The sequence below is a fragment of the Dethiosulfovibrio russensis genome, from assembly GCF_021568855.1.
Lineage (GTDB): Bacteria > Synergistota > Synergistia > Synergistales > Dethiosulfovibrionaceae > Dethiosulfovibrio > Dethiosulfovibrio russensis.
Window position 1 is genome coordinate 1 of record NZ_JAKGUG010000014.1, and the last position, 53,441, is coordinate 53,441.

At 56.3% G+C, this 53,441-nt stretch carries 51 protein-coding genes and 1 rRNA gene; 23 read left to right on the forward strand and 29 right to left on the reverse strand.

What is annotated here, in order from left to right; genetic code table 11:
* Positions 1-399, forward strand: a 399-nt coding sequence (locus tag L2W48_RS11965) for an integrase core domain-containing protein (RefSeq protein ID WP_236100194.1), incomplete at its 5' end; no start/stop codon positions are given.
* Between the two features lie 47 nt (positions 400-446).
* On the opposite strand, the gene L2W48_RS13195 is transcribed toward L2W48_RS11965, so the two are convergent.
* The 3 genes from L2W48_RS13195 to L2W48_RS11975 form a co-directional block, all read right to left on the reverse strand.
* Entirely contained in the window at positions 447-677 is a 231-nt protein-coding gene (locus L2W48_RS13195) for an integrase core domain-containing protein (RefSeq protein WP_369123584.1), read from the reverse strand.
* A 6-nt stretch (positions 678-683) separates the two neighbouring features.
* The gene (locus L2W48_RS11970) at positions 684-977 is read right to left on the reverse strand and encodes a DDE-type integrase/transposase/recombinase (protein WP_407928686.1); all 294 of its coding nucleotides are present in this window, start codon (positions 975-977) and stop codon (positions 684-686) included.
* A gap of 421 nt (positions 978-1,398) precedes the next feature.
* Positions 1,399-2,178, reverse strand: a complete 780-nt coding sequence (locus L2W48_RS11975) for an enoyl-CoA hydratase/isomerase family protein (protein ID WP_236100193.1) — start codon at positions 2,176-2,178, stop codon at positions 1,399-1,401.
* Between the two features lie 480 nt (positions 2,179-2,658).
* Between L2W48_RS11975 and L2W48_RS11980 the strand changes: the two genes are divergently transcribed.
* From L2W48_RS11980 to lpdA, 9 genes are all read left to right on the forward strand, one after another.
* The gene (locus L2W48_RS11980; RefSeq protein ID WP_236100192.1) at positions 2,659-3,285 is read left to right on the forward strand and encodes a GntR family transcriptional regulator; all 627 of its coding nucleotides are present in this window, start codon (positions 2,659-2,661) and stop codon (positions 3,283-3,285) included.
* Between the two features lie 93 nt (positions 3,286-3,378).
* Positions 3,379-4,383: a thiamine pyrophosphate-dependent dehydrogenase E1 component subunit alpha gene (locus L2W48_RS11985; protein WP_329604266.1), complete on the forward strand. Its 1,005-nt coding sequence runs from the start codon at positions 3,379-3,381 to the stop codon at positions 4,381-4,383.
* A gap of 18 nt (positions 4,384-4,401) precedes the next feature.
* The gene (locus tag L2W48_RS11990; protein WP_236100191.1) at positions 4,402-5,385 is read left to right on the forward strand and encodes an alpha-ketoacid dehydrogenase subunit beta; all 984 of its coding nucleotides are present in this window, start codon (positions 4,402-4,404) and stop codon (positions 5,383-5,385) included.
* A 3-nt stretch (positions 5,386-5,388) separates the two neighbouring features.
* On the forward strand, positions 5,389-5,895 hold the full coding sequence (locus L2W48_RS11995; protein WP_236100190.1) for a PPC domain-containing DNA-binding protein: 507 nt from the start codon (positions 5,389-5,391) through the stop codon (positions 5,893-5,895).
* Positions 5,896-5,961: 66 nt separating this feature from the next.
* On the forward strand, positions 5,962-7,041 hold the full coding sequence (gene dctP / locus L2W48_RS12000) for a TRAP transporter substrate-binding protein DctP (RefSeq protein ID WP_236100189.1): 1,080 nt from the start codon (positions 5,962-5,964) through the stop codon (positions 7,039-7,041).
* An 82-nt stretch (positions 7,042-7,123) separates the two neighbouring features.
* On the forward strand, positions 7,124-7,594 hold the full coding sequence (locus L2W48_RS12005) for a TRAP transporter small permease (protein ID WP_005659341.1): 471 nt from the start codon (positions 7,124-7,126) through the stop codon (positions 7,592-7,594).
* Between the two features lie 12 nt (positions 7,595-7,606).
* Positions 7,607-8,902, forward strand: a complete 1,296-nt coding sequence (locus tag L2W48_RS12010) for a TRAP transporter large permease (RefSeq protein ID WP_236100188.1) — start codon at positions 7,607-7,609, stop codon at positions 8,900-8,902.
* A gap of 3 nt (positions 8,903-8,905) precedes the next feature.
* Positions 8,906-10,219, forward strand: coding sequence for a dihydrolipoamide acetyltransferase family protein (locus L2W48_RS12015; RefSeq protein WP_236114976.1), 1,314 nt, complete (start codon positions 8,906-8,908; stop codon positions 10,217-10,219).
* A gap of 13 nt (positions 10,220-10,232) precedes the next feature.
* Positions 10,233-11,972: a dihydrolipoyl dehydrogenase gene (gene lpdA, locus L2W48_RS12020; protein WP_236100186.1), complete on the forward strand. Its 1,740-nt coding sequence runs from the start codon at positions 10,233-10,235 to the stop codon at positions 11,970-11,972.
* An 81-nt stretch (positions 11,973-12,053) separates the two neighbouring features.
* On the opposite strand, the gene L2W48_RS12025 is transcribed toward lpdA, so the two are convergent.
* The 10 genes from L2W48_RS12025 to L2W48_RS12070 all read right to left on the reverse strand — a co-directional run bounded on the left by L2W48_RS12025 (position 12,054) and on the right by L2W48_RS12070 (position 24,110).
* Positions 12,054-14,033: a BACON domain-containing protein gene (locus L2W48_RS12025; RefSeq protein WP_236100185.1), complete on the reverse strand. Its 1,980-nt coding sequence runs from the start codon at positions 14,031-14,033 to the stop codon at positions 12,054-12,056.
* A gap of 103 nt (positions 14,034-14,136) precedes the next feature.
* A complete protein-coding gene (locus L2W48_RS12030) occupies positions 14,137-14,670 on the reverse strand; it encodes a GNAT family N-acetyltransferase (RefSeq protein WP_236114978.1) in 534 nt (177 codons plus the stop codon).
* Positions 14,671-14,716: 46 nt separating this feature from the next.
* Positions 14,717-15,337 (reverse strand): CatB-related O-acetyltransferase, encoded by a 621-nt coding sequence (locus L2W48_RS13130; protein ID WP_407928687.1) that lies wholly within the window; start codon positions 15,335-15,337, stop codon positions 14,717-14,719.
* Positions 15,338-15,445: 108 nt separating this feature from the next.
* On the reverse strand, positions 15,446-16,270 hold the full coding sequence (locus L2W48_RS12040; RefSeq protein ID WP_236100182.1) for an alpha/beta fold hydrolase: 825 nt from the start codon (positions 16,268-16,270) through the stop codon (positions 15,446-15,448).
* Between the two features lie 64 nt (positions 16,271-16,334).
* Positions 16,335-17,144 (reverse strand): alpha/beta fold hydrolase, encoded by an 810-nt coding sequence (locus L2W48_RS12045; RefSeq protein ID WP_236100181.1) that lies wholly within the window; start codon positions 17,142-17,144, stop codon positions 16,335-16,337.
* Positions 17,144-18,145, reverse strand: coding sequence for a lipoate--protein ligase (lplA, locus tag L2W48_RS12050; RefSeq protein WP_236100180.1), 1,002 nt, complete (start codon positions 18,143-18,145; stop codon positions 17,144-17,146). The genes L2W48_RS12045 and lplA overlap by 1 nt, the downstream gene beginning before the upstream one ends.
* Before the next feature lie 69 nt (positions 18,146-18,214).
* Positions 18,215-18,904 carry an epoxyqueuosine reductase gene (locus L2W48_RS12055; RefSeq protein WP_236100179.1) on the reverse strand — a complete coding sequence of 230 codons (690 nt, stop codon included), beginning with the start codon at positions 18,902-18,904 and terminating at the stop codon, positions 18,215-18,217.
* Between the two features lie 307 nt (positions 18,905-19,211).
* Complete coding sequence (locus tag L2W48_RS12060) at positions 19,212-19,820, reverse strand: TetR/AcrR family transcriptional regulator (RefSeq protein ID WP_236100178.1); 609 nt, start codon at positions 19,818-19,820, stop codon at positions 19,212-19,214.
* Positions 19,810-22,857 (reverse strand): efflux RND transporter permease subunit, encoded by a 3,048-nt coding sequence (locus L2W48_RS12065; RefSeq protein ID WP_236100177.1) that lies wholly within the window; start codon positions 22,855-22,857, stop codon positions 19,810-19,812. Before L2W48_RS12065 ends, L2W48_RS12060 begins: the two co-directional genes overlap by 11 nt.
* A complete protein-coding gene (locus tag L2W48_RS12070) occupies positions 22,854-24,110 on the reverse strand; it encodes an efflux RND transporter periplasmic adaptor subunit (protein WP_236116553.1) in 1,257 nt (418 codons plus the stop codon). The genes L2W48_RS12065 and L2W48_RS12070 overlap by 4 nt, the downstream gene beginning before the upstream one ends.
* A 136-nt stretch (positions 24,111-24,246) precedes the next feature.
* On the opposite strand from L2W48_RS12070, the gene L2W48_RS12075 reads away from it, so the two are divergent.
* From L2W48_RS12075 to L2W48_RS12095, 5 genes are all read left to right on the forward strand, one after another.
* The gene (locus tag L2W48_RS12075; RefSeq protein WP_236100175.1) at positions 24,247-25,602 is read left to right on the forward strand and encodes a sodium:solute symporter family protein; all 1,356 of its coding nucleotides are present in this window, start codon (positions 24,247-24,249) and stop codon (positions 25,600-25,602) included.
* On the forward strand, positions 25,599-26,753 hold the full coding sequence (locus L2W48_RS12080) for an MFS transporter (protein ID WP_236100174.1): 1,155 nt from the start codon (positions 25,599-25,601) through the stop codon (positions 26,751-26,753). Before L2W48_RS12075 ends, L2W48_RS12080 begins: the two co-directional genes overlap by 4 nt.
* 105 nt (positions 26,754-26,858) lie before the next feature.
* Complete coding sequence (locus L2W48_RS12085) at positions 26,859-27,077, forward strand: DUF3311 domain-containing protein (RefSeq protein ID WP_236100173.1); 219 nt, start codon at positions 26,859-26,861, stop codon at positions 27,075-27,077.
* Entirely contained in the window at positions 27,074-28,543 is a 1,470-nt protein-coding gene (locus L2W48_RS12090) for a sodium:solute symporter family protein (RefSeq protein ID WP_236100172.1), read from the forward strand. Before L2W48_RS12085 ends, L2W48_RS12090 begins: the two co-directional genes overlap by 4 nt.
* Before the next feature lie 75 nt (positions 28,544-28,618).
* Positions 28,619-29,806, forward strand: coding sequence for a M20 metallopeptidase family protein (locus L2W48_RS12095; protein ID WP_236100171.1), 1,188 nt, complete (start codon positions 28,619-28,621; stop codon positions 29,804-29,806).
* Positions 29,807-29,868: 62 nt separating this feature from the next.
* On the opposite strand, the gene L2W48_RS12100 is transcribed toward L2W48_RS12095, so the two are convergent.
* The 5 genes from L2W48_RS12100 to L2W48_RS12120 form a co-directional block, all read right to left on the reverse strand.
* Entirely contained in the window at positions 29,869-31,584 is a 1,716-nt protein-coding gene (locus L2W48_RS12100) for a S8 family serine peptidase (RefSeq protein WP_236100170.1), read from the reverse strand.
* Between the two features lie 21 nt (positions 31,585-31,605).
* On the reverse strand, positions 31,606-32,013 hold the full coding sequence (locus L2W48_RS12105; protein WP_236100169.1) for a hypothetical protein: 408 nt from the start codon (positions 32,011-32,013) through the stop codon (positions 31,606-31,608).
* Positions 32,014-32,026: 13 nt separating this feature from the next.
* Positions 32,027-32,317 (reverse strand): protease inhibitor I42 family protein, encoded by a 291-nt coding sequence (locus tag L2W48_RS12110; protein WP_236100168.1) that lies wholly within the window; start codon positions 32,315-32,317, stop codon positions 32,027-32,029.
* Positions 32,318-32,476: 159 nt separating this feature from the next.
* Positions 32,477-32,836 carry a Synerg-CTERM sorting domain-containing protein gene (locus L2W48_RS12115; protein WP_236100167.1) on the reverse strand — a complete coding sequence of 120 codons (360 nt, stop codon included), beginning with the start codon at positions 32,834-32,836 and terminating at the stop codon, positions 32,477-32,479.
* A gap of 44 nt (positions 32,837-32,880) precedes the next feature.
* Entirely contained in the window at positions 32,881-33,399 is a 519-nt protein-coding gene (locus L2W48_RS12120; RefSeq protein ID WP_236100166.1) for a metal-dependent hydrolase, read from the reverse strand.
* A 138-nt stretch (positions 33,400-33,537) separates the two neighbouring features.
* Here L2W48_RS12120 and L2W48_RS12125 point away from each other — a divergent pair, with 138 nt between their 5' ends.
* Genes L2W48_RS12125 through L2W48_RS12135 form a run of 3 tightly spaced genes read left to right on the forward strand, consistent with a single transcriptional unit; the run spans position 33,538 to position 36,511 of the window.
* Positions 33,538-34,911, forward strand: coding sequence for an MATE family efflux transporter (locus L2W48_RS12125; RefSeq protein ID WP_236100165.1), 1,374 nt, complete (start codon positions 33,538-33,540; stop codon positions 34,909-34,911).
* A complete protein-coding gene (locus L2W48_RS12130; RefSeq protein WP_236100164.1) occupies positions 34,908-35,378 on the forward strand; it encodes a MarR family winged helix-turn-helix transcriptional regulator in 471 nt (156 codons plus the stop codon). Before L2W48_RS12125 ends, L2W48_RS12130 begins: the two co-directional genes overlap by 4 nt.
* Positions 35,375-36,511, forward strand: a complete 1,137-nt coding sequence (locus tag L2W48_RS12135; RefSeq protein ID WP_236100163.1) for an aldo/keto reductase — start codon at positions 35,375-35,377, stop codon at positions 36,509-36,511. The genes L2W48_RS12130 and L2W48_RS12135 overlap by 4 nt, the downstream gene beginning before the upstream one ends.
* Positions 36,512-36,569: 58 nt before the next feature.
* Here the strand turns inward: L2W48_RS12135 and L2W48_RS12140 are convergent, their stop codons facing one another.
* The 10 genes from L2W48_RS12140 to L2W48_RS12185 form a co-directional block, all read right to left on the reverse strand.
* A complete protein-coding gene (locus L2W48_RS12140) occupies positions 36,570-37,085 on the reverse strand; it encodes a hypothetical protein (protein WP_236100162.1) in 516 nt (171 codons plus the stop codon).
* A gap of 71 nt (positions 37,086-37,156) precedes the next feature.
* Entirely contained in the window at positions 37,157-38,734 is a 1,578-nt protein-coding gene (locus L2W48_RS12145) for an efflux transporter outer membrane subunit (RefSeq protein WP_236100161.1), read from the reverse strand.
* A gap of 6 nt (positions 38,735-38,740) precedes the next feature.
* Positions 38,741-41,890: an efflux RND transporter permease subunit gene (locus L2W48_RS12150; RefSeq protein WP_236100160.1), complete on the reverse strand. Its 3,150-nt coding sequence runs from the start codon at positions 41,888-41,890 to the stop codon at positions 38,741-38,743.
* Between the two features lie 3 nt (positions 41,891-41,893).
* The gene (locus L2W48_RS12155) at positions 41,894-43,150 is read right to left on the reverse strand and encodes an efflux RND transporter periplasmic adaptor subunit (protein ID WP_236100159.1); all 1,257 of its coding nucleotides are present in this window, start codon (positions 43,148-43,150) and stop codon (positions 41,894-41,896) included.
* A gap of 35 nt (positions 43,151-43,185) precedes the next feature.
* Positions 43,186-43,815 (reverse strand): TetR/AcrR family transcriptional regulator, encoded by a 630-nt coding sequence (locus L2W48_RS12160; protein WP_236100158.1) that lies wholly within the window; start codon positions 43,813-43,815, stop codon positions 43,186-43,188.
* 332 nt (positions 43,816-44,147) lie between these two features.
* Positions 44,148-44,495, reverse strand: coding sequence for a cupin domain-containing protein (locus tag L2W48_RS12165; RefSeq protein WP_236100157.1), 348 nt, complete (start codon positions 44,493-44,495; stop codon positions 44,148-44,150).
* Between the two features lie 21 nt (positions 44,496-44,516).
* On the reverse strand, positions 44,517-44,846 hold the full coding sequence (locus tag L2W48_RS12170; protein ID WP_236100156.1) for a cupin domain-containing protein: 330 nt from the start codon (positions 44,844-44,846) through the stop codon (positions 44,517-44,519).
* 70 nt (positions 44,847-44,916) lie between these two features.
* Positions 44,917-45,555: an ABC transporter ATP-binding protein gene (locus L2W48_RS12175; RefSeq protein WP_236116554.1), complete on the reverse strand. Its 639-nt coding sequence runs from the start codon at positions 45,553-45,555 to the stop codon at positions 44,917-44,919.
* Between the two features lie 31 nt (positions 45,556-45,586).
* Positions 45,587-46,366, reverse strand: a complete 780-nt coding sequence (locus L2W48_RS12180; RefSeq protein WP_236100154.1) for an ABC transporter permease — start codon at positions 46,364-46,366, stop codon at positions 45,587-45,589.
* Complete coding sequence (locus tag L2W48_RS12185; protein WP_236100153.1) at positions 46,341-47,312, reverse strand: ABC transporter substrate-binding protein; 972 nt, start codon at positions 47,310-47,312, stop codon at positions 46,341-46,343. The genes L2W48_RS12180 and L2W48_RS12185 overlap by 26 nt, the downstream gene beginning before the upstream one ends.
* Before the next feature lie 224 nt (positions 47,313-47,536).
* Here L2W48_RS12185 and L2W48_RS12190 point away from each other — a divergent pair, with 224 nt between their 5' ends.
* The 5 genes from L2W48_RS12190 to L2W48_RS12210 are packed head-to-tail and all read left to right on the forward strand — an operon-like array spanning position 47,537 to position 53,257.
* Positions 47,537-48,181 carry a CerR family C-terminal domain-containing protein gene (locus L2W48_RS12190; RefSeq protein WP_236100152.1) on the forward strand — a complete coding sequence of 215 codons (645 nt, stop codon included), beginning with the start codon at positions 47,537-47,539 and terminating at the stop codon, positions 48,179-48,181.
* Entirely contained in the window at positions 48,174-49,358 is a 1,185-nt protein-coding gene (locus L2W48_RS12195; RefSeq protein WP_236100151.1) for an HlyD family secretion protein, read from the forward strand. The genes L2W48_RS12190 and L2W48_RS12195 overlap by 8 nt, the downstream gene beginning before the upstream one ends.
* The gene (locus tag L2W48_RS12200; RefSeq protein ID WP_236100150.1) at positions 49,355-51,049 is read left to right on the forward strand and encodes an ATP-binding cassette domain-containing protein; all 1,695 of its coding nucleotides are present in this window, start codon (positions 49,355-49,357) and stop codon (positions 51,047-51,049) included. Before L2W48_RS12195 ends, L2W48_RS12200 begins: the two co-directional genes overlap by 4 nt.
* Positions 51,046-52,152: an ABC transporter permease gene (locus tag L2W48_RS12205; protein WP_236100149.1), complete on the forward strand. Its 1,107-nt coding sequence runs from the start codon at positions 51,046-51,048 to the stop codon at positions 52,150-52,152. Before L2W48_RS12200 ends, L2W48_RS12205 begins: the two co-directional genes overlap by 4 nt.
* 1 nt (position 52,153) lies before the next feature.
* On the forward strand, positions 52,154-53,257 hold the full coding sequence (locus L2W48_RS12210) for an ABC transporter permease (RefSeq protein ID WP_236100148.1): 1,104 nt from the start codon (positions 52,154-52,156) through the stop codon (positions 53,255-53,257).
* Between the two features lie 76 nt (positions 53,258-53,333).
* Here L2W48_RS12210 and rrf read toward each other — a convergent pair.
* A 5S ribosomal RNA gene (gene rrf, locus L2W48_RS12215) occupies positions 53,334-53,441 on the reverse strand; the annotation flags it as partial.

Genomic DNA, 53,441 nt, shown 5'->3' on the forward strand with positions numbered 1-53,441 from the left:
AGGGCCACCATGGAAAAACTGGGAGTACTGTTCTCACACAGCAGACCGAGGGTAAGCAACGACAACCCCTACAGTGAATCGATCTTCAAGACCCTGAAATACAGACCTGCCTTCCCCAGCGGTGGCTTCAAGGACATGGAAAACGCGAGAGCCTGGACCTACCGGTTCGTGTCCTGGTACAACCATACCCACCGTCACAGCGCCTTAAACTACGTGACACCTGAGCAGAGGCATAAAGGAAAAGCCCCGGAGATACTGGCGAAGAGGAAGAAAACCCTGGAAGAAGCCAAGAGAAAACACCCGGACAGATGGAGAAACAGGCCGATAAGAAACTGCTCCATCGAGGAGACGGTCTATCTGAACCCGGAGAAAGAGCCCCAGAAAAAGCGCAGAGACTGAGTCATTCCAATTCGATCTTTTTGCGACTTCTCGCTTGACAGGCTCCGTCAGTCTGCTATAGGTATTCCTTTCCGAAGTAGATCTCCTGCGATGTCCGGTATCCCCGTAGAGGAGTGAAGCCTCTCACCGTTATAAAATATCAGGTATTTCTGTAAGTCTCGATATAGATCGGTGACTCGCTCCTGTTCATTAAGGCACAACCACTCGCATTTGACCATCCGCCAGAACCGTTCAACAGAAACATCTCCAGAGCTTTCTTCAAAGCTACGATGTAGAATTCAGCGTCAAAGAGTATTGGATAGCTCCCAGGAGAGGATGTAGCGGCTGTACCAATCGATAACAGCTACGATATACATGAACCCACAGGTGAGTCTACAATACGTGATATCCGTACTCCAGACCTGATTGGGCTTCCCCACCTTTACGTTTCGGAGCAGGTAAGGATACACCTCCCGTTCTGGACGAGATCTACTGGTCCCCGGTTTGGGAGCCAGCCCTTCTAGGCCCATGATCCTCATCAGGCGTTGGACTCTCTTGCGATTCACGTTGTATCCTTCACGACAAAGCCAGGTGGTCATTCGCCTGCTCACGTTTCTCTAACCGAGAAGGTTACATTGGCTGCGAACACAGATCTGTGGATGATTCAATTCCACACAGGCCCGTTTTCCTCAAGAGTCAACACCTGATTTTTTAAGCCACTCCAGATCTATCTTGAACCGATCGATCTCCTTATTAAGAGTTGCACCAGGGTCTTATCTCCCTTCAATGCGGCCAGGGCTACTTTGGTCTTGAATTCAGGCGAACGTCGCTGTCGTTTGGCTGTCATTATGTCCCCCCTCTTTCTGAGACCTATAATATAGTAGCCTGTTATTGACCTTAACCTAGCAACTTACTCGGGATCCCTTTTTCCGGGTCCACTATAACCGAAACCTCGGCGTAAAAGGAGGTAATAAAGAGCTAGGGGCACCCGATAGGAACGGCTCTAACTTTTTGCCTCTCCTATCTCCCCCGCCAGACGGGCTCCCTCTTCCCCAGAAAAGCCTCCAGCCCCTCCCTGGCGTCCTCCGTCGCGGCCAGTGCGGCGAATCTTTCTCCGGCGGCCTCTATGGCCCGCTCCAACGGCAGGCTTTCTATCTGCTGCAATCCCCTCTTGCCGGTCTTCAGGGCAAGAGGGCTCTTTTTGGCCAGTTTCTTTGCGAATTCCATGGTGGCCTCCTCCAGCTTCTCAGGGGGAACCACCCTATAGGCTATGCCCAGTTTCAGGGCCTCCTCGGCGTGGATGAAGTCCCCGGTGAGAACGTACTGAAGGGCCCGTTTCGGACCTATCCAGCGGGAAAGCTGATACCCCGGCTCCAGACAGATCAGCCCCACGTTTATTGCGGTGGTTCCGAAAACGGCGTTCTCCGCCGCCACTATGAAGTCGCAGGCCAGGGCCAGCCCGGCTCCGTTGGCCAGTGTATAGCCCTGAACCGAGGCGATAACCGGCTTGGACATGGAGAAGAGGACGTTGTTGTGTCGGTCCATCAGCCGCAAAAAATCCCTAATCTCATGGCGTTCTTTGGACAGAAACTCTTTCAGGTCTATCCCTGTGGAAAAGTTCTTTCCCGCCCCGTCCAGCACGACGACCACCACCGACGGATCGGACTCCATGGCCTCCAGCGAATCGCATAGACCTCTTGCCAGCTCGGTGGAGAAGGTGTTCATCGACTCCGGCCTGTTCAACGTGATTCGTCCTACTCCATCATCGACCTTCGTTATAACCGTTTTCGACTCCGTCATTTTATTATTCCTCCTCGAAACGAAAAACCACTATACCAGCCGTTTCCACGAAAATCCTTCTCAACTATACACGGCCCCTTTTAGCTGTCAAAGAGGCTTTGTCGGGCAAAAAAACAGCTCTTCCCCGCCTCCGAAGGTGTTTTTTGCAAAAAAAACGGCTTTTTCCACCTATCGAAACACACCAAAAAACGCCGAACATTCAGTCCGCTAAAGTTCATGGCTCCCCAGCGAAAGGGCTTTACACAGATGAAACAATGCAGGGTTGTTTTTTTTGACCTTTTTTGCTCAGACTTCGAGTCGCAGCTTTCTATGTAAATTTAATAAAGTTGTATTTTAACGTTCAAGTATACTGCATAAAAGGCGAAAACATTTTGATTTTCAAGTTTAGTTACCGTATAGTGGCAATAGCGCAGGTGCCGTACAACTTGTATGGAACTGGAATACATACACGAAAGTGCCATTTCGAGAGGAGGCACCGCATTGAGGACCCGAAAAAAGGATCTGGCATACAAGGCTATCAAACAGATGATCATGGATAAAGAGCTTACGGAGGAACACTACGTATCGGAGAACAATCTGGCAAAAAAACTCGATATGAGCAGAACCCCTGTGAGGGAGGCTCTGCTCCGGCTGCAATCGGAGGGATTCATAAATATCATCCCCAACAAGGGAGCAGTTGTCAGCAATGTCTCGGTGGTCATCGCCAAGGAGTTCTACGACATGAGGATGGCCATAGAGGAGTTCGTTGTCCGCAACGTGGCGGACAGGCTCACTCAGGAACACCTTGAGCACATGGATCTATTGCTGAAGGAGCAGGAAAAAGCCTGCGAGAAAGGCGATCTGGACGATTATCTGAGAGCAGACAGCGAGTTTCACGATTATTTTCTGCTCATATACGAAAACCAGACCATATGGGACGCCATATTGCAGGTGAGACAGAGGTTTCACGCCGTGGGAGTGAACGTCCTGTCGACCCAGAAGGATATCTGGACGTCTCTGGCGTATCACAAGGAGATAGTGGACGCACTGAAACAGGGGGATGTGGAGAGGGCGGTACAGGTAACCCACGACCACCTGAAGTTCGGCAAAACCAACCTTATACGTTGACCCGTATCGAAGACTGCAGCTTCGTTGGGAATAGATAGCCAAAAACGCGAGTGCGAGGGTGAAAGGTACAACACAAAGAGGAGGGTGCGGCATATGTGTGCGAAAGCGATCCTAAAAGAGCCGACGATCCCGGTCAAGAACTACGATCGAGATCTGCTGATAGAGCTCTACCGCAAGATGGTCTCGATCCGTCTCTTCGAGCAGAAGGTGGAACACCATTTCCTGGCCGGGGATATTCCCGGTTTCGTCCATCTATACATCGGAGAGGAAGGCATCGGCACCGGGGTGATGGCCAACCTTACCAAGGAAGACTATATCGAGAGTACCCACAGAGGACACGGTCACACCATAGCCAAGGGTGCCGATCTGAATCGAATGATGGCGGAGATTTTCGGCAAAAAGACCGGCTATTGCAAGGGCAAGGGCGGTTCGATGCATATAGCGGATTTCAGCGTAGGCATGCTTGGCGCCAACGGCATCGTCGGCGGAGGATATACCCTGGCCGTCGGAGCGGCTCTGGCATCCAAGCTTCGTGAGGACGGCAGAATTTCCGTGGTGTTCTTCGGAGACGGAGCTTCCAACAGAGGCACGTTCCACGAGGCTCTCAATATGGCGGCGGCCTGGAAGCTACCGGTTCTTTTCGTGTGCGAGAACAACGAGTGGGCCTCCACCACTCCATATTTGACCACGACCTCGGTGGCGGACATAGCCGACCGGGCTCAGGGCTACGGTATTCCCGGCTATATGGTGGACGGCAACGACGTCCTTTCCGTCTACGAGACTTCCAAGGAAGTGGTGGATTACATCCGTTCCGGCAACGGACCGGTTCTTCTCGAGTGCAAGACATACAGGATAAAGGGACACTTCGTCGGCGACCCCGAAAAGTACCGCACCAAGGAAGAGGTCCAGGAGGTCTTCGACAACAATAACCCGATAAACCGGTTCGAGGAGAAGGTTCTCGAGGCGGGCGTTCTTTCCCGAGAGGATCTGGACGCCGTCTACGGCGAGGTGGAGGCGGCCATAGAAGAGGCCGTGCGCTATGCGTTGGAGAGCCCCGAGCCTGACCCCTCGGAGCTGTTCGACGATCTTTACGTGTAGAGGCTGGAGGGATCTATTATGGCTGAGACAAAGAAGATCACATTCTCCCAGGCCACCCTTGAGGCCATGCAGGAGGAGATGGAGAGAGACGATACCGTCTTCGTGATGGGCGAGGACATCGCCAGACAGGGCGGCATTTTCGGACAGTTCAAGGGACTTCCCGACTCTTTCGGTTCCGATAGGGTCCGAGACACCCCGATAACCGAGACCGCCATAGTCGGAGCTGCGGTGGGAGCCGCTCTAGCCGGGATGCGCCCCATAGCGGATATGCACTTCGCCGACTTCATGCTGGTCTGCGGAGACGAGATATACAACCAGATGGCCAAGGTCCACTATATGTTCGGCGGCCAGAAGACCGTTCCCATGGTGCTTCGCGCCCCGGACGGACTGATAAATCAGGCGGCGGCCCAGCACTCTCAGAGCCTTGAGGCCATATTCCAGCACATACCGGGACTCAAGGTAGTGGCTCCGTCCAACCCGGCGGACGCCAAGGGACTCCTCAAGTCGGCCATAAGGGACGACAACCCGGTCATCTATTTCGAACACAAGGCCCTGTTCAACACCAAGGGAGATGTTCCCGTAGAGGAGTATTTCACCCCCATCGGCAAGGCCGACATAGTGACGGAGGGGTCGGATCTGACCATAGTCTCCTACTCGAACTGTCTTCAGACGGTGGCCAAGCCGGTGGCGGCGATGGCAGAAAAAGAGGGGATCTCGGTTGAGCTGATAGACCTTCGTACCATCTCCCCCATAGACAAGGACGCCATTCTGGAGTCGGTGGCCAAGACCAGCCGTCTCGCGATAATACACGAAGCTGTGAAGCAGGGCGGAGTCGGCGGAGAGATCGCCGCAATAGTGGCGGAGGAAGGCCTGGACTACCTGGACGCCCCGATAATGCGTTTCGGATCTCCCTTCACGCCGGTTCCCTTCGCCAGACCTCTGGAGCAGGCCTACCGTCTCAAACCGGAGGCCATCCTAGAGGGCATCAAGAGGATGTTCTAGCCTATGGGGACCTTCGAGGCGGCAACGCCAAGAGGAGCCAGACGGATAGCGGTCCGGATAACCCCGGGCAGCGATCTGTTCCAGGGGATAAGGGATGTCTGCCGCCATTTCGGCATAACCTGCGCCTCCGTCGAGAGCGCTCTGGGAAGCCTGGCATCCGCCACGGTGGTGTGTATATCCGACGACTCCGAATCCCCCTCGGGGGCCTCCTACAAAGATCCAACCCATATCGAGGCTCCTATGGAACTGGTGGCCCTCTGTGGAACGGTAGGAGCCATGGATGGCGAGACCTCCATACATCTTCACGGAACGGTGGCGCTGGACGAGAAAACGCCCTACTGCGGACACCTGGTAGACGACGGAAAGAACACCGTTCTGGCTACAGTGGAGATGCAGATAGTGGAGCTTATAGGGATGAACTGGGTCCGTCGTCACGACCCGGAGACAGGTTTCACTCTTTTCAAACCGGAAGACAGCCGTTATCCGGATATCGGAGAGCCCGGGAGGTGATCGTTCAGGAATAAAACGCGGTCGATATGTTTCGATAGGCTTCGTTTATATCAAGGAGGGAAAGACATGAGGAAAGTGGTTTCTGCGGTTCTGCTGGCAACTCTGGTCCTTTGTTTCGCAGCTCCCGGTTTCGCGGCGTACAAGAACGAGTACAAGATGAGCGTCGTTCCCGGCGCCATAACCCCCTGGGGGATGGGCGCGGGGTACTTCGCCGATCTGGTCAAGGAACGCACCGACGGACGGGTGAACATAAAGGTCTACTACTCGGGACAGCTTTTCGCCGGTAAGCAGACTTCCGAGTTCCTGCTTCTTCGCAACGGCGCCATAGACTTCTCCCTGGCATCGACCATCAACTGGTCTCCCCAGGTCAACGAGCTTAACCTTCCGGCTCTGCCCTTCTTCATCTCCGCCAACGGAGATGATCGTTACGCCGCCATGGACGCCATCGAAAACGGCAAATCGGGAAAGATGATGGTCGACGCGGTGGAGAAGAAAGGCGTCAAGTTCCTCGCCTGGGGTGAGAACGGATTCCGCGAGATGACCAACAGCGTCAGAGAAGTAGCCTCCCCCGAAGACATGAAGGACCTCAAGCTTCGAGTCGTCGGCAGCCCCATATACATCGACACCTTCAAGGCCTTGGGAGCCAACCCGATCAACATGAACTGGTCCGAGGCGACCACCGCCTTCCAGCAGGGAGTCGTGGACGGTCAGGAGAACCCTCTTACCGGAATCTGCATTCCCGTCAAGATCTGGAACTACCATAAGTTCCTCACCAACTGGCACTATGTCATCGATCCCCTTCTTCTGGCAGCCAACCCCAAGACCTGGAAGAAGTTCTCCGAGGAGGACCAGAAGATCATAGCCCAGGCCGCGGTTGACGCCATGAAGTACCAGAAGGCCATAGCCAGAGCCGGTCTCGACGACGGCGAATCCATCGCGTATCTCGAGAGCATCGATATCACTCCCGAATATCCCAATCCATACGCCACCTGCGAGGAAGAGGGCATGACCGTCACCAATCTGACCCCGGAAAACCTCAAGGCCTTCCGGGACGCCACCGCCCAGGTACGTGCCGACTGGACGAAGAAGATCGGTGCCGAGCTTGTCGCGGCAGCCGAGGAGGACATGGCATCCATCAATAAGTAAAGAACCACGCAACTAAAGAAACCGGAGGGGGAGGACGGCTCTCCCCTTCCCCTCCTTCACAGACCGAAAGGGGTGGCGGCTAGTGATAGCTAAATTTTTCGATCACTTCGAGGAGATACTTGGATCGATTCTGGTCGCCGTAATGGTGACCATCTCCTTCGTAAACGTGATAACCAGATATTTCATAAGGATGTCTCTTTCCTGGTCCGAGGAGATAACGGTAAACCTTTTCGTATGGGTGGTCATGCTCGGAACGGCCATAGCCTTCAAGAAAGGCTCCCATCTGGGAATGGAGTTCATATACGAGAGGTTTCCCGACCGTATCAAGAAGGTTTTGTTCCTTCTCTCGGCAATTTTATCGATAGCTTTCTTCGTCGTTCTCGGATGGCTCGGAGCCATAGAGGTCAAAGACGAGATAGATCTCTGCGTAATAACCGAGTCCCTGGCGATACCGGTTTGGTACTACACCATAGCTATACCGGTCTTCTCCGTTCTGGTGATCTTCAGGATACTACAGAACGTGGTTACGTCCCTCAGGGACCACTCTTACTAAGGGGGCAAGACAATGGATTTTTCCGATCCCGCAATATGGACTCTCATTCTATTCGTCGTCCCCCTGCTGGTAAAGGTTCCCATAGCCATGGCCTTGGGAGGAGCGGCGGTGGCGGTGGTCCACTTCTGGGACATGGGGCTTCCCATGATCTCATACAACTTTTTCGCCGGAATAGCCAAGTTTCCCTTGCTTGCCATACCTTTCTTCATCATGGCGGGGGTAATAATGGAAAAGGCCGGCATAGCCGAACGGATCATCGACCTCATGAAGAAAATGGTCGGCAACATGACCGGCGGCCTTGCCATAGCGACGGTGGCGGTGGCCACATTCTGGGGTGCGGTCAGCGGTTCCGGCCCGGCGACGGTCGCGGCACTGGGCCTGATACTGATCCCGGGAATGGCTGTAGCCGGATACGATAAGCCTTTCGCCGCTGCCACGGTTTCGGTAGCATCGGGACTAGCCATAGTGATACCTCCGAGCATCGCCTTCATAGTCTACGGCGGGGTGGCAAACGTCTCCATACCAGCCCTCTTTGCCGCCGGATTCATACCGGGAGCCATAGTTGCTCTCTTCATGATGGGAGCGGTTTACCTGGTCTCCAAAAAGAAAGGCTACGGCGGTGGGGAACCGGCCAAACCCGGGGAAACCTTCACGGCCTTCAAGAGATCCTTCTGGGGCATACTGGCCCCTGTGATAATCCTCGGAGGAATCTACGGGGGGATATTCACCCCCACAGAGGCGGCGGCGGTAGCCGTGTTCTACGGTCTTTTCGTCGGGGTGTTCGTCTACAGAAAGATAAACTCCCTCAAGGTGCTCTATGAGATACTGTCCTCCACCGTCGTGGCCACATCGGTCGTCATGATAGTGGTTACCTGCGCCGGACTGTTTTCCTGGGTCGGAGCGACGGTGGGCCTGATCGAGAAGGCCGCAGGAGTTCTCCTCGGCATATCCCAGTCTCAGTGGGTAATACTGTTCATGATCAACATAATCCTTCTGTTCGCCGGGATGGTGCTGGACGCGATATCCATATACTACGTGTTTCTGCCCATACTTCTGCCTATCATGGCCCACTTCGGCTGGGATCCCATCTGGTTCGGAGTCATGATGACCATCAACCTGGCGGTAGGACAGGTGACCCCTCCCGTAGCGGTAAACCTCTACGTGGGGGCCAACATAAGCGGACTGACCATAGAGGACATAAGCCGTCCGGCCATTCCTCTCATACTGGCCGCCCTGCTCGCACTTATCGTCGTTATCCTCTTCCCCCAGCTTTCGACCTGGATGCCGAACATGCTGGGACTTAACTAGGAGGTGTCTCGTTTGTCGACCACTCTTACGATGCCGAAACTCGGCCTTACCATGACCGAGGGAACCGTATCCAAATGGATGAAGAAAGAGGGCGATCCCGTAAAGTCAGGGGAAGTCCTGTACGTAGTTTCCACCGATAAGATAACCTACGAGGTCCAAGCCGAAAGGGACGGAGTTTTGCTAAAGGTCTACGTGGACGAAGACGGCTCCGTACCGGTAGGAGCGGATGTAGCCGTGATAGGAGACGAGGGCGAGTCCGTATCCGACGCAACCCCCGCCTCGAGCGAACCGGTAGCCTCGAAAACCGAGACGGAAACGGTCGCTGCCGTGCCGTCGCAGATCGCAAAGCCCCTGGCGAAGGGGAAGTTAAGGGCGACCCCGAAAGCCAGAAAGACCGCAGAGGAAAAGGGAATAGACCTTTCCACGGTGGTCGGAACCGGCCCGGACGGAAGGATAAAGAACAAAGACGTACTGGAAGCCGTCAAGAAAGGCCCCAAGGCTTCGCCGGTGGCTGCCAGGATGGCCGCCGATATGGGGATGGATCTCTCCACGATAAACGCCGATGGCCGGATAATGAAGGCCGACGTGATGGCCGCCACAGGAGCGGTCGTTCGCCAGGAGGCTGCGGACTCGGTCGTTCCCATGTCCACCATGAGAAAGATCATAGCCCAGAGGATGCTGGAGAGCACCCTTACGGTACCCACAGTCACCTACGACATGGAGATAGACTGCTCCGCCATGATGGAGCTGAGAGGCAAGGTAAAGGCAGCGGCTGCCGAATCGGGAGCCAAGGTCTCCTACAACGACATCATCATGATGGCCTGCTCCAGGGTCCTTCAGGAACAGCCCATGTGCAACTGCTCCACCGACATGGAGGACATGACCTACATAATGCACTCGTCGGTCAACATCGGTCTGGCGGTGGCGGTAGATGGAGGTCTTCTCGTACCCAACGTCAAGGACGTCCAGGACAAGGGGCTTCTGGATATAGCCAAGGGCACCGACGACCTGGTGGCGAGGGCCAGAGACAACAGGCTCATGCCTGCGGATATGGAGGGTGGAACCTTCACCGTGACCAACCTGGGGATGTTCGGTGTGGACAGCTTCACCCCTATCGTCAATCCGCCCGAGTCCTGCATACTGGCGGTCAACTCCATGAAGGAGAAGCCCGTCGTGGTGGACGGAAAGATAGAGATTCGGACGATGACCACCCTCTGTCTGACCGCCGATCATCGCTCGGTGGACGGAGCCGACGCGGCCAAATTCCTGGCCCGACTGAAGGAACTTCTGGAGTCTCCGTGGCTCCTGTTGCTCTAGAGGGAGAGATTTTATGGCAGTTACCATAACCATGCCCAAATTGGGGCTGACCATGACGGAGGGAACCGTCTCAAGCTGGTCTAAAAAGGCCGGTGATCCCGTATCCGAGGGGGACGTGCTCTTCGTGGTCTCCACCGATAAACTCACCTACGAGGTGAAAGCCGAATGCGACGGGATCCTGGCCTCGGTGCTAGTAGCCGAGGGAGACGACGCTCCAGTGGCAGCTACCGTGGCGATAATAGCAGAGCCCGGGGAGGACCCTGCGTCCTTGGCCGAGAGCGCGCCCGCCCCTGCCCCATCGAAAACGGCCGATAAGGACGAACCTATCGAGACGACCTCTCCTGCGGCATCCTCGATCCAAGAGAGCGATAGAGGCGGCAAAAAGGTCGTGGTAATAGGAGGAGGCCCGGGAGGTTACGTCTGCGCGATAAAGCTGGCTCAGCTGGGCGCTTCCGTAACGGTGGTGGAGAAAGAACGGATGGGGGGAACCTGTCTCAACTGGGGCTGCATCCCCACCAAGGTCCTGGTGCACACGGCCGAGCTGTATCACGAGACGATAAACGGCTCCGACCTCGGTCTGATCGTCAAGGACGCTTCTGTGGACTGGGCGGCCCTCATGACCAGAAAGACCGGCGTGGTGGACCAGCTGGTCGGCGGAGTGGAAGGTCTGATGGTCGCCAACGGAATAGACGTGGTCTACGGCGAGGCATCCTTCGTCTCCTCCAGATCCCTCAAGATAGGAAACGACACTCTGGAGTTCGACGCCGCAGTTGTCGCCACCGGATCGGAAACGGTCATACCTCCCATTCCGGGGGTGGATCTGCCAGGCATAGTCACCAGCAAGGAGGCCCTCTCCTTCGATTCCGTGCCGAAGTCAATGACGGTGGTCGGAGGAGGAGTTATAGGGATGGAATTCGCCTGCGTCTACGCCACACTGGGGACGAAGGTGACGGTGGTCGAGATGCTCGACACTGTTCTTCCTCCTATAGACAGGGAGATCTCCGCCATAGCCAGAGCCAGCATGGAGGCCCTCGGGGTGAAGTTTTACACGTCCTCGAAGGTAACAGGATTCACCGACAAGGGCGGCAAGATCGCCACCTCGGTTGAGACGCCGGATGTCCCCATCTCGGTGGAGTCGGAGAAAGTACTGATGTCGGTGGGCAGAAAGGCAAGCACCGCATCTCTCAATCTCGAAAACGCAGGGATCCGCCACGACAGGGGCAAAATAACGGTGGACCGTTTCATGGCGACCTCCGTTCCGGGAATCTACGCCATAGGGGACTGCTGCAGCCCCATACAGCTGGCCCACGTGGCCTCCGCCGAGGGAGAGATCGCGGCGGAGAACGTCATGGGAGAAAGCAAGGCCATGGACTACAAGACCGTTCCCAGCTGCGTCTATACCATGCCGGAACTGGCCTCGGTCGGACTGACCGAGGCGGAGGCGGTAAAGAGAGGCCATTCGATAAAAATCGGCCGATTCCCCCTGTCCGCAAACGGAAAGAGCCTGATAATGAAGGGCTACGACGGACTGATAAAGTTCGTCGTAGACGACAGATACGACGAGATCCTGGGAGTACACATCGTAGGTCCCAGGGCGACGGACCTCATCGTCGAAGGAGCCTTGGCACTTCGACTGGAGGCGACGGTGGACGAAGTGGTGACCACAATCCATGCTCACCCGACCGTTGGAGAGGCTTTGGCCGAGGCGGCTCTGGCCGTGAACGGCAAAGCCATCCATATGCCGCCAAGCTAATAGAGGCAGAACCGGGAACCCCGTTCCCGTCTTCCCCGAACGAAGAGGAGGGAGCCAGTGCTGGCTCCCTCCTCTCTTTGCTCATATCGCCTTGGTGACGTGGGACTGGAAGACCCTGAAGGAATCGTACCCCTTGCCGTCCTTGGTGAAAAGGTAGACCGTGGCGGTCCTGTCCGAACCGGTGTCGTTCTCCTCCACCGTCACGATTAGGTCCTTAACGTCGTCCTTGGTTCCGGAGACCATGTTCAGCCTGCACCAACCGCTGTCGCTGTAGGCACCCCAGTCCCGGCATGTCCCCATATCCACCGGGGTAAACTGGGCCTCCCTGCCCAGCTTCACGTCGTTGGCGGCTATCAGGGGCGGATAGCTGGGAAAGGTCACGGTTATCTCAGGAGACCCGCCGAGATGGTCGTAGTGGCTCACGTCGTATATCCTTATACCCCAGGCGTAAGCCGCTCCGGAGCTGGACCCCGATTGCCAGTCGAAACGGCACTTGAAACCCTTGACCTCGTCCCTGGCCTCTTTGGGGATCTTCCATATCCATTGATTTACCGGCTGGAAGTTGCTCCTGGAAGAAAGAGGCGCGTCGTTCAGATCGGGAAAATCCCATATGGAGAAAGAGGCAGCCTTCGAGGTCGGTCTGGAGAAGGTGTAGGTCCAGGAGGTCCTCTGCTTGGCCTCCACCGCCTCGGAGTCGTTCTTTATCTGGCACTCGGAGATGGAGAAACTCTCCGAGGAGGAATAACTGACCCCGAAACCGATGCTTCCGGAAGGGCCTGCTCCATCGAAACCGACGTTGCCGCTGAAGCTCCTGGAGACGCTGCTCTCCACCGTCTTGGAGCCTATCGTGCTCTCCGGAGAGCTCTTGCCCTCAACGACGGGACGGACGTCCTCGGAGCCATTCTCCTTAACAGGCCAGTTGGTGAAGCCGTACTTCGTGATGTAGAAATAGCAGCTGGAGAAGTCGTTCCCCTTTCCCGATTCGTTGTGATATTCCTTCGACGGATTGAGCTTGGCGCTCTGCTTTATGAAGAACCAGTCCGAGTCCTCCCCGTCCGCGGCGTTGTAGCTGTGGCAGGCGTAGATGTCGTGGATTATCCTGTAGGAAAATCCCCAGGTGGTGAGGTCGTTCTGGACCGAATAGACTTGGGAAACCTTCGTCAGATCCGTTCCGGAACCGGATCGGTCGAGCGATGACTGTAACTCGCCCCGGGACCTCTCGGCCTCCCGTGCCTGTTCCGACGAGCCCTCAATCCAATCCCTAACCCTTTTGGCGGCAGCGAGCTCCATCTCACGCTCCGTTTCCTCCGTCGTGCCGGTAAAGGAGAACTCGGTTCCCATAAGGACAGGAAGATCGAGCTCGTCCTCCGAGGCCTTGGATAATCCATCGACCGAGACGAGATAATAGGCCTTTTCGTCGAAATCGAAACGGACGGAGAAGGTCACGTCGCCTCTGACCACGGCGAAGGACCTGTCTCCGTCGTTAAGGGTAACGTCCTGGCTCATAAAAAGATAGGAGTCTCCGCTGGAGACCATGAACTCGGCCGAAAGATCGTTCGACACAGTCGGGGCCATCTCGTCGTCGTTAAGGACGACGTAGGCGAAGACGTCGTCGCTCAATATCTTCAGCCCGTAGAACTCCACGTAGGTCATGCCGACCGGCATCTCGTAACCCAGCTCGAGTCTGGCGTCCTCTCCGTCCTCCGGGGAGAGAAGCCTGTCTATGAAGAAGTCCACCTCGTCCTGGGTCCCGTGTTCTATTGCTACGACTCGCCCGTTAGAGAGGGCCTCCCTCATGGCGGAGATGCTATCCTCGTCGTACCAGGAGTGGAGCCCCTCGGGATCGGAGACTATTATGGCTCCGTTCACCGGGCCTCCGACATAGGGGATCGTCTCGCAGACCGAGGCGAGCTCCTCCGCCATGTCGCCGTGAAGCTGACCTATGACGTATACCCCGTCTGAGACGCCCCCGGAGCCTCCTCCGGAACCGCACCCGCCCAGGAAAAGAGCCGATACCGACAACAGGAGCCACAACCCGAAAGTCCTCGCCGATCCTCTCATAGCCACACACCTCTATTCTATTTTCTGTTTTTATCCCTGATAGTGAATCAATCTCCCGAAGCGGACATGACCTGGGACAACGTTCATAATCTAACCATCCTCTCTAGTCGGAGTCGCAATCCGACCTGGTAATCTCCATGTAGACCTTATCGTGTCTCTTGCCTTCCCGGAGGACCGCTTCCCTTCTGACGCCGAAGGTCCTGAAGCCGATCCTCTCGTAGCACCTGATGGCCCTGTCGTTGTAAGCCACCACCTGGAGCATCACGTTGTGAAGGTTCAGGACGTCGAAGCCGTATCTCACAAGCAGAGAGAGGGCCTCCCCTCCGTATCCCTTGCCCCAGTAGTCCTTATCGCCTATGAATATGCCGACCTCGGCTGTCTGGTTCAGATGGTTCAGGTTCATGAAGCCGCAGATTCCCAGAAGGGCGTCTGTCTCCAGATCGACGATACAGTAGTTGTGCTCCCGAGAGAGCTTATCCAAAGCCTCCCTCTCGGCCTGAAGGGGATAGCACGACGGCGCCTCCGTCAGGTATCTGGTAACGTCGTAGTCGTTGATCCATCGGGTGAACACCGGAGCGTCGTCCGGGTCCACCGGCGAAAGGTAGCATATCTCCCCAATCATCTTCTTGAAATACAAGAGATATCACTCCACTCTTATCTTACGTCTTTCATAGTCCCCAGTTTTAACGACATCGCTTCAGAGCCTCCACCGATGGAGAAGCCAGAACAGTCACGTTACTGGTGATCTTCTCCGGCGGCCAGTCCCACCACTTCAGCTTCAGCAGCATCTCCACGGTCGAGTCGTCGAAGCGCTTCTTTATCTCCGACGCCGGGTTTCCACCCACCACCGTGTAGGGAGGGACGTCTTTTGTGACCACCGCCCCCGCCCCTATAACCGCTCCGTCTCCTATGGTCACGCCACCCAGTATCGTGGCCCTGAAGCCTATCCAGACGTCGTTTCCTATTGTTATGTCTCCCTTTAGAACCGGTCTGAATGGCGCTGGCTCCCAGCCGCTGCCCATGAGACCGAAGGGGTAGGTGCTTACGTTGTCTATGGGATGGTTTCCACCGCTCATGACGAACACCGTCTCGGCCCCGAGGGAGCAGAATTTGCCGATGATCAGTTTTTCCTGCATGGAGTGGATTACGTTTTTCTCGAACTCCAGCGGCCTGTCCCCTCGGATGTCGTCGTAGTAGGTGTAGTCTCCCACTATTATGTTGGGGCTTTTGACAACGTTTTTGAGAAACACCAACTGGGAATACCTCTTTCTGGGGTGGACTTTATCGGGATCGGGCCCCTTCATCACAGGGACGTGAGTCCGATGGACCTTTCTGTTCCTGTGCTTCCGGGCCTTCTCGATCATAGCCTCTCGCTCGTCCGTCATGCCAGATCCACACCGTCAATTCGACATCTATTCAGGCAGTTCCACTATCTCATTCAGCTCGAGAAACTGAGTAACGACGCTGGCGAAATCCTTTGGAGCCTCGTACATAAGTCTGTGAGTTCCTCCTTTGAACCTTATGAGCCACGATCCCGGCACCACCGACACCAGTTTAAGCGAGCTATCGGCTCCCACCACCGTATCGTCGGTTCCCACCAGAAACATCACGGGCATGGAGAGATTCGACAACCTATCCAAAGGACTCTTCCACGTCTTGGCAGCCTCCAGCTGCCTCTTCACCACCGGAGACAGGCTTTCCGACATCTTCTCGGATTTTTTCGAGAGAGAATCGGCCACGGAGGAGCCGTCCACCGAGGTGGCGTGTATTATGGCCTTCTCGAATCGTTCCGGAGCGCTCAGGAGAAGCTGCTGAGTAGTGACGCTGGACTGGGAGTATCCCAGAACGTAGGTCTTGGACAGCCCCAGCTCGTCCATAAGGGCCAGGACATCGCGAGCGAACAAAGGATAGGAGAAATCCGTACCGTCCTCGGAGGAAAAACCCATGCCCCTGTTGTCCATAAGCACCAACTGATATCTGGCGGAGAGTTTTTCGACGATTTCTTCAGGCCAATCGTCCATGGTGCATCCCAAACCGGTCAACATCAAAAGCGGCTTTCCCGAACCGATCAGACAGTAACCTATGTCGATTCCGTCGGCATGGACTTTATAGACGTCGTTGTCTCCGAGACAGGTGCCGACCCTCTCTCCCACAGGGGAAATATCCGCCCACAGAGGGGTAGCCGCAAGCACGAAAAGGGCCAGAATAGGCAAGACAATAAAACGATACTTTTTCATGATCGTCCTCACTCCCTTCTTGAAGTCAGTGAATCGAGTCAAATAAATATTACACCGAAACCCATCAAGGCAGAAACTCCGTCACCATCTCGGCCAGTTCTTTCGGGTACTGGTAGACCAGACCGTGGCCTCCATCGGAGAAGGAGCGGAAGGAACCGTCGGGCAGGGCTTTCGCCAGCTCTCTGGACAGAGACGCCGGGATGACTCCGTCCATCTCTCCGGCCACCACCATGGTTGAGACGGATATTGACGGTACTCTGTCACAGCATCCCTTCCAGGACGCTATGGCCTTGACCTGTCCCGCTATGCCCTCGGCGCAACGAGAGTAGACGGTCATAGGTCGGGATAGAAAGGCTTTCTCGAAACCGGGATGGGAGTCCAGCCATGGACGAGGGAAAAGCATGTTCAAGGCGATCTCGGTCCTCTCAACGTCGGATACCGAGGTGTTCATGAGGTTGCCGGAAGCTCCGGGACGGAGCTCCATAACATTGCGATGATCGCAGCAGGTACCGTAGAGTACCAAGTCCCTGACAAGCTCCGGCCGAGCCAGTGTCAACTCCTGGGCAACGTAACCTCCCATGGACCAGCCGAGAACGTGGGCCGATTCGATCCCGAGATGGTCCAAAAGTCCCGCTGCGTCGGATGCGAACCTATCGATGCTAGGGGGCTCTGTGCCTATGGAGCTTTCTCCCACTCCCCTATTGTCGAAGGCTATCACCTTGAATTTTTTCATCAAGGTCGAGACGAAGGGGAATCCCCAAAAGTCCATGGTACCGCCGAAGCCCATGATCAAAAGGAGAGGCTCTCCCTGTCCCGCAACGGTATAGGCCAACGATACGTCGTCGATCCGGGCGGTTCGAAAGCTCTGAGACATCAGTCTACCACCAGATCCGTAAGTTCTTCCGCCGAGACTCCCAGGATGTATTTTTTCACAGGAAGTGACGACAAAACCTCCGAGACGGCCTTACGATCGAACCGGACGCCTCTGAGGGCGTTTTCCATATCGGAAGGATCGGCCACGCTGAAGAAGTCTCCCCTTATGGCGACATTCTCTATCGTACCTTCTTTTACGTCCAGATAGATCTGCACCTTCCCCTTTTCGAAGCGGCGCTCCGACGACAGGGAGAAGGGGGGCGAGCTGCCCCACACCCAGTCCCAGGTGGCGTACTTGGAGTCCCTCATCTCCGAGATCTCCCGTACCTCGTCGTCATCCAGGGAACGGGCGGTCTCTCCGAAGGGGGCGGCGAAGTGGGACATCAGGCCCTCTATGAAATCCTCCATCGGCATGGGGTTCGGCATATGAGGGGCTACGTTGGTCACCCTGCTTCTGACCGAGGCGACTCCTTTGGATTTGAACTTTTCCGGATCGACCGAAAGGGAGGCGGCCACGTCCTCCAGACAGGAGTCGAACATTATGGTACCGTGATGGAGCATGGTGTTTTTGCTCACGTGCTGGGCGTTACCGGAGAATTTCTTGCCCTCTATGGTGAGGTCGTTTCTCCCGGTAAGCTCCGCCTTCACCCCTATGCTGTCCAGATATTCCAGAAGGGGATTGGTGTAAAGGGCGAAGTCCAATCCCCGAGAATCCCTGTCTCCGACCGGCAGGATGAAGGTGTAATTCAGATTGCCCAGGTCGTGATACACCGCTCCTCCGCCGGTGGTGCGACGGACGACCGCCACTCCTTTCTCTCGGAGAAAGGGCGAGTTGACCTCCCCTGCGGCGTTTTGGAAACGTCCCACCACAACGGTCGGCCTGTTCCTCCAGAGGATTATGTAGCCGTCCCCCGTCTCGGAGGATCGACCGAACAGAACCTCTTCCATGGCGAGATTGAAGAAAGGATCGTCGTCTCTATGTATTATGCAGTGCATCGTCATCGTTATTCCTCCCCGTATCGATAGGATATCGATGACATGGTACCACGGCTTTTAACGCCGGGACAGCCGTCAGGGCCTATCTTTTCGGAGGTATCTCTCAGTCCAGGGACAGCACCTTATGCATATTCCGCAGATGGCGTGTTTCAGGCCCCTCTCGTCCATGAAGGAGCTCAGCTGCCCCATACAGGCCTCTATCTCCACCAGCGAACCTCGGTCCATTCCGGGACGCCAGATTCTATCTCCAGGAGCGTTGACGGGACATTCCTGTAGACAGGCGCTGCACGTTCCGCAGCGGGATTCTAAGACCGGGACGTCGGCATCGATAGGGGCATCGGTGAATATAGTGCCGAGCCGAACGGCCGAGCCGTAGTCCTCCGTGATCAAAAGGGCGTTCTTTCCTATCCAGCCCAGTCCGGCCAGGGTCGCGGCGGTTTTGTGGGGGAAGGAGGCGCTCAAGGTCCGGCGGTCGAAGTCGGGAGAGGACGCGGTCTCCATCTCCGCTCTGTGTCCTCGGTCGGAGAAAAAACGGAGTATTCGATTCAGTATGTCGTCTATTCTGCTGTTCACCGACGTATATTCATCCTGGTATCTCAGGCTCGGACCGTCGGATAGGGACTCGACTATCTCGGGATCCAGAGCAACAGCCACCGATATGGCCCGCGGAAACGGCATTTTCAGCCCGGAGATATCTGCCACGCCGATCAGATCGGCACCCCAGCCAAGGGTGTTTTCCTTCAGTTCAGCGGTAAGATCGTTCATCTAACTAGCCTCCTCGCCGATATCGTCTAAAGGCATTGTATCCTCTAAAGAGGGGGGGATCATCTAGGTATATTCGATTATGCAACATACACCTGATATAGGTATTTTTACCTATCGTCCATGAGGTTTTTCTCCCGATGCGGCTGAGAAAAGAAAGACATATACTTTGTTCACAGAGCGAGATACTGAGTACCTCCAAGCAAGACGACGCCACACACACTTCTTCAAGTAACTCACACACTTCTATAACTCCTTGACGAAAGCCCGGGGCATATGCCCCGGGCTTTCGTCTTTTCACCGTATAGACCTAATCGACCAGCCCTCGAAAATAAAGGTCCAGCATCGGGCCGACCATAGACGATGGAGAGAAGGGGTTGGAGGAATAGAGACTTCGCTCCATGAGACCGAAGATCAGGAATCGGAGGGATTCCGCCGCCGCCCGAAGGTTTACCGATCTAGAGATGTCCCCGCCCCCTCGAGCCTCCGTCAAAGCCTTCTCCATTCTGCCCAAGGTCCTCTCCCTCATTCCCTCTATCGCCAGCAATACCCGTTCGTCCTCGACCAGGCTTCGACGATCCAGGAAGATGGATAGAAGCCTTCGGGCGTTCTCGCTCTCCTCGAATATGGAGATTTCCTCTCTCGCCATGGTGGAAAGCCTCTCCAGAGGGGGGCCCTCTCCACTCAGTGTGGACTCCTCTATACGGTCGACTATGTCGACGGCGTAGTCCATCAGCTCCAAAAGCAACCCCGCCTTGCCTCCGAAATGGCGGTAGAGGGCTCCCTTGGTAAAGCCGGCCTCCCGACCTATCTCAACCAAGGTAACCCCGTCCACTCCTCTGACGGAAAAGAGTTCGGCGGAGACGTCCAGAAGTCTCTTTCTGGTCTTGGCAGCCTCCTCCCTGGTCCTACGACCCATAGGAGGTCTCCTCGGAGGAAATGCCGTACATGGCGCAATACATCACCGGCACGACCACCAGGGTCAGGACGGTGGCGAAGGAAAGTCCGAACATTATAGTTACGGCCATGGAGGCGAAGAAATCGTCCAGTGCCAGAGGGACCATACCGAGGACTGTGGTCATAGCCGCCATCATGACCGGCCGAACCCTGCCTGTGGAGGCGTCAAGCACGGCGGAGAAACGAGGCTTTCCAGCAGCCATATCAAGCTCTATCTGATCCAGAAGCACTATGGCGTTCTTTATGAGCATGCCTATCAGGCTTAGGTAGCCCAGCAGAGCCATAAAGCCGAAGCTCCGTCCCGTTATCAGAAGCCCGGAGGTAACGCCTATGGCGGCCAGAGGCAGACACAGAAAGACCGCTACAGGCTGGCGAAAGCCGTTGAATAGCCCCATGACCACGATAACCATAAATACCAGGCTCAACAGGAAGGGCCCTACTAGGGCTTCTTGAGATGTTCTGGAATCCTCGTATTCCCCTCCCCATTCGACATCGTAGCCGTCCGGAAGCTTCAAGGCATCCACCATGGGTATCAGTCTGCGTCTGAGATCCTCCGCCGATCCCTTCAGCGAATCACACTGAGGGGTTATAACCCTTGAACGGTTCCTCCGCCATATCAGAGGGTCCTCCCAGAGCAGCCCCATATTGGAAACCACCTGTCCGATAGGCACGAACCGCCTCAGACCCCGACTCCAGACCTGGACATCCGCCACAGAATCCAGGTCGGTTCTCTCCGCCTCGGGAACCCTGAGCTTTATGGGCAGTAGCTCGTCGCCCTCTCTGTAGACCCCTACTGTGCGACCGTCGAAGGTTCCCTTCAAGGACGACGCTATGTCCCCCCTGGTCAGTCCGGCCCGCCGGGCCCTGGCCTCGTCCACCTCTGGCACCAAAACCTTCACCCTCTGGCGCCAGTCGTCCCTGACGTCTATGCCGTCGGGATCGGCTGCCATGGCGGCCTTGATCCTTTCAGAGAGGGCCCGAAGGACAGAGGGATCGTCGCCGGTTATCCGCAGTTTTACCTCCGCTCCGGTGCTGGGCCCCTTCTTGAATCTCTCGAAACGGGGCTCCGAGTCGGGAAAACGCTCGGCTATCCATCGAGACTGCCTGGCGATTATCCCTCCTATTTCGTCGTAATCGTCTACGGTCACGAGGATAAATCCGTAGGAACTATCCGGCAGCTCCGGCTCGAAGGCCAGATAAAATCGAAGGGGCCCCTCCCCTGAGAAGGACGCCACCGACTCGACGGAGGACTCGCTTTCCAGTAGATGTCGGGAGATCTCCCTCAGGTCGCCGTCGGTTTCGGTGACGTCGGTGCCCTCCGGCAGCCTGTAATGGATCATGAACTGATCTCGAACCATGTCGGGGAAAAAACTCTGCCCAACGAAACGGAATCCCCACAGAGCCAACAGAAGCATGGCCGCCATAATCCCCAGAGTGATCCACCGTCTTTCGACGCAGTCGATGAGAAAGCCCCTGTAGAACCTACGAAAACGGGATCGTCCTCCGTTTTCGTCGTCTATCTCGGGGGTCAGAAACATCACCGCCAAGACGGGGGTCACCGTTATGGCCAGAAGCCAGGACAGTAGAAGCGACGCAGCCACGACCTGAAAGAGGCTGCGGCAGAATTCGCCTGTGACGTCTTTGGAGAGACCTATGGCGGAGAAGGCCAGTATGGCAACGACGGTAGCTCCCAGAAGGGGCCATTTGGTCTCGTCTACGACCCGGTCCGCCGCGGTCTCTCCGTCCTCTCCGGAGGAGATTCCCACCAGGATACCCTCGGTGACGACTATGGCGTTGTCCACCAGCATACCGAGGCAGATTATGAGGGCTCCAAGAGAGACGCTGTGGAGCTCTATTCCCATTACCCTCATGGCTATGAAGGTTCCGGCTATGGTGAGAAGCAGTATAACTCCCATCAGAAGGCCGCTGGTGATTCCCATAAAGACCACCAGGAGCCCCACCACTATGGCCACAGCCTCGGCCAAGTTCAAAACGAATCCCCTGACCGCGTCCTTCACCAGATCGCTCTGGAAGGTTACAGTCTCCACCTCGACTCCCAGAGGAAGGTCTTCCCGTATCCTTTCGAGCTCTCTTCGGACCATCTCTCCCATTCGAACGACGTTGCCTCCCGGCACGGTGGAGACCCCTATGGCTATGGCCGGGGTTCCGTCGTAGGACATCATCCGGGAGGGAGGATCCAGGTAGCCCCGGGATACCTGGGCCACGTCTTTAAGGTAGACCAGTCTTCCTGCTGAAGCTCCTCTTATTAAGAGATCCCCTATGCTCTCCACCGAATCCACGTTGCCCGATGGATCTATGGGAACCCTGAGGGATCCGGCCATGACGGACCCCGAGTCCACCGCCAGATTCTGTCCCTGAAGGGTGGCGGATATCTGTTCCGGCGATATTCCCAGTTCGGCCATTCTAGCCCGGGAGATCTCGACGAATACCGCCTCGGTCCTGTCTCCCCATAGGGACACCTGTGCCACGTCCGGAACCAGGAGCAGGATTTTTTTTATATCTTCGGCGTGGCGCTTCAGCTCCGCCAGGGAGTAGCCATCGCCGGTAACCGCGAAGACCACTCCGAAAACGTCTCCAAAGTCGTCGTTCACCATGGAGGGCCCCGCTCCGGGGGGCAGATGTCTCTGGGCCTCCTTTACCTTTTGCCTGAGCTCGTCCCACACTTGGGGAAGTTCGTCGGAGTACTCGTCCTTTATATCCGCGTATACGACCGATAGCCCTCGCTCCGATCTGGAACGGACCCTCTTGAGCTGGGGCAGCCTCTGGAGCGCCTGTTCCACCTCGTCCGTAACCTCTTCTTCCACCTCCATTGGGGATGCTCCGGGATAGGTTGTCACGACTAGGGCGGTCTTGACGGTGAAGTCAGGGTCCTCCAGCCTTCCCAACCCCAGGTAGGCCCAAGCTCCTCCCAAGGCCAGAAGGACTGCCACGAAGAGGGTAAATGACCTTCTCTTCATGGCCCACCGGGCCACGCTCATCTCGCCGCCTCCGACAGCCTCACGACCTGCCCCTCCCGTATCGAGTGGACCCCGGCTGTCACGACCCTATCTCCCGAGGTCAGTTCTCCCGAGACGTCCACCTTGCCGTCACCCAAGCCTACCACCTCTACCGAGGTCCAGTGGGCCCTCATTTTCTCTCCTAGGATCCATACGCCTGGGCCTCGGTCGTCGGAGAGAAGAGCCTCTATCGGAATATGATAGACCGGCTCGGAACCGAGGCGATTTATCCTTGCCGATACCTGGACTGCCATTCCAGGAAGAAGCCTGACTCCTTCCGGTATATCCATGGAGAAGGTGGCCCTGTAGGTCTGGGTTTCCCTGTCGGGGGCGGAGGAGAACTCCACGAGCTTAAGGAGGAAATCCCTGCCGGGAAGAAAGTTGAACGACGCCCATACATCCAGATCCTCCGGATCGAGCCTGGCGGCGGACTCGGGAACGTCTGCCACTATCTCCACCGACGAGGTGCTCTGAAGGCCGATGACCGGCTGTCTGGCCGTCACGAACTGATAGTTTTCAACCATTCTACTGGACACGACTCCATCGAAGGGAGCCCTTAGCTCCGTGTCGGCCAGGGCGGCTGCGGCAGTTTTTTCCCTTGCCTCCAGCGATTTTATGCCCGACTCCATGGCCCTTATATCCTCGTCCCTGGCTCCTTTTCTGGCCTTCCTCAGCTCCTGTCTCGCCGCCGCCAAAGACGACTCGGCCACGTCTTTGGCGGTCCTGTAACGATCGTACTCGGACTGAGAGATAACCTTGGCCTGATAGAGCCTCTCGAAACGTCGAAACTGAGCCTCCGCCTCCTCTGCCCTGGCCTGAGCCGAAGCGACCTGGGCCTCCAGAGACCTGAGATCCTCGTTCCTGGCGCCCTTTTTCATGGCATCCAGATTGGCCCTGGCCTGAGACAGAGCACCCCGCGCCTGCTCCAACGCCAGACGGAAATCCCTGGGGTCTATCCTAGCCAGTAAGTCTCCTTTCGAGACTCGGTCCCCCTCCCGGGCGGGGAGTTCCACCAAGGGACCGGACACCCTAAAGGCCATGTCCACCCGTTTAGAGGCCCTGACCCTTCCCGGCACAGAGCGAACCGACTCGCCGTTTATGGGCCTTAGCACCTCCGACTTGACAGGACGAACCGCCATAGGCTTTCTGTCGGCTCCGTCTCGAGAGAAAAAGCGTGGGCCCAAAAGCACCGCCACAAGGGCAATGGCCAGAAAAAGCGGAAATATACGGCTCAACTTTTTATAGGATTTCACGGGATCACCCCTATCTTTAGATTCACAGAGTATCTATATCCCGAATTATAGAAACCCACCGAGGCATAGTCAACGGGAAGTGCTAAAATTTACGGACTCACTGTTAGGGGGAATAATTTTGTTCTATCTTGGATTGGCGGCCATAGTAACCCTTTTTCTCGCTCTGGGCTTCAATGCCTCCAGAAAGGTCTCCTCGTCGTCGGACTACGCCGTCGCCGGTAGATCCACCGGAGCGATAGGGGTCGGAGGGATAATAATGGGGGCCATGGTAGGAGGGGCCTCCACGGTGGGAACGGTTCAGATGGCCTATTCTCTGGGCCTTTCGGCCTGGTGGTTCACCCTGGGAGCCGGAACGGGGTGTCTGATTCTCGGGCTCTGGTTCGCCGGACCTCTCAGAGGATCGGGGCTGGTCACAGTGCCCGAGTTCCTGGCCGGAAAGTACGGTCGGAAGATGAGCGGTCTGTCCATGGCGGCGTCCTCCGCAGGAACTTTTCTCTCCATAGTGGCCCAGTTCCTGGCCGGAACAGCCCTGTTTCGCTCTCTCCTACCCATATCGGTACCGGCGTCTACGGCCCTGCTGGCGGTGCTCATACTGGGCTTCATATACGCCGGAGGGCTGAAGAGCTACAGCTCGGTGGGCAGCGCCAAGATGGTGGCCCTCTACGTAACGATGGTCCTGGGGGCGATAGCGGCCCTGACGAAGCTGAGCTCTCCTACGGAGATATTCCGGACCCTTCCGGCGACCCCCTGGTTCGACCTCTTCGGCAGAGGCTTCCGGTCCGACGGCAACGCCTTGCTTTCGCTAATAGCCGGGGTCTTCTGCACCCAGATATACATACAGGGAGTCTTCGCAGCGTCCGACGAAAAGACGGCCAGAAAGGGGGCCCTCATGGCGGCCTTCTTCATCCCTCCTGTGGGGCTCATGGGGGTCTCCATCGGACTGGCTATGAGGGCATCGGGAACCGTGGTGGAACCGGCTATGGCTCTGCCCGCCTTCCTGCTGGCCTCATTCCCGGACGCTCTGGCCGGAGTTCTGTGGGGGGCGTTGGTAATAACCGTCGTGGGAGCCGGTGCGGGACTGTCCTTCGGGATAGCCACCAATCTGGTGAGAGACCTGATCATACCCGGAGTCGGTTCGTCCGCGGCAAACAGGGAACTCTCCCTTAGCCGATGGGCGGTGGCCCTGGTGGTATGTGTGGCAGCCGCCACCGGGTGTATGGTTGAGGGCAGCCTGATCCTTCAGTGGAGCTATCTGAGCATGGGCCTGAGAGGGGCCGGAACCTTCGTACCCCTCATGATAGCCATGATATGGCCCGACAGGCTGTCACCACGATGGGCCCTGGCGGCCAACGGCGGAGGGCTGGCGACAATGATAGCCTCTGGGGTCATGCATACCTCCGTGCCTCCCATGGCAAGCGGTCTGGCGGTCAGCGCCGCGGTAGCTCTGTTCGGGATGACGAGGAAAAGGACATGACGGTTTTCTGGAGGTGCTTTCTAGCCGCCTATTTCATACAGGCCATGCTCGCGGCCGGGTTCCTCTTCCCCGTCGTGCTGAGCGCCGAGGGCTATTCGATGACCGCCATAGGATGGGCAATGGCCCTCTTGAACCTGACGGCAATTGCGTCCCGCCCTCTCGGAGGCTGGGCCACGGAGAAAAAGGGGTTCAAGGGGTGTCTGATGCTCTCCGGAGCCCTGTCTCTTATCGCGACAGCCGCTTTATGGCTCATACCGGGACTTCCGGGGGCCCTTACCTTTCGGATCGTCCTCGGCACCGTGGGAGGCATAGCGATGGTGGCGGTCTCCACACTACAGGGCCTGGTGATACCGGAAAAACAGAGGGGCAGGCTTTTCGCCATAATGGGAATAGCCTACGTCATCCCTCAGCTAACGGTTATTCCCGCCGGAGAGTGGCTCCTCGACGGAGGACGGACATGGCTCTACCTCATGCTCCCCATGCTGCTGACCCTCTCCGCCTCGGCGGTAAGCAGAGGACTTCCAGCACCGGAGGATCTGAGAGACGAGCTGGACCGATCCGAGCCCTGGGGAAGCTGGAGAGATTGCCTGAGCACTCCGGGGACCTTGGCGATGATAATAACCTTGACGTCTTTTTCCATGATGAACTCTACGACACTTCAGTATCTTCCTCTGGCGATCAGGGGAAAGGGACTTTCGGCGAGTTTGTTCTTCACCGTAAACGCCGGGACCTGCGTGATTCTACGCTCCTTCGGCACCTCTATCGCCGACAGGGTTCCCCGTCCCGTTCTGGGAACGGTCTGCATAACGATTATGGCCAGCGCTCTGACCGCAGCTTTAAGGGCGTCCTCCCAGACCGGGCTGGCCCTGTGCGCCGTGGCATACGGAATAGGCATGGGATACGGATTTCCCGTGATGATAGCCCTAATTCCCGACGTATACCCTCCCAGGCTCATGCCTAAGGGATCCTCCATGGGCATGCTCGCCATGGACCTGGGCTTCGCCCTCTCCCCTCTGGCCATAGGGGTCATATCGGCATCCTTCGGTCTGGAAAGGGCTATGCTGTCCATGGCCTGGGCCCAATACGCCATAGCCCCTGCCGGGCTGCTTATGTGGAGGGGAGCTCTCGGCAAGAAGGCTATAGATTTGTGAAAACACATTCCATTTAGCTTTTTTAGTAAACGAGGGTTTTCTGTATCCATTCTTTGTGATATATTGCATGGGATCCACAACATAAATCCATACGGAGGTGGTCTCATGCATCTTACTCGCGGAGAGCGTAAAGTAATCTGGTGTTTCGCGCTCATATTATTGGGGTATATTCCCCCAGTCCTGTCGTTGGTCAACAGGGTGGAGCCGGTAATCCTAGGCTTACCGTTTCTTCTGTTTTACTCTTTGGTTATGGTGCTTTTCACCTCGGGCCTGATGGGCTACGCTTACAAGGTCAGGGCCAGAGAGGACGGTGAAGAAGAATGACCGTAGCGGTGTCCATAATTTTCGGTTGGCTCATCATAACGACCATCGTCGGGGTGATAGCCGGCAGAAACCAGGCATTCAGCATGGAGAACTACTTTGTGGGAGGCCGTTCCTTCGGGACTTTCCTCTTCTACACTACAGCAGCCGCCGAGATCTATAGCGCCTTCGCATTTTTAGGCCTGGCCGGATGGTCTTATTCCAAGGGAATGAGCATAGTCTACGCCATGATCTACAGCTCGATAGCCTACGGACTTTATTTCTTCATAGGACCCAGGATCAACCGCCTCGGGTCAAGACTCCACTACGTCAGCCAGCCGGACTACATAGAGGACCGTTACGAGAGCCGCTGGCTAGGCGTTTTCGTCGCCGTCATAGGAGTTATATTCACCATCCCCTACCTCCAGTTGCAGATCATGGGAGCGGGCATGATAGTACAGCTGGCATCGGGCGGAGCCATTTCCTGGAAGATCGCGGTTGTTATAAGCTTCATCGCGGCGGTCATCTTCGTCTACGTCTCGGGGCTCAGGGGCATAGGCTGGACCAACTTCCTACAGGCCATAATAATGCTCTTCGGAATGGTCGGCATAGGCTTCGTTTTCCCCCACCGTTTCTTCGGCGGAACAGCCAAGGTCTGGGAGATCTTACAGGAGATAAAGCCGACCCATCTGAGCCTTCCGGATAGCTCCGGGCTCGGTATCTTCTGGGTTTTCTCCGTCGCCTTCATCTGCGGTCTCGGTTTCTGGATGTGGCCCCACATATTCACCGCGACCTATGCGGCCAAGAGCGAGAAGGTCGTTCGGAAAAACGCCGTAATACTTCCGCTGTATTCTCTGACCATGATCCCCATAATAGTGGTCGGGTTCACCTGCGCAGCCAAGGCTGGCATAGACCCGGCTTTCGCAGAGACGATAACAAAACCGGATCACGCCATGCTTATCGCCCTGGTCAAGAACTTCCCGCCGGTACTGGCCGGTTTCATAGGTGCAGGAGGGCTGGCTGCGTCTATCTCCACGTCGTCGGGTCTTATTCTCACTGCCTCGAACCTGCTGGCCCGTAACGTCATTCAGAAGGGATTCGCCCCGGACATGCCGGACATGAAGGTCGCCAAGCTGGGCCGGGCCTTTGTCCCGGTGCTTACAATACTGGCGGTCCTTCTGGCCATATTCGCACCGTCCATGCTGGTCTCCCTGTTGCTGGTGGGATATTCCGGAGTGACTCAGTTCTTCCCCGCGGTAGTACTAGGCCTGTTCGCCAAGTGGCAGACCAAGACCGGCATAGTTCTTGGGCTTCTTGCGGGACTTGCTACGGTCATAGCCATAAAGTTCATGGGAGTGCCCTCCCCTATGGGGCTTCACGAGGGATTCGTCGGACTAATAGTGAACTTCATCGTTGTTATAGCCGTAAGCACAGTAACCCCCAAACTGTCCACGAAGACCCTGGAAAGGTTCGAAAGCACCCTGAGCTGATCCAATGGTCCGAATTGGGACGATACCAAAGGGCTGGGATCTCCATCCCGGCCCTTTTTTGAAGGAGGAGTAAAAATGCTCGACAACATAAAGAAAAAAGCCAAAGAGATCAAAGGCGACATCGCCGCCTGGAGGCATCACTTTCACAGTCACCCGGAGCTCTCCTATCAGGAGACCGAGACCGCGGCAAGAATAGCCTCCATTCTTAGGGATATGGGCTACGACGACGTAAAGGTCGGCTGTAAGGGCAGAGATATCTGCGTGGTCGCCGACCTCGACACGGGAAGACCGGGAAGGTGCATAGCCCTCAGGGCCGACATCGACGCACTGGCGGTTCAGGAAGAAAGGGACGTCCCCTACCGTTCGAAAAACGACGGAGTGATGCACGCCTGCGGACACGACGCCCACGCCTCGATGCTTCTGGGGGCGGCGAAGATATTGAAAGACATCGAGCCGGAGCTGAAAGGCAAGGTACGGCTTATCTTCCAGCACGCCGAGGAACGGGGCGGAGGCGCTAGGGAGCTGGTGGAGGAAGGAGTTCTGGACGGCGTGGACGCCGTTTTCGGCCAGCATATATGGTCCCCCGTTCCAAGCGGATCCATAAGCTACTGTTACGGTCCCACCATGGCCTCGGCCGATCAGTTCGAGCTCAGAATTCAGGGCAAGGGAGGGCACGGATCGATGCCTCACCTATCGATAGACCCGGTGGTGGCGGCCTGTTCGGTAGTGTCAGCCTGGCAGACCATAGTGAGCAGAGAGGTGGACCCTCTGGACGCGGCGGTTATCTCCGTAGGCGAGATAAAAAGCGGCAGCGTTTTCAACGCCATTCCCGACTCGGCCACGATAAAGGGAACCACCCGCACCTTCGACCCTGCCGTGAGGGAGTTGCTGGCAAAGAGGATGGAGGAGACAGCTGTGGCCATATGCTCCGGCCTGAGGTGCCAAGCCGAGTTCGAATATAAATTCATGCTTCCCCCGACGATAACGGACCCGGAATTCACCCGTTTCGCCGTCGAGGTGGCAAAGAAGGTTCTGGGAGAGGACAAGGTCGTAGAGGCCAGGCCCACCATGGGAGCCGAGGACTTCAGCTACTACCTTCAGGAACGGCCGGGAACCTTCATGTTCCTGGGAACCGGAAACGAGGATAAGGACATGACCTATCCTCAACATCATCCGAAATACTGCGTCGACGACGATGTCCTGGACCTGGGAGCGGCCATGTCGGCATCCATAGCCTGGTCCTATCTGAAAGAAGGAGAATAGAAAACTCGGAGGGGAGCCGGCTTGAGAACCGGTTCCCCTCCGAGTTTTCGGATAGAGACGGCCTATCGCCTGAACTTGAACAGCATCAGAGGCAGGACCAACATAGCAGCAGCAGGGGCGAAACCGACGGCACATCCTCCGCCTATTCCTTCATCGAAGAAGGAAGATGTGACCGACACCGTCGCGCTGTCCGATACGGAGCTGCCGTCGTTGCTTTTGGCGTAGATAGTTGCTGTACCGGCCTTTACGGCGGTAACCACTCCTTTTCCGGAAACAGTGGCCACGTTCGGGTCGTTTGACGACCAGGCAACCATGCTGTTTGTGGCGTTTGAAGGCCCTACGGTTACGGACAGAGTGACCGACCCGCCCTCTTTGAGACTCAGGGACTTCTGAGCGCTAGGGATGACGACGGATGCGACGGGAACGACTGCCTTGGCTCCCCTCAGGACGTCGAGAAGGTTGAGGTTACCTCCGGTAGAGACCTTGCCGGATACCTTCGAATTGGCCGTCACGTTGGCCAGTATCCGTGATTTTATCTCCCCGGCGGAAAGGCCCGGGGCGTGGGCGGCTAAAAGGGCAGCGGCGCCCGCCACGTGAGGGGTCGCCATGGAGGTTCCTCCGTAGACATCGTAGCTGTTTCCGGGAACGGTGCTCCAGATCTTCACCCCGGGAGCGGCCAGATGGACGAAGTTCGGGCTGTAGTTGGAAAAGTCGGCCTTGACGTCGTCGCTCGCTATGGCAGCGACGGTGATCATGTTATCGAACTGGAAGCAGGCCGGATAGGGCCTCTGTCCCCTCAGGTCGATCCAGTCACCGTCTCTATTCTCGAAACCGTTGGGAGAATCTATGTCCTGATATTCGTTGCCCGCCGCCACCACCAGGACTATACCGGCATCGGAGACGGCCTTATACGACAGAGCATAGGCGTTTGAATCGGGGTTATATATAGGGAACCCCCAACCGCCCAGGGACATGTTGGCGACCTTTATGTTCAACCCTCTGTTTTTCTGAGCCACGACGTAGTCGAGCCCCGCCAGTATCTGATCGCCGGTCCCCTCTCCACCTTCGTTGAGGACCCTGACGGGCAGGAGGGTGACCGCCCAGTTTACCCCTACCACGCCTATATCGTTGCTTCCCACCGCCCCGATCGTGCCTGCCACATGAGATCCATGTCCGTTGCCGTCCATGGGGAAATAATCGCCATCGATCGCATCGTAGCCCCATCTACCATCCAGGTCTTTGCCGATGTTTTCCGCAAGATCCACGTGGTTGTAGTCCACCCCGGTGTCTATCACCGCCACCACGACGCTTTTATCGCCGGAGCAGATATCCCAGGCCTCAGGAGCTTTTATATGGTCCATCCCCCAAAGATCACCGCTCGTATAGTAAGGGTCCGATGGAATAGCGGACGCTCTCACTATATAGTTTGGAGAGGCATCCAACACTTCAGGCAGCTCTCTAAGCTTGGCCAGAAGTTCCTCGGTGGTCTTTCCCGCCGCCTTTACGTGAATCACGTTCTTCCCCGCCTCCGCGGCTATTGAGGAGAAAACCTTTGCCGACTCGGCGCCGACGGCGGATTTCAACGACTCGGCCTGAGAGAAAAGCTTGGTTTTGAAGGCGGACGAATGGGATGCGGAGGTTCCGACAGTCCCCTTCAACACCACCAGGGCCTCTCCCTCGACGTAGTTTCTCCCCGAAAGGGAGGCACAGGCAAGAGAGGAAATGCCGATAGAAAGAGAGATGGCTAAGAACAGATAAAAAAGCGTTTTTTTAAACAAAACGAACACCGACCTTTCTAATCAGATACCTTTTTTGGACGTCCCCACGGGAGTCGATATCATTTTCTGAACCTCGTTAGGAGAGACCGCCTCTATAAACGGATCGGATCTCATATCCTCCAGGAGCTCTGTCTCGAACTTTCCGTCAATGGCAGCCCTGTCGCTTATCACGAAGAACATTCCCTTTCCGCTGGAGCGGGAGATGGCACTGAAGCTGTTTTTCACCTCCACCCCGTATCTCACGGACAGATACTCGGCCTGAAAATCCAACATTACCGAAACCGCCACGTCCCTATCGCTTCCGTCGAAGTCCATGACGGCCTCTCTGGCCTTGAAGAGAACCATGTACTCCCCCGGGACCACCTCGGAAGCGAAAGCAGAACCGATACCCAGACAGATAAGACACAGCGCACAGGCTAAAATTCTCAAAACCACCCCTCCTCTAGAACCGTTTTTCAGATACTGTAACTAATATTGCCACCCGTTCCGGCGCTCTATCGACCTCCCATGAACGGGAGTAATCCAGGAGAATCACCGATCTCCCCTCTTCCAAGGCCCGGAACAGCCAGATCTCATGGCCGGGGGCTCCCGTCATGGGACGGCCGCAGACATCCCTGACCACCCCGGACAAGCTTACGTGAGAACGAGCCCATAGAGACTGCGGGAAGGCCAGGAAAAGACAGCCCAGGAACAGAACCACGAAGGCAAAAAGCCACTCCGATCTGAATCTCAATATACCTCCTCCTTTCAGCGTACAGCTTTACACCATAATACATCAAAACTTATCTGAAAAGAGTACTGCCGGACGATAAAAGCAAAAGCCCGTCGATCATGCTGATCGACGGGCTTTTGCTTTTCACCGGTGTGAAGCTACCGGCATAAAAATCCTATCTCACCTCAAAAACGACAGTAAAGGAAGGCCCAGTAGAAACCATGCGGGAGCATATCCCACGGAACAGCCTCCGCCGGAAGATCCACCGGAGGCTCCACCTTCGTTAACCGACGTCACCACATCCTGGATATCCCCCACAGTAGGGGACGAAAGTCCATCTATACGGCTCTTGTATTCGTTCCACTTCGAGGGATCCAGGTTGGATATTCCCAGATTCACAAGATCCTGATAGACATAGCTACCTCCGGAGATCCTGGTTAAAGTCTCGTTCACCATGGCCGCTTCGGTCTGTATGTCGAACTCGGAACCTCCGAGGTCCTCGGAAATGCAGCCGTTGGATTTCCAAAAAAACGCCGACACTCGAGACCTCCTCACACACAATCACTCCTTTTCCTTACGTTAACTCATCTCGCCACGCCTCCGGCGGCATCGACGTATCGCAACACAACCGCCGCAGCAAGAGCCGCACGGGCCATCACCCGCTCCGCCAAGCCACCTGTCTTGAAAATCTGTAGAAAAAGCCTCTGTCTTTTCCAGGGAACGAGAAGAGGCATAGGGCCGAAAAAAGCGTCCTCCGCTAGATGGAGAAGACAGCCGACCAACCACCAGAAGAGAAAAAAAGCGGTCGTAGCTGTTATCGACTTGGGCCCTACCGGAACGTAAAGATCGCCTCCGATTCTCTCGATCAAGCCGGGAAAGGGATTGGCCTCCAGGTATTTTCCGGTGAGCCAAGCCAGGGCCAGATAGGGAGGAAACCAATGACTCCACTTACGATGATACTTCATCCATCTCCTGCCACAAACTATCCTCTCGATCGAATCGGGAAAAATCGCTCCGGCCGATGCCACCGACGCCGGGAGAACCCTTCCGGTGGCGCCGTAGACGAGGGCAAAGGACATTATGGCGTGGCTGGCTCCCAGCATGGGGACACCTCCCTTCTAAGTTAATGTATCAAAAAAGTATACCATGATCGACCTTCCATGTCGCCTTGACTAATATCCTAGGCCCTACTATAGTTGCTTAAGCAACCTTTGTCCTCCTACAGGGAAGGGGAGAGTTAGATGGCAAAAGTTCCTAAGGGGAAAAAGGCGGAAATGATGGGAACCTATCCGGTCGGAGCGATGCTCTGGAAACTGTCTCTTCCTACTATAACGGGGATGGTCGTCCAGGCATCGTACAACATGGTGGACGCGGCCTTCATAGGAAAAGGAGTAGGGACCCTGGCCCTCGGAGGAACCACCATATGCCTTCCATTTCAGATGTTGATGGGCGCCATGGGGGGAGCTATAGGCATGGGAGGAGCGTCTCTGGTCTCCAGGGCTCTGGGACGACGTGACAGGGAGCTTGCCTCCCGAGCTCTGGGAAACGTGGTGGCCTTGGCCCTTATCCTAGGCATAGCAGCTACCCTGCTGGGCAAGGCATCCGCCGAGGGCATGGTGACCCTGTTCGGAGCCAGCGAGGAGATCAAGCCCTATGCCTTGGAATACCTGGGGATAATACTTCTGGGCTGTCCCTTGACCCTGCTGGCTATGTCGTCCAACGCGGTGGTCCGGTCCGAGGGGAACGCCAACGTAGCCATGTTATCCATGGTCATATCCGGTCTGACCAACGTTTTTCTGGACTGGCTGTTCATCTTCCACTTCCATATGGGGGTAGCCGGAGCCGCATGGGGAACGCTACTTTCCAAACTCTTGGTGGTGATATGGCTGATCTCCCACTTCACCGTCTCCCCTCACAAGGTGATAAAACTCTCTCCGAGGAGATTGAGAGTCGACAGGGATATAGTCTCCGAGATTTCCTCCATAGGGATCTCGGCTTTCGTCAGGATGGCCGGAACCAGTCTGGTCATGGCGTCGGTCAACAACGCCATGGGAATATACGGCGGCCCCTACTACGTCGCGGCCTACGGTGTGACCAACAGGGTCATGTCCATAGTCTACATGGCGGTCAACGGGGTCGCCCTGGGAATGCAGCCTCTGGCGGGATACAACTACGGTGCGGGGCTGTTCGACCGGGTACGGTCCTCCATAAAGCTGTCCATCATATGGGGAACCGGAGGTTGCGTGTTCTTCTTTCTGCTGCTCTTCTTCCTGCCCGAGAGGGTGTTCTCCCTTTTCACCAACGACCCCGATCTCATAGCCGCCGGGGTAGCCTCTCTGCCTACCATAGTGGCAGGCACGAGCCTCGTGGCGATACACAGGATAGGGGCCACAGCATTTCAGGCTCTGGGCAAGGGGAAACCGGCCTTCTGGCTTTCCATGACCAGACACGTACTGGTTTTTCTGCCCCTTTTGGCGACCCTTCCTCGGTTCATGGGACTGACCGGAGTGCTTCTGTCCTTTCCCCTGGCCGACGCTATAGCGGCTGGCATAACCCTGCTCCCTCTGAGCAAGGAGATGGGGCAGCTTAAAAAGGAGGCTCTGTCTACCTCATGAAGAACCCTATGGGACGGTGGATCTCCATAATCCACAGGCTCTCCCATTCCTACATGTCGACGGCCATATCGCCGGAGGAAATAGGCTGCGGCGAGTTCGGGGCGCTGTTCTGCCTGAACTCGATGGACCAAGACCTCCCCTCTCAGGAGGAACTGCGGGAGAAACTGGAGATGGACAAGGGAGCACTGGCCAGGACTCTGGCCGGGATGGAGGACAAGGGACTGATAACCAGAGAGAGGGATCGATCGGATCGAAGGATACTCCGTCTGGGGCTGACCTCCAAGGGTAAGTCTCTGGTGGAAAAGAAGATCTCCGCCATGGATCGGTGGAACGAGGCCATATCGGAGGGAATAGACGAAGGGGATCTGGAGACGACGGCGAGGACCATGGAGAGAATGGCCAAAAACGCCGTGGCTTTCAGGGAAAGAGGATGGAAGAAAAAGACGGAAGGGGAGATTTCCGAATGAAATACCGTAAGATGCCAAAAACAGGCGACGAACTGTCCGCTCTGGGATTCGGCTGTATGAGGCTCCCTATGGGAGAAGACGGGAAAGTGGACACCGACGAGGCGGTCAAAGTTATCCGACGGGGAATCGACGGCGGGATAAATTACGTGGATACCGCCTGGCCCTATCACGACGGCGACGGAGAGCTGTATCTGGCCAAAGCGCTGAAAGACGGCTACAGGGAGAAGGTCTTCCTGGCCACCAAGCTCCCGGTCTGGCTGGCGGAGAAGCCTGAGGACATGGACGACTTTCTGGACCGCCAGCTGGAGAGGCTGGAGACGGACCATATAGACTACTACCTTGTCCACGCCCTGAACGAGGCGAGGTGGAGACACGCCGAATCGCTTAAGGTAGGGGGATTTCTGGACCGAGCCAAAAGAGCGGGCAAGATCAAGAACGCCGGTTTCTCATTCCACGACGGCCCGGACCTGTTCGACGCCATACTGAACGCCTACGACTGGGACTTCTGCCAGATACAGTACAACTTCATAGACCGCAACTACCAGGCGGGAAAAAAAGGGCTTAAGGCCGCCGCGGAAAAGGGGCTCGGGGTGATAGTTATGGAACCCCTCAGAGGAGGGGCCCTGGTCAGGACAGTACCGGAAGACGTGGATAAGATATGGCGGGAGAACGCCCCCGGCAGATCTCCCGCCCAGTGGGGACTTCGGTGGCTGTGGGATCAACCGGAGGTATCGGTGGTGCTAAGCGGGATGAGCTCCATGGAGCAGGTCGAGGACAACCTCGAGGCCGCCGAACAGGGCTACCCCGAAAACCTCACCGAGACGGAGAGGGCCGCGGTGGACAAAGCGGCTCGGATATATATGGACCGCATGGCAGTGGACTGCACCGGATGCCGCTACTGCATGCCCTGCCCCGCCGGGGTGAAGATCCCCGAATGCTTCGCCCAATACAACAAGGTAACCATGCTGGACGACCTGGCGGGAGCGAAACAGTTCTACGGCGTGTTCACCAAGGACGGAGGCAAGGCATCCCAGTGCGTGGAGTGCGGAAAGTGCGAGACCGCCTGCCCTCAGAACATCCAGATACGAAAGGGCCTCAAGGAGGTGGCCCGGCTTCTGGAAAAGGAAAACTAGAGCGATAGGAGATCGAATAGGCCGTATCGGTTCGAACCGATACGGCCTATTCGCTTTTTCATCTCTTGTCGAATCCCCTGGGGGGAGTTCCCATGTTCTCCGGGGAGAACCAGTCGGGAAGGTCGATCGGGGTCATCACAGGATCGGGAACCACCGACTGTCTGAAACATTTTCCATCCAGATCGGCGAACCACCGGACACCCTTAGCCCTGGGACCGGGGGGGTAGAACTCTCTATAGCCTTTTTTATCGACCAGCGCCCATCTTCCCCACGACATGGAATCGCCTCCGGGTTTGCCGGGCGCCTCTCCTATCCCGTCGGCGGAGAACCAGTCGGGCCTGGGGATGGCCTCCAAAGACGCGTCGGGGACCACCGCAGTGAGGAAACAGTTTTTCTCGGGATCGGAGAAAAAACGCACCCCCTTAACCGGCACGGGAGAGAAGAACTCCCTATAGCTATCGCCATCCAGAAAGACCCAGTTTCCCCACGACATAGAGGGAGACTCGACCGCCTCCGACCGGACCACCAAGGCACAAAGGACCAAAGCCGCGCATATCGTCCAGATATTTCTCACTCTATCACCTCCATCTCAACCACTATAGCACAGGACCGGAGCTTGTTAACCGCTCCGGTCCCGGCCTGGCTCTAATCGGAGCCCTCGAGCTCCTTTCTTATATCGTCCAGATAGGCCTGGCTCTCGTCGCTCAACTCTATGCCCTTCGGCTCGTCCTTATTCAGAGCCCGAGTCTGCACCGGGCCGTACTCCGACATGGGAGCCCAGCCTCCTCCGAGGGCCTTGAAGATCCTCACCAGGTTCGACAGCATCTCGCCTTCGCTGACGGCCAGCTGTTCCTCCAGATCCAGCAACGCCCTCTGAGCTATTATGACGTTGTTGAAGTCGGTTAGGCCGTTCACGTACTGGTCCTCCGCCACTGCCATGGCGGAGGCGGCGGACTTGACTCCTCTGCCCAGGGACTCGTTTCTGAGCCTCTCCTGGGTCTCGGCGGTGAGGGCGTTTCGCACCTCGGCCACAGCGTTCAATACGGTCTGCTCGTAGTTTGCCAGGGCCTGTCTCTGTTTCTCGGTCTGCACCTTTATGTTCTTCCTGATAGCACCACCGTGGAAGATAGGCCAGGATATCTTGGGGCCTATGGAATACACCCCTCCGTCCGACACGGAAAGCCCTCCGGCGGAGCTGTAGGACTCCAGTCCTATGGAGCCGAACAGGCTGAACTTCGGCAGGAAGTCCTTCTTGGAAGCGTCCTTTCTGGCTATCTGTGCGGCCAGCTGTCTCTCCGCCATGTAGATATCCGGACGCTGACGGACAAAATCGGCGGGAATTCCAACGAGATCTATCTTCTCGGGATCGGGGAGTTTTTCGTAGTCGAAAAGCTCCTCCGCCAGACTCCCGGGGACCTGGCCAACTAATATGGCCAGCCTGTTCATGGCCTCCTCTATCCCGGTCTTTATGGGAGGGATGGACGACCGGGTCTGCTCCATGGTGTACTTGGCCTGGTTCAGAGCCAGCTCGTCGGCCAATCCCGAATCGTACTGCGACTGCAGCAGCTCCAATGTGGCGTTCTGAAGCCCCAGGTTTTTCTCCGCCACCATGAGTCTTTTCTGAAGGGTCCTCAAGGATATGTAGTTGAGGGCCACCTCGGAGGAAAGACTCACCCATGCGTTGTGCAGAGCCCCGTATCTGGCCTGAAGGTCCGCGGCGCTGGCCTTTATCTTAAGGGCCTGACCGCCGAAGAGATCTATCTCCCATGACGCGTCGATACCCAGTTTGTAGAGGTCTATGGGCCCTACCTGAGATCCGGTCAAGCTGGCGTTCTCTCCGGTCTTCATGTTGGTGAAGGATCCGGCGCTGTCCAGCCAGGGCAGAAGGGCGGCCTTGCTTATTCCCAGAGCGGCTCTCGCCTCGGCGAAGCTGGAACGTGCCGAGACCATGTCCCTGTTGTTCTCCAGAGAGGCCAATATGAGCCTCGTCAGGGTCTCGTCGCCGAGGGAGTTCCACCAATTCGCCAACACCTCCGGAGTCGGAGCGTCCGGGACGTCCAAAGCGGCGAAATAGGGCATGGGATACCGTTTCGCCATCTTCCTCCAGTTCCCGAGCTCCAGTTCCATGTCCTTAGACGCAGGATCCTCCGCGGCGGAGACGATGACCGGCATCACCGCGGTCAGAACCACGAAAGTCGCTAAAACGGCGATAAATTTTCTCAAAAGCGATTACCCCTTTCCATCTGTCTTTTGTCCGTGGCCAATCACCACTCGACCTATGGCGCCCTTTATCCTCTCCCTGTAGGTCTGAAGGAACACGTAGAGACCGGGGATCAGGAATATTCCGAAGGTCGTGGCTATGCTCATTCCGAAGAACATGGTCGTGCCGACGTGAAGACGGCTGCCGGCCCCGGCTCCTGTGGCGAAAAGCATGGGCAGAATTCCTATAACGCAGGTAAAGGCGGTCATCATGACCGATCTAAACCGCTCGGACGCCGCAATACCCGCCGCATCTATCACGGAGAGTCCCTTCTCGTCGTGCTGTTCCTTGGCGAACTCCACTATGAGTATGGCGTTCTTGGCCGACAGCCCCACAAGCAACAGTATGCCCAGCTGAGCGTATATGCTGAGAGACAGCTTCATAACGAAGATACCGACCAACGCCCCGAGCAGAGCCACCGGTAGAGAGAGGATGACTCCCAGAGGGACGGACCAGCTCTCGTACTGGGCCACCAGGAACAGATACCCGAACAATACCGCTATCGCTATTATCATGACCGTCTGACCGCTGGACTCCCTCTCCTGGTAGGTCATGCCGGAGTAGTCCACCTTATAGCCCTCGGGGAGCTCCGAGGCCAACCTCTCGACCACCTCTATGCCGTGTCCAGACGAAAAGCCCGGGGCCATGAAGGCCATCACAGAGGCCGTCGGAAACAAATTGTAACGGCTTACGGCCCTTGGGGCCAGGGTCTTATGGAGCTTCATGAAACTGTCCACCGGAACCCTTTCTCCCACCCTGTTGTTCACGAAGATATTGCCCACGTTGGACCTCTCGTTCCTGTAAGGCCAGTCGGACTGCAATATAACCTTGTTCACCGTCGTGCCTATGTTTATGTCGTTGACATAGGCCGTTCCGAAATAGGTCTGAAGGGTGCTGAAAGCATTGTCCAACGGCACCCCGAGCATCTCGGCCTTCTCCCTATCTATGTCCAGAAACAGGTGGGGAGTGTCGGCTGTGTAGGTACTGAAACCATACATGAACTCAGGAGCCCTGTTCAGCTTCATCAGAAATTCGCCGGTCACCCGGGCAAGTCTCTGAGGATCGTTGTCCACCGTGGACTGTAATCTGACGTCCAGTCCTCCGGACATCCCCAGACCCTGTATGGCCGGAGGGGTGAAGACGTTGACCCTGGCCTCGGGGATCGAGGCGGCTATTGCCTTCACGTTTCCCACGATGGCGTTCAACCCCGTCTCAGCGGTTTTTCTCTCGGACCAGGTATCCAGGTTTATTATCAAAGACGCAACGTTCTCTCCCGAGTCTCCCAGCAGGCTGTATCCCACTATGTTCATGACGAACTTGACCCCCGGGATCCTCTCCAACTGGGGCACCAGTTTTTCCATGACCGCCTCGGTCCTCTCCTGGGTGGCTCCCTCGGGAAGCTGGACCACCGCGAAGGCCGCTCCCTGGTCTTCGTCCGGAACGAAGGCTGTGGGAGTTATTCTCATGATCCCTACCGCCACTGCCATGACCAATGCCAGCAGTCCCAACGAAACAAGAGTCCTTCTGGCTATCCACAGAGACCCGGCCACGTAACCCCGGGAGGCCTTGGAGACCAGCCGGTTGAACCAGGCTAGAGGTCCTCTGGTCTTGGGCTTTATGCCGTGAAGCATATGGGCGCACATGGCCGGGCTCAAGGTCAGAGCCACCACCAGGGAGAACACGACCGAGAAGGACACCGTGACCGCGAACTGACGGTAGATCTCTCCTGTCATTCCCCCCATGAAGGCCACCGGAACGAATATGGCCAAAAAGACCAGAGTGGTCGCCGTCATGGGCCCTGTGACGTCCTTCATGGCCTGAACGGTGGCCTCCACGGAGCCCACCCCGTCTCTTTCCATAACGTAGAGGACCCTTTCGACCACGATTATGGCGTCGTCCACGACGGTTCCTATGACCAGGACGAAGGCGAACAAGGTCAGTATGTTTATGCTGAAACCCAACGTTATCAACCCTATGAAGGTCGCCAGAAGCGATATGGGAATCGCCATGACCGGCACCAGGGTGACCCTCCAGTCCTGAAGGAACACATAACACACCAAGACCACCAGGGAGAAGGTCAGCACCAGGGTAAACAGGATCTCGTGGATAGTCTCCTTGACGTACTCGGTGGAGTCGTATCCTATGACGAACTCCATGTCAGACGGCAAGGTCTTGGAAAGATCCTCCAGGGCCTTCTCCGTGGCCCTCATGGCGTCCAGGGCGTTGGAATCGGACGCCTGGGACAGCAGCATCATGGCCGCAGGGGCTCCGTTCAGCCCGGCGTGGAAGGTGTAGTCCTCCGAGCCCAGCTCTATCCTGGCCACATCCTTCAGCTTGACCAGAGCACCGCCCTCGGTGGTCCTTATGACGACGTTCTCGAAGTCTCTCACGTTACCGAGACGCCCCTTGGTGGTCAAGGTGTAGACCAGAGAGTTGCTTCCGTCTCCGGGAGCCGCTCCTATGGACCCCAGAGAGGCCTGACGGTTCTGGCTGGAGATGGCTCCGGCCACGTCGGAGGTGCTGAGCCCCATAGAGGCCAGCCTGTCCGGATCCAGCCACACCCTTATGCTGTACTTGGCTCCCATTACCTGGACGTCCCCGAGCCCCGGAACCCTTTTGAGGGCGTTGCTGACGTTGTTCTGGGCGTAGTCCGTCATGAAGGTGGCGTCTCTAGTCCCGTTCGGAGAGATGAGAGCAACGAAGCCCAACACGTCGGAAAACCTGGACTCGGTGGTTATACCTCGGGCCGTGACCTCGCCGGGCAACTGAGGCTCGGCCTGCTGGACCCTGTTTTGCACCTTGACCAGAGCCATGTCCGTGTCGGTTCCGGTCTTGAAGGTTATGGTCAGAGAATAACGCCCGGTGTTGCTGGAGGTGGAGTTCATGTAGATCATGTCGTCCACGCCGTTTATGGCCTCCTCCAGAGGAACCCCGACGGTGTTGGCCAGGGTCTCTGCGTCGGCGCCGGGATAGGTGGCCTCGACGCTTATCTGGGGAGGAGCTATGTCGGGATACTGCTTGACCGGCAGGTTAAGAGCCGCGATGCCTCCGGCCAGGGCCAGTACCACCGCTATGACCATGGCGAAACGGGGACGTTCTATGAAAAACTTTGAGAACATGGTTTAACCGTCGATCTCCCCGTCACCCGATACGATCGGCTTGAGATCGTAATCGGACGCCTGGGCCAACTCCGCAGGAGACTTCTCCCCATCGGTCTCCTCCTGAATGGGAGAGACGACCATACCGGGCCTGACCGACTGAAGCCCCAGGAACACGATCCTCTCGCCGCCCTCCAGGCCGGAGAGAACCTCGCAGTTTTTACCTATGGAATCCCCTACGACTACTCCCCTCTTGTCCACCTTATTGGCATCGTCGACGACGTAGACGAAATCTCCCTGGCCGTCGGCCATGACGGATTCCTGAGGTATGACCGGAACCACGTTGGACCTGGAAGGCCTGGCTTCGATCCTGACCATAGAGCCGGGAACGAGGGCTCCCCCATCGTTCTCGAACCTAAGGCTGACCGTTATGGTGCCGGTCCCCTTATCCATGACGTTGTCCTCGAAGTCCCTCTCGCCTTTTTTGGGGTAGACCTCTCCGTTGACCAGCTTTATGGTCGCGTCGAACACCGACTGATCCCGGCTTTTGAAGGAATCCAGCTGATCCAGATATTCCCTGTCCGGCAGGGCGAAGGAAACCCTTATGGGATCCATCTGCACTATCTTGGTCAGGGTCGTAGTCCCAGCCGGGGTGACGTAGTTGCCCTTGGTGTAGAACGCCTCTCCCACTTTTCCCGTTATGGGGGCCTTTATCTTGGTGTAGCTCAGGTCTATCTGGGCCAGAGACAGAGACGCCTTGGCCTGCTGTACCTGGGCCTTCGCCTGGAGAAGATCGCTCTGGGCCATGTCTATGTCCGACGCCGAAACGCTCCTGGAGTCGGCGGCCTTGAGTCTCTTAAGATATTTGGAAGCCCTGTCGTAGTTGGCCTCCGCCTTGGCCAGCTCGGCCTTCCTGAGAGACACAGTAGTCCTGAACTGTCTGTCGTCTATGGAGAAAAGAAGGTCGCCCTCCTTCACCATGGAACCTTCCTGGAAGTGAACCTCCGCTATCTCTCCGCTTATCTGGGGCCTTATGGACACCGACTGTATGGGCTCCACCCTGCCGATATACTCCCTGGGGACTGCCAAATCGGCCTTTCGAACCACGTGGAGCACCACCACGGGAGCCTGGGGCTTCGCCTGTTCGACCGCCTGAGCTTCGGCCCGGGCCTCGTCCTGCGCCTTTCCGACGAAGTACTCCCTTCCGAAGAAAGCCGCCGCTCCCAGTATCAGGATCAGCAAAATCGCCTTGGCCGAACCCCTTCTGCCTACGTTACCCATGTATAAAAGCACCTACCCTTCGAACTCGAAAAAAATCAATCCACCAACAGACCCCTTATGACCAGGTCTCTGACGGTGTACACGTAAACCTCTCCGGGAAAGCTCACCATTCCCGCTGCAAACTGCTTGGCGACCCCCATGGTCATCGCGTTTATGGCAGCCTCGGCCATGGCGGGCTCGATAGGTCGAAACACTCCGGACCTCACCCCCATGGCTATGACCTCGGCAATGACCTTTCTGACCTCTCTCATAGGGTGATCCTCGTGACAGGCATGATCGGGGTCTATCTTCCTACGCAGATCCTTGTCCTCGTAATAGGCCTGGACCGTGGCGGAGATCAGCTTTCTCTTCTCGTAGAGGTCCATGAAGGTCTTGCCCACTATTTTCCTCAACAAATCGACCGGATCGGACTTGCTCAGGTCGACGGATCGGACGAACTCCCTTATCTCCTCGGTGTTCCTCTCCATCACGGAAAAGAGGATATCCCTCTTATCCTTGAAGTAGTTATAGACCGTACCCTTGGAGACTCCGGCCTCCTTGGCTATTCGGTCCATGGTGGTACCTTTCCAACCCTCTTCCTGAAGGAGCTTCTCCACCGCCGAGATGAGAGAATCTCTGGTCATCCTCTCCAACACGGCCTTCTTCCTGGCGGAAAGCCTCGCCATGGCCTACACCTCCCCATCACATCCATGACCGACGGTTTTTATTTTGACCTACGGTCATCATAGGTAAAAGAGTCTAATCGATCGGCTGCTCTTTGTCAACGACGGTCTTACCGAAAAACAGCGCTACTTACTGAACGATAAGTAAGTTAGCTTATATAAACAAAAAAGTCAATGGAACAACATTACGAAATCGCTCCACCTAGGCTAGTTCAAGTCTTTGTTTCGGTCTGTCCCCATGTAGAAAGTGGATAAAACGGTGGGGATCACCTCAAAAGAACGGGCCAGGGAAAAATATCCCTGGCCCGTTCGACGATATTTGCAAGAGCTTATATCTACGCTTTTACCATTACCAAAAGCATTTTATAAGGGGTGAGTGCCTTTAGGGCGTGGGGCACATTGGCGGGCATAACCACAGCATCCCCCGCTTTGGCGGTGGTACAGTCCTCACCTATGGTTATCTTGACACTTCCTTCTAGTACGTAAGCCATGGCATCTCCCGGGGCACGATGGGTACTTAACCCTTCGTTGGTATCGAAGGAAAACATCGTCACCACAACGCCTGGCTTGTTAGCCAAAGTAAGGCTAGAGACCTTCCCTGGATTTATTGCAACGAGATCGGTCAGAGTAAAAGGCACACAGTGCTCCACATTTTTAATGATTTTTTCCGCAGTTTCCACCATCTTTATCGCTCCTTCTAAAAATCAAATCATGGTAATCTGTAGTACCTTGAAAGCCTCTGCGCCACCTACGGCATGAGGAACGTCCTTAGGCACCATAAAGACCTCTCCAGCCTTTAACCTGCTCTTTCGCTCTCCCTGAGCGATCAAGGTCTCTCCTTCCACCACTAGATACATGGTGTCTCCGGGGTAACGCTCTTCGCTCACCATTTCCCTGTCCGCAAAGGTAAAAAGCGAGACGTGCACGTGATCGCTTTCGGAAAGGGCCATGCTCACAACCTGGTTCTTCTCTCCTTCGATAAGAGACGCCAGTCCCTCCGCTTCCTGTGTCGGAAGATTTTTTAGAATCCCCACTCGCAAATCCCTCCTATAAAAGTTAAAACTCGTCATCTAGCGAGATCGTACTAATCCCCTCACGGACGGATCACACCGTGATAAGGGATATTATCCGGGCACGCATCTCCGAAAGCTCCTCGGTATCCACATGGCGCCCTTCTCTTCCAGAAAGGGAGATCTCTTCGATCACCCTGGCAGGACGACGTGAAAAAACCAGTATCCGACTTGCGACCGTCAAGGCTTCATCGATTTCGTGAGTTATGAATAGCACTCCCTGTCTTCTGGTCTCCCACACCCTCAAAAGAGTGGAAAGCATCTCCTGTCGCAAACAATAATCTAAACCTTGAAAGGGTTCATCCATAAGCAGCAGCCGACTGGGATAATAGAAAGCCCTGGCTATGCCGCATCGTTTCAGCATGCCGCCAGAGAGCTGACTCGGATAGAACCCCTCAAACCCCTTTAGCCCTACAGCCTCTATAAGACCAAGAATCTCCTCCCTATTCTCGACGTTCCTCACAAGTCGAACATTGTCGTATACAGTTTCCCAAGGAAGGAGCCGGTTATCCTGAAAGACATAGGCTATACACTCTCTGTCCGCTTCCACGATCCCTCGATCGGGAGACATCAGACCGGAGATAGCGTTAAGCAAAGTTGACTTTCCACAGCCGGAAGGCCCTATGACAGCTACTATTTCGTCCTCTTTGACTTCGAATGAAACGTCCTGCAAAACAGGAAGGGAACGGAAGCTTTTCGTTACATTACGAACTCGTAACACGTCCATCGTCCTTCCAGGAAAATAGAAACCGGGCGACATACCCCGAGAGATAGAACAGCGCCACGGTGATTATGGACCAGGCTATTATGGTCTCGGGTTCCACGTTCAACCTCGCATCTTTTATCATTCCACCGATACCGTCGCTGGTCGTCAGGACCTCGCCCATGACGACTATTTTCCATGCAAGCCCCAAAGCTACTTTAAAGCTGGAATTGAAGTAGGACATCACCGACGGGAAAACGACGTGAAACATCTTCTTTCTCTCCGAGAAACGATACAGATACGCCATCTCGAGAAGCCCGGGATCCACGTTCCTGATACCCTCGGAGACACTGATAGAGATGACCGGAATGGTCGCCGTGACAACTATGAACACGGCAGGCTTGCCGTTAAACCCGAACCACACCAACGCCAGGACCACCCATGCCACAGGCGGGACGGTCTGAAGGATCCCCACCATGGGAGAAAGGATATTCCGAAACCGCTCGGAATATCCCATGATAACTCCAAGGATCACCCCGCCCAGAACCCCCACGAAAAGCCCGGCGAGCAGACGAAAGAGGGTAATCAGGATCATCGAGTAGAGAGCAGGGGTCGAGCATATCTCGTAGAGAGATTGGCAAACGCTCTTTATGGCCGGAACCACGAGAGGAGAGAAGAAAAAGGTCAGAGATTGCCATAGTCCTAAGACCAGAAGCAACGAAAGAGCTCTATCCGCAACCGCCATGGTTCGTTTTTTAGTCTTCGACGTAATACATGCCATCGTCGGGAACTCTGCCTCCAATCGTCCTGGGATCAAAGTCCAGCAAAAAGCCGAAGAAGAGATCCAGATCGGCTTTGGCCTCCATGGCATCCTCGAAATGAAGCCCCATGCTGGGTATCGCCCTGGTTAACAGTTCTCCATCCAGGGCTAGATACTTCTCGGCCAGTTTACCCGCCTCCTCAGGGTGTTCCAAGGTCCAGATAAGACCCTCTTCGTAGCCTTTCTGAAAATCTTCTACGAGATCGGGGTTTTTTTTCGCGAAATCTCCCATAACTCCCATCCCCGCATTGGGAATTCTGGAATCGTTCTTGTTAATACGTCGCCACTCCTCCTCGAAGCTCGCGCCTACCCGGGCTTTCGGATTGGACATAAGAACCTTGGTGGCCATGGGCTCGATCAGAGTTGCGTATTCCGCCCTGCCCGAGGCGATCATAGCAGCTACCTCGGGCATGGAAGCGTAAACGATATTTACGTCCTTTTCGGGATCGAGCCCCGCCTCTTCCAAAAAACACCGGGTAAAGACATCGGGAGGAGAGCTCTTGAGGTTCACGTAGACATCCTTACCTCTGAGATCACTCCAGCTTCTAAACTCTCGGTCCGTGGTTATAAAATAGGTGACGCCCCATGTGTTCACGTTCAGAAGCCTTACATCCAACCCCTTGTTGTAAAGCTTGGACATAACGGTCAGAGGGAAAGCCAGAAAGTGATGCTTTTTATCCTGCACCATGGCTATTAAGGTCTCGGCCTCACTCCAAAAATCTAACTTGATCCTTACTTCGTCGCCTAGAGTATTGTTTTCCATCATGTAGAGCAACGGCAATGCAGGAGGGGCCTTAGGAGTCCCTACGGTTATTAAAAAAGTCCCTTTCTCCTCGGAGTATCCAGAAGCGACCATTAGAAAAACCATGGTAACCGCGCACATGACACCTATAATTCTCTTCAGCATCTTAATCTACCCTTTCTTGACCGTCTTAAACCTCGTCAAGCGACGAAAGTCATTGCATGTCTAACGAACTAAATTAGACAAACCTTACTATGTAAGATCTAGCCTGTCAAGAAAAACAACGAGGCTAAGGCAGGGTCTTACCTCTAGTACCAGTTGACGAACAGCCGTCAGGGTCATAGAATAAAACAAACGATTTAAACGTATGTTTGAAAAGGAGATCCGACATGACAGGGATAAAGACGACCAAACAGAAGATCCTCGACACCGCAGGGATAGTTTTCGGAGAGAATAGCTACAACGAGGCCACGATAAGGGAGATATGTTCACTGGCCGAGGTGAACCTTGCGTCGGTAAACTACCACTTCGGGAGCAAGGAGATGCTGTACCGGGCCCTTCTGGAGGACATACTCACCACCATCATAGAGAGGCATCCGGCTGTGCCGCCGGGAGACCACTCCGCCGAGGAAAGGTTGGCCTTTTTCTTGAGGGCCTACGTCAATCGGCTCGTCGGAGAGGCTCGAATCCCCGGCAACGAGGGCAGAATAGCCCTGCTTTCACGGGAACTGCTCCATCCCTCGCCGATAATGACGGAGCTCATGGTCGAACACGTCTACCCCCAAAGGGACATACTAATGTCCACCGTGGCGGAGCTTTTGGGAGACGATGCCACGAGACGGCAGGTGCTGCTTTGCGTCATGAGCTCGGTGAGTCAGTGCTTCTACATGATATTTTTCAGCGACACGATAAAGGCCATCGGCCTGGCCGGAGAGGCCAGGGATATAGACATGGACACCCTCGCCCGCCACGCCGCTACATTCGCCCTGGCGGGGATAAAGGCGATCCGTGAGGGAGGGAAGATCGATGGATAAAAAGAGAGCTTTCATAGGAATCGCCGCGGTAGCAGCGGCCCTGACGATGGCGGCAGCTGCGTCCTGGACCCTGGGAAAAAGCGGAAACGGGACCATCTCCCTTTCCGGAACGGTGGAGGCCACTACGTCGACCCTCAGCTTTCGTGTAGGAGGATATGTAAAGACCGTCTGCGTCGACGAGGGAGACCGGGTAAAAAAAGGGGCTGTCCTGGCAAAGCTGGACACCGAAGATCTGAAGCTGGCGCTGGAGACTGCCATAGGAGAACAGATCATGGCGGCGGCGAACTTGGAGGAGATGGAGAAAGGCAGCCGCCCGGAGGAGATAGCCGCTGCCAGCGCCGACGTACAGAAGGCCAAGGCGGCCTTGGCCGAGATGGAGGGAGGCTCCAGGGTCCAGCAGATAGCCGAGGCCCAGGCCAGGCTGAACCAGGCCGTCGCCGCAAGACGATCCGCCGAGGCCACTTTGGAGATGGCTAAGGCAGATGACGAGAGGTTCAAAAGCCTCTATAAATCGGGATCCATAGGCCAGAGAGAGTACGAATCCTACAGGACGGCATATCGCAACGCTCAGGAAAAACTACACGAAGCGAGGGCATCTGTGTCGGCTGCCTCCCAACAGCTAAGCCTTTTAAAGGAGGGAAGTCGCAGAGAGGACGTCCAACAGGCCTACGCCGCCCTTCAGGGAGCCCAGGCCCGCTACGACCTGGTAAGGTCCGGTCCGAGAGAGGAGGTAAAGGCCCAGGCCAGAGCCAGACTGAGGGCAGCCAAGGCCAGAACCGACATGGCCGCTTTAAAATTGGGATACGCCGAGCTGAGGGCTCCCTTCGACGGGACCGTGCTGGTGAAGGCCTCGGAAGAGGGGGAGAACGTCTCTCCCGGAACGCCGGCCTTCTCCCTCGCCAGGCTGGACCGACCATGGATAAGGTGCTTCGTAATGGAGACCGACCTGTCCCACATAGCCCTCGGTCAGAGCGCCTTGGTGGAGGTGGACGGACTGGACCGCGGGATCGAGGGCAAGGTGACATACATATCCTCCCAGGCGGAGTTCACACCCAAAACGGTGGAAACCAGAAAAGAACGGGTCAACCTGATGTACCGCATAAAGGTCCGGGGCGATAACGACGACGGAGTTCTAAAGATAGGCATGCCCGTCACGGTGAGGATAACTCCGAGATGACCGCTCTCGTCGATGTCCATGACCTGGAGAGATCTTTCGGGAACCTCAGGGCGGTGGACCGTCTGTCCTTCTCTGTAGACCCAGGGGAGATCTTCGGCATAGTCGGCCCGGATGGAGCCGGAAAGACCACGGTGCTTCGGATACTGGCCACCGTGCTGGACGGAACAGGAGGCTCCGCTAGGATCGATGACCTGGACGTGGCGAAGGAACCGGACCGAGTCAAGGATAGAATAGCCTACATGAGCCAGAGGTTCGGTCTCTATCCGGACCTGACGGTGGAGGAAAACGTCGACCTCTACGCCGACCTCTACGGTCTGCCCAAAAAAGGTAGATCCGAAAGGGTGGACGAGCTCCTTCGCTTCAGCTACATGGACCCCTTCAAGAAGAGGCGGGCGGGTGCCCTGTCGGGAGGGATGAAGCAGAAGCTTCAGCTGGTTTGCGCCCTGATCCACACCCCGAAGGTACTCCTCCTGGACGAACCTACCAACGGGGTGGATCCGGTAAGTCGACGGGATTTCTGGCGGATGCTATTCGGCCTGTCGGACCGAGGGGTCGCCACGGTGGTAACCACGGCCTACATGGACGAGGCGGAGCGATGCCACAGGATCGCCCTAATGGACAAAGGGAGATTTCTCGGACAGGGACCCCTGGAGCAGGTAAGGTCCCTCATGTCGGGCAGGCTGTACTCCTTCACCACCAGGGCACCGAGGAAAGCGGCAGAGGCCCTTGGGACCAGGGATGGCTGGCACCCCACCCCCTTCGGAGACTCGATCCACCTGGAGTGTCCCGACGACGTCGTTTCCTCGGAGATAGAGGCCATCCTGCGAACGGCCTCTATACCCCACGGTACGGTTGAGGAGGCGATTCCGTCGCTGGAGGACGTCTTCGTGTCGGTGGTCTCCGAGGCTCGAGGGGAGAGGGCGACGGCACCTCCGGGAGAGATACGCCCCTTCGAAGACGGGATGGCGGTAACGGCCAAGAACCTCACCAAGACCTTTGGCGACTTCACCGCCGTAAACGACCTGTCCTTCGAGGTATCCCAGGGGGAGATTTTCGGTTTTCTCGGCCCCAACGGAGCTGGCAAGAGCACCACAATAAGGATGCTCTGCGGCCTGCTTTCCCCCAGTTCGGGACGGGCGGTGGTAGCCGAAGTGGACGTCGGGAAGGATCCCGAATCGGTCAAGCGGAGGATCGGCTACATGAGCCAGAAATTCTCCCTCTACGAGGATCTGACCGTAGAGGAAAACCTGAACTTCTACGGCGGAATCTACGGCCTGGACGACTCCAGACTGAAGGGTAGAAAGGAATGGGCCCTCGACATGGCCGACCTCTCCCGCAGGAGAGGCGACATGGCAGGATCCCTCACCGGGGGATGGAGACAGAAGCTGGCTCTGGCCTGCGCCGTGCTTCACGAACCTCCGATAGTGTTTCTCGACGAGCCCACCAGCGGGGTGGACCCGGTAAGCCGACGAACCTTCTGGGAGCTTATAAACGACATGAGCGATAGAGGGATAACGGTGTTCGTCACAACCCACTACATGGAGGAGGCTGAATACTGCAACCGTCTGGCCATGATCTTTCGGGGAGACATGATAGCTCTGGGTACCCCGGGAGAGCTGAAAAAACGGACAGACACGTCCTCCATGGAGGATGCCTTCGTAGAGCTGGTGGAGGGAGGCGAGAAAAGTTGAATCTCCAGAGGCTGTCCGCACTGATAAAAAAGGAGTTCATACACCTAGTCCGGGACCCCAGAAGCCTCGCTCTGGCCGTGGCCATGCCGGTGATACTGATACTCCTGTTCGGCTACGCCCTGAAGATGGACCTTAAGGACGTCCCCACGGTGGTATGGGACGACGATGGCAGCCCCCAAAGCAGAGAGCTAATCTCACTCTTCGACGGATCGCCCTACTTCGACGTAGTCCTTAACGGAAAGACCCTGAAGGACCTGGAAAAGGCCATAGATCGGGGAGATGCCCTGGTGGGACTGGCCATACCGGCGGATTTCTCCGAGGCGATTCTGTCCGGACGGGCCCCCCGATTCCAGGCGGTGGTGGACGGATCTGACGCCACGACAGCCAGAATGGCGTCGGGCTACTTGTCTGCCCTGGCGATGGCTTTCTCCCCTAAAGTCGCCCCATCCTTCAGGACCCCGATCTCCTTGGTCAGTCGAAGCTGGTTCAACGAGGCCATGGAGAGTACCTGGACACTGGTCCCGGGGGTGATAGCCATAGTGATGGTGGTCATAGCTGCCCTTCTGGCCAGCACCACTATAGCGAAGGAGTGGGAGACAGGCACCATGGAACAGCTCATAAGCACCCCGATCAGGAAGGGAGAGCTACTTACCGCCAAGATAGCCCCCTATTTGGTAATAGGACTGGGAGACATAGCCCTGTCGGTCGCGGCGGGACGTTGGCTGTTCGGGGTACCTCTAAGGGGCAACCCGGCCCTGCTCTTCGCCGCCGGTACGGTTTTCCTTCTGGGGTCGCTCCTATTCGGACTGCAGCAGAGCGCCAGACTGAGGTCCCAGCTTCTGGCAAGCCAGGTGGCCGTCATGGCAAGCTACGTGCCGACACTGCTCATGAGCGGTTACGTATTCTCCATAGCTGATATGCCCATGCCGCTTAGGTGGTTGACCTACGTAATCCCGGGAAGGTATTTCATATCCATACTTCGGGGAATATACCTGAAAGGAGTGGGCCTTTCCGTGTTGTGGCTGGACCTGGCCTTTCTGGCCCTGTACGGCGCTCTGATGGCCGTTTTGACGGCTAAGGCCATGAGGATGAAGGTGGATTGACATGTGGAAGAGACTCGAAAGGATGCTCGTCAAGGAAGGGCTCCAGATAGTACGGGATAAAAGGATGAGGCTTCTTGTGTTCGCCATGCCGGTGATGATGATGCTGGTAATGTCATTCGCCATGACAACCGACCTCCGTCAGGCCAAGCTCGTGGTGTTGGACCTGGACAGGACGCCGTCCTCACGGAAGGCTATCAGAAGCTTCGTGGCGGGACGTCATTTCTCTCTGGGATGGTACGTCTCTTCTCCAAAGGAACTGAAGAACCTCATGGACCGGGGAGACACCAGGGCGGCGCTCTGGATACCCCGAGGATTCGAGGCGGATATCCTATCCAGGCGGGGAGCCTCCATCCAAATACTGCTGGACGGAACCTACTCCCTCGACTCCGGAACCATATTGAGCGCAGCCTCGGCGGTGGTAAGAAGGCTGAACGAGGAGCTGCTTCCACCGGGATCGATGGGCGAAGCGGTGGACCTCAGGCTGAGGAACTGGTTCAACCCAAACCTGGACAGCGAAAGATACTACGTTCCGGGGCTTATAGCCATGATGTTGACCCTACAGAGTCTACTGGTCGCTGGGGTTTCGATCGTCAGAGAAAAGGAGATCGGAACGATAGAGCAGATAATGGTAACCCCTATAAGGGGGATCGAGTTCATTCTGGGAAAGACCCTTCCCTACATGGCCATGGCCTATCTGATAATGACAGCCATGCTCGCCATAGCCTCAGTAGTGTTCGACGTGCCCTTTAAGGGAAGTCTGCCGCTGCTCTACGCTCTCACCGCGATTTTCCTAGCGGGGAACCTGGGCTGCGCCCTTCTGATAAGCGTAAGCGCCACCACCCAGCAACAGGCCCTCCTGACTGCGTTCTTCTTTCTAATGCCGGCCATACTGCTAAGCGGATTCGTCTTCCCTGTCCGGAATATGCCCCTTCCGGTCCAATGGCTCACCGCTTTGAACCCTCTCAGGTGGTATCTGGAGATTATGCAGGCCATCCTCTCCAAGGGAGTGGGACTATCGGACCTGATACCTCAGATATCGGCCCAGACTGCTCTAGCTCTGGTCTCATTGACCGCCGCCGCCAAGAGATTCCACAAAACCCTATAGAACAAACCGGACATAACGCACCCAGCCCCGACCATCGAAAGATGATCGGGGCTGAGTATAAAAAAAGAGAAAAGATTCTTGGCAACGACCTACTCTCCCACGAAGCGAATCGCAGTACCATCGGCGCTGGAGGGCTTAACTGCCGGGTTCGGCATGGGACCGGGTGTACCCCCTCCGCAAAAGC

Coding starts and splice junctions, on each gene's coding strand:
- L2W48_RS12055 (WP_236100179.1), bottom strand. CDS start 18,904: ATGAACGATCTTACCGCTGAACTGAAGGAAAACACCCTTGGCTGGGGT.
- L2W48_RS12195 (WP_236100151.1), top strand. CDS start 48,174: ATGGATAAAAAGAGAGCTTTCATAGGAATCGCCGCGGTAGCAGCGGCC.
- L2W48_RS11970 (WP_407928686.1), bottom strand. CDS start 977: ATGACCACCTGGCTTTGTCGTGAAGGATACAACGTGAATCGCAAGAGA.
- L2W48_RS12045 (WP_236100181.1), bottom strand. CDS start 17,144: ATGTCTCAGAGCTTTCGAACCGCCCGGATCGACGACGTATCGTTGGCC.
- L2W48_RS12025 (WP_236100185.1), bottom strand. CDS start 14,033: ATGAGAGGATCGGCGAGGACTTTCGGGTTGTGGCTCCTGTTGTCGGTA.
- L2W48_RS12060 (WP_236100178.1), bottom strand. CDS start 19,820: ATGGGTCGTAGGACCAGGGAGGAGGCTGCCAAGACCAGAAAGAGACTT.
- L2W48_RS11995 (WP_236100190.1), top strand. CDS start 5,389: ATGGGGACCTTCGAGGCGGCAACGCCAAGAGGAGCCAGACGGATAGCG.
- L2W48_RS12095 (WP_236100171.1), top strand. CDS start 28,619: ATGCTCGACAACATAAAGAAAAAAGCCAAAGAGATCAAAGGCGACATC.
- L2W48_RS12085 (WP_236100173.1), top strand. CDS start 26,859: ATGCATCTTACTCGCGGAGAGCGTAAAGTAATCTGGTGTTTCGCGCTC.
- L2W48_RS12155 (WP_236100159.1), bottom strand. CDS start 43,150: ATGGGTAACGTAGGCAGAAGGGGTTCGGCCAAGGCGATTTTGCTGATC.
- L2W48_RS12180 (WP_236100154.1), bottom strand. CDS start 46,366: ATGGCATGTATTACGTCGAAGACTAAAAAACGAACCATGGCGGTTGCG.
- L2W48_RS13130 (WP_407928687.1), bottom strand. CDS start 15,337: ATGAAGGGGCCCGATCCCGATAAAGTCCACCCCAGAAAGAGGTATTCC.
- L2W48_RS11990 (WP_236100191.1), top strand. CDS start 4,402: ATGGCTGAGACAAAGAAGATCACATTCTCCCAGGCCACCCTTGAGGCC.
- L2W48_RS12040 (WP_236100182.1), bottom strand. CDS start 16,270: ATGAAAAAGTATCGTTTTATTGTCTTGCCTATTCTGGCCCTTTTCGTG.
- L2W48_RS12135 (WP_236100163.1), top strand. CDS start 35,375: ATGAAATACCGTAAGATGCCAAAAACAGGCGACGAACTGTCCGCTCTG.
- dctP (WP_236100189.1), top strand. CDS start 5,962: ATGAGGAAAGTGGTTTCTGCGGTTCTGCTGGCAACTCTGGTCCTTTGT.
- L2W48_RS12065 (WP_236100177.1), bottom strand. CDS start 22,857: ATGAGCGTGGCCCGGTGGGCCATGAAGAGAAGGTCATTTACCCTCTTC.
- L2W48_RS12090 (WP_236100172.1), top strand. CDS start 27,074: ATGACCGTAGCGGTGTCCATAATTTTCGGTTGGCTCATCATAACGACC.
- L2W48_RS11985 (WP_329604266.1), top strand. CDS start 3,379: ATGTGTGCGAAAGCGATCCTAAAAGAGCCGACGATCCCGGTCAAGAAC.
- L2W48_RS12165 (WP_236100157.1), bottom strand. CDS start 44,495: ATGGTGGAAACTGCGGAAAAAATCATTAAAAATGTGGAGCACTGTGTG.
- L2W48_RS12120 (WP_236100166.1), bottom strand. CDS start 33,399: ATGCTGGGAGCCAGCCACGCCATAATGTCCTTTGCCCTCGTCTACGGC.
- L2W48_RS12080 (WP_236100174.1), top strand. CDS start 25,599: ATGACGGTTTTCTGGAGGTGCTTTCTAGCCGCCTATTTCATACAGGCC.
- L2W48_RS11975 (WP_236100193.1), bottom strand. CDS start 2,178: ATGACGGAGTCGAAAACGGTTATAACGAAGGTCGATGATGGAGTAGGA.
- L2W48_RS12010 (WP_236100188.1), top strand. CDS start 7,607: ATGGATTTTTCCGATCCCGCAATATGGACTCTCATTCTATTCGTCGTC.
- L2W48_RS12190 (WP_236100152.1), top strand. CDS start 47,537: ATGACAGGGATAAAGACGACCAAACAGAAGATCCTCGACACCGCAGGG.
- L2W48_RS12150 (WP_236100160.1), bottom strand. CDS start 41,890: ATGTTCTCAAAGTTTTTCATAGAACGTCCCCGTTTCGCCATGGTCATA.
- L2W48_RS12200 (WP_236100150.1), top strand. CDS start 49,355: ATGACCGCTCTCGTCGATGTCCATGACCTGGAGAGATCTTTCGGGAAC.
- L2W48_RS12210 (WP_236100148.1), top strand. CDS start 52,154: ATGTGGAAGAGACTCGAAAGGATGCTCGTCAAGGAAGGGCTCCAGATA.
- L2W48_RS12130 (WP_236100164.1), top strand. CDS start 34,908: ATGAAGAACCCTATGGGACGGTGGATCTCCATAATCCACAGGCTCTCC.
- lplA (WP_236100180.1), bottom strand. CDS start 18,145: ATGACGATGCACTGCATAATACATAGAGACGACGATCCTTTCTTCAAT.
- L2W48_RS12125 (WP_236100165.1), top strand. CDS start 33,538: ATGGCAAAAGTTCCTAAGGGGAAAAAGGCGGAAATGATGGGAACCTAT.
- L2W48_RS12185 (WP_236100153.1), bottom strand. CDS start 47,312: ATGCTGAAGAGAATTATAGGTGTCATGTGCGCGGTTACCATGGTTTTT.
- L2W48_RS12160 (WP_236100158.1), bottom strand. CDS start 43,815: ATGGCGAGGCTTTCCGCCAGGAAGAAGGCCGTGTTGGAGAGGATGACC.
- lpdA (WP_236100186.1), top strand. CDS start 10,233: ATGGCAGTTACCATAACCATGCCCAAATTGGGGCTGACCATGACGGAG.